This window comes from Amycolatopsis coloradensis, assembly GCF_001953865.1.
Taxonomy (GTDB): Bacteria; Actinomycetota; Actinomycetes; order Mycobacteriales; family Pseudonocardiaceae; genus Amycolatopsis; species Amycolatopsis coloradensis.
In genome coordinates this window covers 171,563-229,233 of record NZ_MQUQ01000018.1, presented here as the reverse complement: position 1 = coordinate 229,233, position 57,671 = coordinate 171,563, and the positions used below count along the sequence as shown (strand labels likewise).

Here is a 57,671-nt window from a genome sequence, read left to right as displayed (position 1 = left end):
AAGTAGTCCTCTACTTGCGGTGGGGCAGGGAGGCGTGAGTGAGCGAGAGGGTGACCGATGTTCTCCGTGGCATAGGGTCATCTTCGCGAGTCGGCCCGGCAGGCAACCCCGTCCTACCCGCCGTAGGTGCCCAAAACGCTGTTGGCTCTGACCGTCCTCAGCACTCACGGCTCACCTGGCCACGACGTGGCTCAGGTGCTGAGCGCGGCCGCCGTCCAGGGTGTCGCGAAAGCCACTTTCGCGACGTCTGATGTCGCGAAAGTGGCTTTCGCGGCACGACCACCGGCGGACACGACCGGCTCGAACCGCCTCTGCCACTCACGAGAGAGGACCGAATGCCTTCCGTGACCCCACGCCTCTCGGTCCTGGACACCTCCCCCATCGTCCAGGGCTCGACGCCGCGCCAGGCTCTCCTCAATACCGTCGACCTCGCGCGCCTCGCCGAAGAACTCGGCTACCACCGCTACTGGGTTCCCGAGCATCACGGCATGCGCGGCGTCGCCAGTTCCGCTCCGGCCGTCCTCATCGGTCACCTCGCGAACGCCACTCGCCGCCTGCGTGTCGGCGCGGGCGGGGTGCTGCTGCCGAATCACCCGCCGCTCGTGGTCGCCGAGCAGTTCGGGACGCTCGCCGCGTTGCATCCGGGCCGGATCGACCTCGGCATCGGACGCGCGCCGGGCGGCTCCAAGGCGGCCTCCGCCGTCCTTCGTCCACAAAGGACGAAAGACTTCGGCGAGCAGCTCGACGAACTCCGGGGTCACCTGAACCCGCCCGAGGACGCGGAGGTGAAGGCGATCCCCGTTCTCGGCGGCGACATCCCGGAACTGTGGCTGCTCGGCCGCTCCCCCGACAGCGCCGCGCTCGCCGCCGAACGCGGCATCCCCTACGCCTTCGCGCATCACCTGGCACCCACCGCGCCGGTCGAGGCCGATCTGGTCAGTGTGTCCGTCATCGCCGCGGAGGACGACGAGCGTGCCGAATGGCTCGCCGGATCGACCCGGCTGAAGGTGCTCAGCCGGATCCGCGGCAACCGCATCCAGTTGCCCAGCCCCGAAGAAGCGGCGGCGTTCCCTTACACCGCCGACGATCGCGCGGAAACAGCGAGACGTTCCGGCGCCGTGCTCACCGGATGTCCCGGAACTCTCGTCCCGAAACTGCAACGGATCCTCGACGAGACCGGCACCGCGGAAATCATGGTGACCACGCCGCTGTTCCACCACGCCGACCGCCGCCGCTCTTACGAACTCCTCGCTTCGCTCTCCGGGCGGCTCACGGCGCGTTCGAACAGGCCTGCCAGTTCCCGCGCGTAAGCCGCGACGTCGGTGTCCGGTCTCGTCAGCAGTTCGGCCGGGGTCGCTTCCGCTTGCTGGCCCTTACGGAACATGTCCTCCAGCTCGGACAGTGTCTTCGGTTCGAGCGCAAGCGGTCTTCGACGCGCTGGCCCGGCACAACCGCGGTTAACGACGGTCGACTTCGCCGAGGCTGTCCGCGACATCGACTTCGTGTTCGACACGATCGGCGGCGACACCGTCGAGCGGTCGCTCGACGTGCTCCGCCCCGGCGGTAGCCGAGGAGGATTTCGGAACTCGCCGCCAAGTACGAGGCGGCGGGTGTGCACTTCAGCGGCATCGCGGTCGACCCCGATCCGGTCGCCCTGCGAGGCCTCGTCGAACTCGCCGAGCAGGGCAAGCTCCGGGTCCCTGTGCAGGAGACGTTTCCGTTCGAGCGCGCCGCCGACGCGCACCGAGTGCTCGACGGCGGTCACCTCCGGGGCCTGAGCCGCCAAGCGGGCATTTTTACCGGACCGGCCACGAAAACCGGTCAGTAACGTCTCGCCGGTGACGAGGGACCGCGAAGGCAAGGAAGCGCCGGAGTTGCCCGCCTTCACCGGATCCGAGTGTCTCATGGGGTTTTTCATGGCCGTGCTGGCCCTGATCGGCCCGGTCCTGCTCTGGATCAGCACCCGGTTCGAACCCGGCGATGACGACCGCCTGGTCGTCATCGCCATGGGCACCGTGTTCACACTCGGCGGCCTGGGGATCGTCGGCTCTCAGCTGTGGCGGAACGCCAAGGCCCGCGAGGCCCACCGCGCGCTCGACCGGACCGGCGTTCGCGCGACCGCCGAAGTCGTTTCCAGCAAGCGGATCTGGGTCGGCGAGGTGACCACTCCGGCCGACGACGTCGACCTCGTCGTCACCGGGCCGGGCGTGACGCCGTTCAACGCGCGCCTCCTCTCCGAGGAGGTCGGTCGTTACGAAACGGGCACGGTGGTACCCGTCGACGTGGACCCGAGGACCCTCCTGTTCCGCCTCGCCGACTGACCCCGCCGCGATCATTGCCCGCCAGCATCGTATCGCTTATCGTATATGAAATTCACCCCCCGATGCTGCGAGGTGACGTTTTGACCACCGCCACCGCCGACCCGACCACCACCACGGTCGCGCGAGATTTCACGGATTTCCGCACGGTGGTGTCGCACTCCTTCGTGCCGTTGCACGTGACGAGCGAGCACCGCGACCACTTCCGCGGCCGCATCCGCTCGTGCGGCGCCGACGACGTGCAGCTGACCGAGGTGACCGCGTCCGCGCACGTGGTCGAACGAACGCCCGAGCTCATCGCCAGGGCGGACAGGCACTACTACAAATTGAGCCTGATCCTGGCCGGGACCGGACTCCTGGTGCAGGACAACCGCGAAGCCATGCTCCGTCCCGGTGACGTGGCGTTGTACGACACGCACCGCCCGTATTCCTTGGCGTTCGAAGAGGATTTCCGCACGCTCGTGGTGATGTTCCCGCAGCGCCTCATCGATCTCCCCCGTGACCTGGTCGGCCAGCTGACCGCGGTCCCCATGTCCGGCAAGCGCGGGATGGGGAACGTGGTGGTGCCCTTCCTCGCGCAACTCGGCAGCAACCTCGACCAGCTCGGCGGGCCGGCGGGCGTCCGGCTCGCGCATACGGCGGTCGACCTGCTCGCCACACTGTTCGCCAGCGAACTCGACCTCGCCCGCGCGACGGCCGGGCCGCACCACGAACTGATGCGCCGCGTACTCGCCTACATCGACACGAATCTGTCCTCCACCGACCTCGGCCCGGCGCAGATCGCCGCCGAGCACTACATCTCGACCCGGCATCTGCACGGCCTCTTCCACGAGCAGGGCACGACCGTCTCGAGCTGGATCCGCACCCGGCGTCTCGAACACTGCCGCCGCGAACTGCTCGACCCGGTACACGCTTCGCGGCCCGTCGCGGCCATCGCGGCGAAGTGGGGTTTCGTGGACGCGCCGCATTTCAGCCGGGTGTTCAAGACGGAATTCGGCTGCTCGCCGAGTGAACTGCGCCGTGGCTTGACCGTGAGCGATCGGTTGTTGCCGCCCAGCGCGTGACAGCTGGCCCTCCCCCGGCGGTCGCCCCGACGATGACCGCATGTCCGAAGCACCCGAGGAACAGTGGCGCACCTATGACGAGTTCGCCGCCGGAATAGCCACCTACCGCCTGCCGAACGCGGACCTGTCGGGACGCGAGCTCACCGTCACCCTCGACGACGGGACGACGCTCGCGCTGCGGTTCGAGGACGCGGAATCCGTCATCTGCAACGGCATCAAGGACCCGTACGACGCGGTCGCCGTCCGGGAAGACGTTTTCTTCGTTAATCTCCCCCATGCCAGCGTGGAAGGTGAAGCGCTCACCGTCGTCTTCTCCACGACGACGCATCGCGCGCTCGCCGTGCGTTCGGTGATCGGCGCCGAGGACGTCGAAGGCGTTCCCCGTGTCTCCCAGACGTTCTGGTCCGGGACCACCGACGCGGGCACGGCGACCGGCGAGCGGCCGGGGCCGTCGCGCGACCTGATCGGCAAGCGCAACGTGTACCGCTACAGCCCGGAACACCTCTACGAGCACGTGTACGTGTCCTCGCAACGCTATGCCTGGCAATGCCTCGAAGGCGTGCAGCGCGGCCACGGCGACATGGACCTGTCGACGGTGTGGAAGTTCCAGGACGGGCTCTACCTGTTCTGCTTCCGCGAATTCCGCATCGCCGTGGCCAGTGTGTGGCTGCACGACCTCGGCTACGCGCTGAAGACCACCGGCGTCTTCCTCGGCCTGACCGGCGACGGCCGGTCGGAACACTCCCGCGCGGGCGGACACATCTACCCACTCGGCGCCGTCTCTTATCCCGACGCGCAACCGGTCTAAGGAGCTTGATGGCGGAGCTGAGGACGGACTCCTAGACCGGACATAACGCGTGAACCCGCCCGGCCGAAGTCCCGCTATCGCGGTGGCAGGGCGCCCTGATCACCCACAGGAACGGTTCTACCAGGTCGCGCCCTGCCGACGTCGATCGCGGCGCGGGTTCACCAACAGACACCAAGGAGCTCAAGTGTCCAATTCAGACATCATCGCCGCGCACTACGCCGCGAGCGACCGAGGCGACCTGGCGGGCATGCTGGCCCCGCTCGGTCCCGAGACCACCTGGACGGAGGCGGCCGGATTCCCGTATGCCGGCACCTACACCGGTCCGGAAGAGGTGCGGGACAACGTCTTCGGCGCGATCGCGAAGGACTGGGACGGCTACGGTTTCGCCCTCGGCGACCTTCTCGACGCGGGTGACACGGTGATCGGCATCGGCACCTACCAGGGCAAGCACCGCGAGACCGGTCGCTCGTTCACCGCCCGCGTCGCGCATGTGTGGAAGTTCGACGGCGGCGAGGTCACCTCGTTCGAGCAGATCGTCGATTCCGTGCCCGTCGTGAACGCCATGAACGATTCGGCGGAACAGTGAAGCCCGCGCGGCGCCTCGTCGCCCTCTCCGCCGCGGTCCTGCTGGCGACGGCGGGCTGCGCCGGAGCAGAAAGCGGTGCGAGCGGCCCGATCAAGGTCGGCTCGGTCAACGCGCTCAGCGGCGCGGCCACCTTCCCCGAAGCCTCCCAGGCGGCCAAGGCCGTCTTCGACGCGGCCAACGCGAGCGGCGGCGTGAACGGAAGACAGATCGAGTACAAGGCGCTCGACGACAAGGGCGATCCGGCGGCCGCCGCGGCCGCGGCCCGCGAGGTCGTCGGCCGTGACGAGGCGGTCGCGCTGGTCGGCTCGTCCAGCCTCATCGAGTGCGAGATCAACAACAAGTACTACGAACAGCAGAAGATCCTGTCCATCCAGGGCATCGGCGTGGACCCGGCGTGTTTCTCCAGCCCCAACATCGCCCCGGCCAACGTCGGCCCGTACCACGACATGACGCTGACGCTGCTCTACGGCTCGGAAACGCTGAAGCTCAACGACATCTGCGCGTTGCTGGAGATCGCGGGCAACACGCTGCCGTCGTATCAGGCGGCGATCGACGAGTGGTCGGCGATCACCGGCAAGAAGCTCAAGTACCTCGACGCGACCGTGCCCTACGGCGGCTCCGACTACACCTCCTACATCGTCAAGGCCCGTAACGCCGGATGCAAGGCGATCACGGTGAACCCGGTCGAACCGGATTCCATCGGGCAGCTCAAGGCCGCCGCCGCGCAGGGCTGGAACGACGTCACCTGGCTGCTGCTGACCAGTGTCTACAGCGAGAACTACGCCAAGGCCGTCACCAACGCCGGCGCCGGGGTGTACGTCCCGGCCGAGTTCTACCCGTTCACCGACACGGCCAGCCCGCAGAACAAGGACTGGCACGACCTGATGACCAAGAACAACATCCCGCTGACATCGTTCAGCCAGGGCGGCTACCTGGCGGCGACGTATTTCCTCGAGGTCGTCCGCGGGATCAGCGGAGACGTCACCCGCGAGTCGGTGACCAAGGCGCTGCGCGAGATGAAGCCCATCACCCATCCGATGGTCGGCACGCCGTATGTCTTCGGACCGGGCCAGGCACACCATGACAACACCGCGGGCTGGCCGATCAAGCTCGCCTCCGGCACCGGCAAATGGGAGCTGGTCGCCAACGACTGGCTGCGTATCCCGAAGAAGTAGGAGGACTCGATGCTGCAGGGAGCGCTGGCCGGCCTGGCCGCCGGCGGACTGTACGCGGTACTGGCGGTGTGCCTGACGCTGATGTCGCGATTGGTGCGGGTGGTCAACTTCGCCCAGTCGGCCACCGGGATGTTCGGCTGCTACGTGGCGGTGTTCCTGTCCGTCCACTTCGGACTGCCGACGTGGCTCGCCACGGTGGCGGGGATCCTGCTCGGCGGGCTGCTCAGCGCGCTCCTTGGCTGGATCGTGTCCACTTGGCTCGCCGAGGCGGACACCGGCACCCGCTCGGCGGTGACGGTGGCGGTGCTGCTCCTGCTGATCTCGTTGTCGTTCATCCTGTTCGGCAACAAACCGCAGCCGTTCCACCCGATCCTGGACGGCCCGGCGCTCACCGTCGGCGGGGTGGTGATCAGCCAGGTCACCGTGGTCACCGTCGCGCTGGCGGTGCTGGTGGCGGTGGCCAGCAAGATCGTCCTGAGCCGGACCTCGGCAGGGGTGCAGCTCAGGGCGCTGTCCGAACGTCCGACCACCGCCGAACTGCTGGGCATCCCGGCGAAACGGCTCAGCGTCGCGGTCTGGGCGGTCACCGGGGTGGTCAGCACGCTGGTCATCTCGATCGTGGCGCCTTCGCAGTCTAACGACGCGACGTCGCTGGCGATGCTGGTGGTGCCCTCGGCCGCGGCGGCCCTGCTCGGCGGGTTCCGCCGTCTCGACCTCGCGGTCGCGGGCGGACTCGGGCTCGGTCTGATCCAGGGCGCGGCCGCACAGGTCGACGGCCTTTCGGTGGTGCGGTACTTCCTGCCGTTCGCAGTGATCGTCGCGCTGCTGCTCTGGTCGCAGCGCAAGGAGGTGTGGGATGCGGCTCGCTGACCAACGCGGGGTACGCACCGGGTTCCCGTTCGTGGTCGCCCTGGTGGCGATCGCGGTCGGTTACGGCCTGAGCGTCGGGCTCGACGGGTACTTCGTGTACCTGGGCATGAGCGCGGTCGTCGCCGGGATCTCGTTGCTCGGGCTGGGCGTGGTCACCGGCAGCGCGGGGATGATCTCCTTGTGCCAGCTGACCTTCGGCGCTGTCGGGGCCTGGACGGTGTCCGCGCTGAACGAGGCGCAGGCGCCCGGCGGGTTCCTCGTCTGGCTGCTGCTCGGCGGGCTCGCCGCCGGGGTGGTCGGGATCCTGGTCGGGCTCCCTGCGCTGCGGCTGCGCGGGATCAACCTCGCCGTCGTCACGCTGGGGCTCGCCGCCGCGGCCGACCTCGCGCTCGTGCAGCTTCAGTTTCCCGGCGTCTCCGGCGGGATCTCGGTCGAACGGCCGGAGGCCTTCTCCGACGACCGGTCCTATTTCCAGCTCGCCATCGTGGTGCTGGTGCTGTGCTGCCTCGCCGTGTACTTCCTGCGCCGCGGGCGCTGGGGCAGCGCCTGGCAGGCGGTGGCGTTCTCCGAACGCGGGACGGCGGCCGCGGGCACCAGTGTGCGGACGTCGAAACTGACCGCGTTCGCGGTGAGCGCCACCCTCGGCGGGATCAGCGGCGGCCTGCTCACCGGGCAGGTCGGACTTGCCTTCCCGGCCAGTTTCACCGCGATCCAGTCGCTGGCGCTGTACGTGCTGGCGATCATGTCGGGCGCGCATCTGATCGACATGGCGGTGTTCGGCGCGGTGCTCTGGGTCGGCGTGCCGGAACTGCTGAAGCGCTGGGGAATCCCGCAGGACTGGGGATTCGTGGTCTTCGGCGTGCTCGGGGTCCAGGCGCTGGCCAGTGGCGGCAACCTCGGCACCACGGTGCGGCAACTCTGGTACCGGCGCTCGAAAAAGGAGCCCGCGAAACTCGATCTGGCCACCGGGACAGCGGCCGTCGAGCCGGTGTCCCCCGGTCCGCCGGTACTCACCGTGCGCGGGCTGAGCGTGACCTTCGGGCATGTGTCCGCACTGTCTTCAGTGGACATCTCCGTACCGGAACACGGTGTGCTCGGCGTGATCGGGCCCAACGGCGCGGGCAAGTCGACGCTGGTGGACGCGATCAGCGGGTTCTTGCCGAACGCCGACGGCTCGGTGGAGCTGGGCGGTGAGCCGCTGACCGGATCGCCGTCGAACCGGGCCCGCGCCGGGCTGCGCCGGACGTTCCAGCAGGACCGTGTCCCACCAGGGCTGACGGTCGGGGCGTACGTCAAGTTCCTCGCCAGGCGACGGCTCACCGCCGACGAGATCGGCGAGGCGCTGGACTTCTTCGGCTGCCCAGCGGCCCGCACCCCACTGTCGCAAGTGGACGTCGGCGCCCGCAGGCTGGTCGAGGTCGTGGGGCATCTGCTGGCGGGGCCGCGGGTCCTGCTGCTCGACGAACCCGCCGCCGGGCTTCCGCACGAAGAGCACGTCGCGTTCGGGGAACGGCTGCGGCAGGTTCCGGCGCGGTTCGGGGTGTCCGTGCTGCTCATCGAGCACGACCTCGACCTGGTGCGTTCGGTCTGCGACACGATCACCGTCCTCGATTTCGGCCGCGTGCTGGCCTCCGGCCCCCAGGCCGAGGTGCTCGCCGATCCGGCCGTGCTCAAGGCGTACATGGGTGAAACGGAGCTGTTGTGAACGCTTTGCGGATAGCGGGGCTGACGGTCACCCGCGGCGCGGGTCCGGTGATCTCCGGCGTCGACCTCACCCTGGAGCCGGGCCGGATCACCGCGCTCGTCGGCCCCAACGGCGCCGGGAAGACCAGCCTGCTCGAAGCCGTCTCCGGTGTGGTGCCCGCTTCGGCCGGTACCGTCCACATCGGACCGGACGAGATCACCAGGCAGTCACGGGTCAACCGCGCGCGGCGAGGGCTGGCCCATATCGAGCAGGGCCGCGCGGTGTTCGGCGGCCTGACCGTGCTGGAGAACCTGATGCTGACCGCGCGCACCCGCGCGCGGGCCGACGAGTTGTTCGAACTGTTCCCCGAACTGGAGAAACGCCGCGACTCACCGGCGGCGCTGCTCAGCGGCGGCGAGCAGCAGATGGTGGTGCTGGCCCGCGCGTTCGCCGCGCGGCCGTCGTTCCTGCTGATCGACGAGATGTCGCTGGGCCTCGCGCCGGTGGTGTTCACCCGGTTGCTGCCGATGGTGACCCGGTTCGCCGAGGACGGGGCGGCGATCCTGCTGGTCGAGCAGTTCACGCACCTCGCGCTCGGCGTGGCGAGCGACGCGCTGGTGGTGTCTTCGGGGCGCGTCACCTATACGGGCGACGCGCAGGGCCTGCTGGACTCCCCCGCCACCCTGCACTCGGCCTACCTGGGCGAGTCCTGAGCCCAGCACCGATCGTGTCGCGAAAGCCACTTTCGGGACATCAGACGTCCCGCAAGTGGCTTTCGCGACACACCCAAGCCTCGGTACCGGCACGGATACACGTGGGTGGCGTACCTGAAGTACATGAAGGCCCCCTTCCTTGCGTTAGGCGCAAGGAAGGGGGCCTTCATGTACTTCGAGCCACCTAACGGCTAAGAACCCATGCCCGCCCGTTCGAAGGCCAGCGTCGGCAGGTCCACCACGTGCGCGCCGCCGTCGGCCACGATCACCGCGCCGGTGATGTAGGACGACTCCGAAGACCCCAGGAATCGCACGATCGACGCGATCTCCTCGGGTTCGGCGGGACGGCGCAGCGGGACCTCGGCGGTGACGCGGCGGTAACCCTCGTCGTGCCCGCCCGAGAAGCCCGCGGCCTCGGCGAACTGGTCCATCTCGCCGTCCGCCATCGGGGTGCGCACCCAGCCGGGGCAGACCGCGTTCGCGCGGACGCCCTTCGGACCGTAGTCTCGGGCGATCGAGCGGGTCAGGCCGATCAGCGCGTGTTTGGCGACGGTGTAGCCGGCGACGTTCGGCCCGGCGAACAGCCCGGCCAGCGACGACACGATGACCACCTGGCCGCCGGTCTCGACCAGCGAGGGCAATGTGGCCCGGCAGAACACGAAGGCGCTGGACAGGTTCGAGCGCAGGGCCAGTTCCCATTCCTCGTCGCCGGTGTCGACCACCGAAGACAGGCCGTGCCCGCCCGCGTTGGCCACCACGACGTCGAGCCTGCCGAACTTGCCGACGATCTCCGCCACGGCGTTCTCGGCGGCTTCGCGTTCGCTGGCGTCACACGTGACGACATGCGCGCCGGTTTCGGCCGCCACCTTCTCCAGCGGTTCGCGCCGCCGTCCGAGGACCACCACCTGGGCGCCTTCGTCGGCGTATCGGCGGGCGACCGCCGCGCCGATACCGGTACCGCCACCCGTGATCGCGACAACCTTCTTCACTCGCGTGAGTCCTTTCTAAGCGGGAAAACCCGAACGGGCCGAGACGCCGAAGTCGGCGAGCACGGCCTGGCCGTTGATCGTCCGCGAACGCGCGGACGCGAGATAGAGCACCTGGTCGGCGACGTCTTCAGGAGCTTGCACCGGGAACGCGGGATCGTCGAGCACCGCACCGAGATCGCCGCGCGCCATCGGGGTGTCGACCACCGACGGGCACACGCAGTTCACTCGCACACCGGGCAGATCGACCGCGAGAGCCCTGGTCATCGCGACCACTGCGCCTTTCGAAGCGCCGTAGGCCGCCATGCCGGGCGCGATGGTGAACGCGGAGTCGCTGGCGAGCAGGACGATCGACCCGCGCGCCGCGGTGAGCCACGGCGCCGCGTGTTTGACCAGCAGGAACTGGCCGGTGACGTTGACCGCCATGACGGCGGCGAAGTCGGCCGCCGAAGTTTCGGTGACCGGCGTGCCGACCGGTCCGGAAATCCCGGCGCAGCCGACCACGACGTCCAGGCCGCCGAACCGCTCGGCGACGGTGCCGACCGCGGCGGCCACCGACTGTTCGTCCGTCACGTCGGCGTGGACCGCCAGCAGGCCGTCGGCGAGTGTCGGCACGGGCGCCCTGTCGACGGCGCCGACCCGCGCGCCTTCCGCCAGGAACGCCTGGACGCAGGCGAGGCCGATACCGGACGCCGCGCCGGTCACCAGCACGGCCTTGCCCGCGAGTTCCAGTCGCATGGCGTCATCCTGCGGCCGGCCCCTTCCCCGGGGGTTGGCCGTCAGTGCATCCTTCTTGTCCGCAGCCGCACGACGGCCGCGCGGTCTTTCCTCGCGGCACCGGACCGGCAAGACTGCGAAGCATGACCAGGCCGCATCCTTTGGACCCGCTGACCGCCGACGAACTCACCGCAGGCCGCGCGATCCTGGCAGGCGAGGGGCTCCTCGCCGCGACCACGCGGTTCCCGTCGGTGCTGCCGGTGGAACCGGACAAGGCCGACGCCGCCCCGGACCGCCGCGTCCAGTACACGCTGCTGGACACCGCGACCGGCCAGGCGCGCGACGTGGTCGTCTCGCTGGCGAAACGCGAAGTGGTCTCCAGCGAGGACTGCGGCGACGGTCAGCCCGCGTACCTGTTCGAGGAGTACGACCTCGCCGCGTCGATCACCAAAGCGTCGCCGGGATGGCAGGCCGCGATGGAACGGCGGGGGCTCGCCGACCGGATCGAGCACGCCTTCTGCGCTCCCCTGGCGCCCGGTTTCTTCGGCAGGGCCGACGAGACCGGCCGGGTCATCCGGTCACTGACCTTCCTGCGCGACGACGAGTCGGACAGCCCGTGGGCGCACCCCGTCGAGGGGCTGATCGTGCACATCGACCTGACCGAGCAGCGCGTGCTGCGGGTCGAGGACGAAGGCGACGTGCCCGTGCCGCCGGAGCACGGCCGCTACGGCGACGCCCCGGCGCGCACCACGCTCAAGCCGATCGAGATCACCCAGCCCGAGGGCCCGAGTTTCACCGTCGACGGTAACGAGGTCACCTGGGAGGGCTGGAAGCTGCGGGTCGGCTTCAACGCCCGCGAGGGCCTGATACTGCACCAGATCTCGTTCCAGGACCGCTCGGTGCTCCACCGGGCGTCGGTGCCGGAGATGGTGGTGCCCTACGGAGACACCGCGCCGGGCCGGTTCTGGATCAGCTACTTCGACGCGGGCGAGTACCTGCTCGGCAAGAACGGCAACGACCTGCGGCTGGGCTGCGACTGCCTCGGCGTCATCCACTACTTCCCCGCCTTCGTCGCCGACGACCACGGGCATCCGGTCGAGATCCCCCGCGCGATCTGCATGCACGAAGAGGACTACGGGATCCTGTGGAAGCACACGGATCTCAGCGGCCGCGCCGAGGTCCGCCGCTCGCGACGGCTGGTGATCTCGTCGATCTCCACCATCGGCAACTACGACTACGGCTTCTTCTGGTACCTCTACCTCGACGGCACCGTGGAACTGGAGGCGAAAGCCACCGGCATCGTGTTCGCCGGCGCCGCGCACTCCGGCACGAAGCACCCGCACGCCAACGAGATCGCGCCCGGGCTGTTCGCGCCGGTGCACCAGCATCTGTTCTGCGCACGGCTGGACGTGGCGATCGACGGCGAACGCAACTCGCTCGTCGAGATCGACGTCGAGCGGGTGCCGATGGGCGAGCAGAACCCGTACGGGAACGCCTTCACCTGGAAGGAAACCCCGCTGCGGACCGAACAGGAAGCCCAGCGGCACGCCGATCCGGCCAAGGCACGCGTCTGGGAGATCCGCAGCGCGGAGCGGACCAACCGGCTCGGCACGCCGACGGCGTACCAACTCGTGCCCCGGCCGTCCGCGACCCTGATGGCGCAGCCGGAATCGAGTGTCCACCAGCGGGCGACGTTCGCCACCCGTCACCTGTGGGCCACGCCGTACCGCGCCGACGAACGGTTCCCGGCAGGCGACCGGCCGAACGCGCATCCCGGCGGGGCGGGCCTGCCTGCCTGGACCGCCGCCGACCGGGATCTCACCGACACCGACCTCGTGCTGTGGCACGTGTTCGGCCCGACGCACATCCCGCGCCCCGAGGACTGGCCGGTCATGCCGGTCGACTACTCCGGTTTCTCCCTGCGCCCCTACGGATTCCTGGACCGCAATCCGGCACTGGACCTGCCGTCCGGCGCCACCGACGAGCACTGTTCCGCCCACGAGCACTAGGACTTTTCCATGCCCGAACTGACCCTGTCCGACACGTCCACCTGGCTGCCGCTGGACGGCCTCGCCCCCGGTTTCGACGCGAACAAGGCCCCCACGGTCGGCGACCTGCACGGCCGCACCTTCGAGCTCGCCTGTGAAGACGGCACCACGTTCACCGCGGGCTTCTCCGGCACCCGGATCGAATGGACCTACCACGGCACGGGCACCGACCGCTGCGAGACGTTCCTGGTCGACGACGACCTGTACTACGTCCAGTTCCACCCGCAGGCGCGGCAGGAAGAGGCGTTCACGCTGCTGCTCGACCTGCGCCGCGGCCGCGCGCTCCTGGTGCTGAGCAAGATCGGCGACACCGCGCCCCGCGTCACGCAGACCTTTCTGGCCGCCACGATCGGCGGCATCGAGCCGACCGGGGAGTCGCTCGCCCCGACCACGTCGCTGGTCGGGCGCCGGGTGCTGTGGGTGTACAGCACCGAGCACGCCTACGAGCACGTGTACCTCAGCCCGCACTGGTACACGTGGCAGTGCCTGGCCGGTCCGGAGAGGGGGCTCGCGGACACCGACGAGAACTCGGTCTACGAGCTGCGGCCGGGTATCTACGTCTTCGCGTGGCGGGAGAAGGTGATTCCGTGCGCGTCGGTGACCGTCGCCGACCACCGCGACGCGAAGCGGCTGCGCTCGCACGGTGTCCTTTTCGGACTGGACGCCACCGGGAGCACTCCGACCCATTTCACCTTCGGCGCACACGGCAAGCTGCTGAGCACCACCGTGCACCCCGAGGCTTACGACCCCGCCGGGAGCTGAGCCTTGACCGCCGACCTGATCCTCACCAACGCCACGGTGTACACAGTGGACGGCGTCCGGCCGTGGGCGTCGTCCTTGGCGATCAAAGACGGCCGGGTGCTGTCCCTGGAGGAAATCGAACGCGGGCCGAGCACCGAGGTCGTCGACCTCGACGGCGCGTTCGTGATGCCCGGCCTTGTCGACGTGCACAATCACCACGCCCTCGCCGGTCGCGCGGCCCTGTTCGAGTTGAACTTCGGCCTCGACGCCGGTCTGGACGACATCCTCGCCGCGGTCCGGTCGCGCGCCGAGGGGCTCGGGCCGGACGAGTGGGTGGTCGGCGGTGCTTGGGCGTCCACTTTGGTCAGTACCCTTTCCCGGTCGTCCGCCCGGCACGCGCTCGACGAAGCCGCGGGCGGCCGTCCGGTCATGCTCACCGACGACAGCAGGCACAACCGCTGGGTGAGCAGCCGGGCCTTGAAGCTGGCGGGGGTCACCACGTCGACGCCCGATCCGGCGGGCGGGGAGATCGTCCGCGACCCTTCGACCGGCGAGCCCGTCGGTGTCCTGCTCGAGGCGGCGGGTGTCGCCGTCGAACGGGCGCTCAGCGAGACGCGGACCCTCACCACCGAGCAGCACGTGGCGGCGTCGCGGCACGGGATCGGCACGCTGCACTCGTACGGGGTCACCGCGTTCCAGGACGCCGGGGTCTCCTCGGACATCCTGCGCGCGTTGAAGACCCTCGACGACGCCGGCGAGCTGCGCGCGTGGGTCGTGTCGTCGTTGCTGATCAACGACCCGATCTTCGGTTTCGACCCGATCGGCGCGCCGCTGCTGGAGGTCGCCGGGCAGTACCGCGGTGAGCACCACCGGCCCGACTTCGTGAAGATCTTCCTCGACGGCGTCCCGCCGACGCGCACCGCCGCGTTCCTGGAGCCGTATCTGCCGGACGACGCGCACGGCGCCTGTCATCACGGCGCCACCACCATGCCGGGCGACGAACTCGTCGGCTGGCTGCGCACCGCGGCCGCGGCGGGGCTCTCGGCCAAGGTGCACTGCACCGGGGACGCGTCGGTGCGCGCGACACTCGACGCCGTGGAAAAGGTGCGGGCCGAGGGCTTCACCGAAGCGCGTTTCCAGGTCGCGCACGGCCAGTTCGTCCACCCCGACGACCTCCCGCGGTTCGCCTCGCTGGGTGTCGCCGCGGACATCTCGCCGTTCCTGTGGGTCCCCGGCGTCATCCCGGCGGCCATCGCGGCGGTGCTGCCCGGCGAACGGGCCGGGCGGATGCAGCCGAACCGGTCACTGCTGGACGAGGGCGCGCTGGTCGCGGGCGGTTCGGACTGGCCGGTCAGCGAGTCCCCGAACGCGTGGGAGGGCATCCACGGCCTCGTCACCCGCCAGGACCCGACCGGCACGTTCCCCGGGGCGCTGTGGCCGGAGCAGGCGATCACCCTGGCCGAGGCGATCGAGGTCTTCACCCTCGCCGCCGCGCGCGCGATGGGGCTGGGCGACGTCACCGGCTCGCTGGTCCCCGGGAAGTCGGCCGATTTCGTCGTCCTCGACCGCGATCCGTTCAAAACCGATCCGAACGCGCTCGTCAAGACAAAGGTGACACAAACGTGGTTCGCCGGGCACCGGGTGTATCACCGCGACTGATCTCCTACACTGGTAGAAGAACCAGTGCGGGAGGTCTGCCGATGCCGAAGATCATCGACCACGACGAACGGCGAAGTCACATCGTCGACGTCACCTGGGATCTGATCACCCAGGGCGGGATCGAGGCCGCCACCATGCGTGAGATCGCGGCCGCCGCCGGCTTCGCCAACGGGGCGCTCAAGCTGTACTTCCCGAGCAAGGAAGACATCATCCAGGCCACCTACGAACGCGCGCTCGGCATGATGCGCGAGTACGTGGAACTGGACGAACTGCGCGGGCTGGTCGCGCTCCGCGAGCTGTGCGTCTCGTCGATGCCGATCGACGAGGACCGCATCGCCGCGGGGCGCGTCCTGCTCACCTTCTGGCAGCTTTCGCTGACCAACCCGAAACTGCAGCACAAGTACCTCGAGCACATCCGCTCGTGGCGGGGCCTGCTGCACCGGTACCTCACCGAGGGCCGGGAGGACGGCGACATCGTCACCGAGACCCCCGACGAGCAACTGGTCGACGAGGTCGTGCTGATCAACGCCGGGGCGAACGTGATGAGCCTGGTCGCCGGGGAGTTCTCGACGATCGCTTTGCAGCGGCGGCACCTCGAGTCGTTCTTCGCCCGCCTCACCCGCCCTTGACACTACGTACTACCGCATTTAGTCCTCTAAATGCGGTAGTACGTAGCGCGAACAACCGCAACTAGAGGACTAATTGCGGGAGTCGAAGGTCCGCGTCAGGAAGTTCGCCACGTGCGCGTGTGACCGCGGTGAGGCGGGAAGATCGGTGTACAGGCCGTAGAACCCGTGGATCTGCCCCGCGTATCGCGTCATCTCCACCTTCGTCCCGGCATCGGTCAGGCGCCGCGCGAACTCCTCCCCTTCGTCCCGCAGGACGTCGTACTCGGCCGTCAGCACCAGCGCCGGCGGCAGCCCGGTCAGATCGGAGGCCCGCAGCGGCAGCAGATACGGATCGTTCAGCTGTGCCGGATCCGACACGTACTGATCGAAGAAGAACCGCATCGCCCCGGCGGTCATGCCGAACCCCTCGGCGAAGTCCGTGTACGACCGGAAACCGTCGTCCGGGTGACCGTAGACCGGGCAGATCAGCACCTGCGCGGCCAACGGCGGACCACTTCGGTCGCGGGACATCATCGAGACCACCGTCGACAGATTGCCGCCGGCACTCTCCCCGCCGATCGCGATCCGCCCTGGATCCACCGACGGACCCGCGCCACCCGAAGCCAGCCATTCGACAACGGCGTAGCAGTCGTCCGGCGCCGCCGGGAACGGATTCTCCGGCGCGAGCCGGTAGTCCACCGCCACGACGGCCACCTTCGCCGCGTTGCACACCGCCCGTGACGCGACCTCGTTCTCGTCGATCGAGCCGATCGTCCATCCGCCGCCGTGGATCCACACGAAGGCCGGGACCGCACCAGCGGCGTCAGGCAGGTAAACCCGCACCCGGACACCGGACGGCAGGACGTGGTCAGTCACCGAAGCGACTTCCTCGACCGTTTCTGGAGGCTGCCACGAAGCCGCGAAAGCGGTACGCAACTCGGCGGCCGTCGGCGGAAGGGCAGGCGCTTCGGGAAGCTCGCTGCGGGCGAGCAGTTCCTTGACCGCGGGATCCAGCGTCACGGCTACACCGCTTCCGCGACGAGGACCCGCGGGCTGCCCGGCAGCGCGAGCCGGTCGGTGACCCGCCAGCCCGCCTCGGTCAGCCATTCCCGGACCTCGGCCTCCGGGTAGACGACCGTCCCGTCGATCACCAGGTACTCCCCCGCGTGCAGCGCGTCGATCGGCCGCTGGTTCGCGTCGTCGTCGAGGAAGAAGTCGAGCAGCAGCAGCCGCGCGCCAGGCGCGGCGGCCGCGCGGGCGTTACGCAGGATCTCCGCGTTCTGCTTCGCGTCGAAACGGTGGACGACGTGGTTGACCATCACCAGGTCGAACTCGCCTTCGGGACGCGCGGTGGGTGTCTCCGCGCCGATGACGGTCGCACGATCGGCGAACCCCGCCTCGGCCGCCGCGGTGGTGACCGACTCGGTGAAGCCCGGGTCGAAGACGAACGTCGTGTGCAGTTCTTCGTTGGTCTTCATGGCTTCGACCGCGAACGCGCTCGAGAGCCCGCCGAGGTCGAGCAGCTTCCGGTGGGGGCCGAAATCGAACGCGCCGGCCAGCATCTTCGCGTGCAGGGCGTTATACGTCATCACACCGGCCATGAACGTGCCCCAGCGCGTGTCGTCCATCTCCAGCTTGCCGGGCTCACCGCTGTCGGCGGTGTGACCGAACTGCAACCAGTGCGGATAGCTGATGGTGTCGAGGAAGGTCAGGAACGGCGCCAGATCGAGGTCTCCGCCGCCGAGGTACTCCGCCGCGTCGGCGGCCAGTTCGTACCGTCCGTCCACACGGGACAGCAGACCGAGTGATGACATGGCGTCACCGAGGATACGGGTGATCTTCTCCGGTTTACCGGTCTTCCCCGCCAGTTCCGCGGCCGTCAGCGGCCCGTCGGCGAGCGCGGTGAACAGGCCGATCCGGCTCGCCGCGAAGAGTTGCTTTGCCGCCATGTAGCCCACGGCGATGTCCACGATCCGCTCGGGACCGGCAGTCTTGGTCGACCCGCTCACGGGTGCCCTCCTTAGCTCGTTTCCGCCGAGAGTCTACAGGTGTAGACAAAAGAATCCAGCGCGAGTTTTCGCCTACTGCCAGGCAAAACCCGCCGGATATCAACTTCCTACATTCGTAGAATATACCCATTGACAGTGCCGCCCCCCGGTGTCAACATGCGTAGAACCACCCCCGCCGGAGGCCCGTTCCCCGGCTGTGCGGTCCGCTTCGGGCGGGCTCGGGAAAGGGGATTCATGACCCTGCTCGAATTACGAGAACTGACCGTCGGCGTGATCGCCGACGAAACCGAACGCGAACTGGTCCGAGAACTCTCGTTCGGCCTCGAACAAGGCCGCACACTCTGCGTGGTCGGCGAATCCGGCAGCGGTAAAACGGTGACGGCCTTGTCGATCATCCGGTTGCTGGAGTTCGTCGCGCCGGTGTTCACGCGCGGCGAGATCACCGTCGACGGCGTGGATCTCACGCGGCTCTCCGCCGACGAGATGCGCTCCTACCGCGGCCCGCGAATCGGGATGATCTTCCAGGAGGCGCTGGATTCGCTCAATCCCAGTCAGCGCGTCGGCAAGCAGCTGATCGAGGCCTATCGCAAGCCCGGTTCCCTGCCACGCCAAGCCGCGCGCAAGGGCACGCCATTGCACCGCGACGCCGAAGCGAAGGCACGTGGCCTGTTGAAGGAGGTCGGCCTCACCGACACCGACCGGGTGCTTTCCCTGTACCCGCACCAGATGTCGGGCGGGATGCAGCAGCGCGTGATGATCGCGCTGGCCCTGATGGCCGACCCTGGCCTGCTGATCGCCGACGAGCCGACCACGGCCCTGGACGTGACCACGCAGGCGGAGATCCTCACCCTGTTCGACCGCGTCCGCCGCGACCACGGCACCGCGTGCGTCTTCATCACGCACGACATGGGCGTGGCCGCGCAGGTGGCCGACCGGATCGCGGTGATGTACCGCGGCGAACTGGTCGAACTCGGGTCCAAAGAGGACATTCTGCACGCGCCGAAGCATCCCTACACCAAGGCGTTGCTCGACTGCGTGCCGAAACTCGGGGTGAGCAGACGCGACGGCTTCCCCACCATCTCCGAAGCCTTGCTCGAGGCCGCGATGAACGGCGAATCGGCGGTCGCGACCGAGACCAAGGCGCTGAGCCGCGAGAAAGCGGAGAACGCGGGCGAGGGCACCACGCTCGTCATCGAGTCGGTGTCCAAAGTGTACGGACGTCGTGGCAGGTTCTCGCTGACCCGTGAGCCGGAGGTGCACGCGGTCAAGGACGTCTCGCTGGAGATAGCCCCGGGTGAGTTCTTCGGCCTGGTCGGGGAATCCGGTTCCGGCAAGACGACGCTCGGCCGCCTGGTGAGCGCGCTGGAGACCCCGACAGGAGGCAGCATCGCCTTCGGCGAGCACCGGTGCACCCCGTCCGGTCTCGACGGCGACGAGCGCTCGTTCCGCCGCCGCGCGCAACTCATCTTCCAGGACCCGCAGAGTTCACTCGATCCGCGGCACACCGCCGCGCGGATCATCGCCGAACCCTTGCGGGAACTCACTGGCCTGCGCGGCGCGGAACTCGACCGCCGGGTCACCGAACTGATCGACGAGGTCGGGCTCCCGTCGGACACCGCGAAGAAACTGCCGTCACAGCTCTCCGGCGGTCAGCGGCAGCGTGTCTCGATCGCCCGCGCGATCGCCGCCGAACCGGACCTCATCGTCGCCGACGAGCCCACCTCCGCGCTCGACGTCTCGGTGCAGGGCCAGGTGATGAACCTGCTACTCGACCTGCGGCGCACCCGCGCGCTCAGTTTCCTGTTCATCACGCACAACCTCAGCCTGGTGCTCTCGGTCGCCGACCGGGTCGGCGTGATGTACCGGGGCGAGCTGATCGAAATCGGCGACCCGGACGAGATCCGGCTCCGCGCCCGGCACGAGTACACCCGCCGCCTGCTCGCGGCGAACCCCGAGCTGCCCGTCCACCCCCACCCTGGAGTGCGGAACCCATGAGACGAACCCTGACCTCGGCCGCGCTCGGCGTGGCGACCGTCCTGCTGCTCAGCTCGTGTATGGGAGGGCAGGCGGGCGGTGGCGCCGCCGACGGGCCCCCGAAGCCCGGCGGCAACCTCAACGTCGCCGTGCCCACCGATCCGCAGTCCCTCGACATGGTCGCCAACCCCGGCCAGGTGACCGCGCACATCGGCAACATGATGTACGAGAAGCTGTTCGAAGTGGACCGAGCTTTCACCGCCCGGCCCATGCTGGTCGAGGACTTCACCACCAGCCCGGACAGGCTCACCTACACCTTCAAGCTGCGCCAGGGTGTCACCTTCCACGACGGCAACCCGCTGACGTCCGAAGACGTCGTGGCGAGCCTCAAGCGGTGGCAGCAGGTCCACCGCACCGGCCAGCTGGTCACCCCGGACATCGAGGCGATCACCCCGGCCGACCCGGCCACGGTGACCATCAAGCTCAAGCAGCCGCGCTACCCGCTGATCAACGAACTCGCCGGTGCGGGCACGGAGATCTACGAGGCGAAGAACCTCACCGGTGTCCCACCGACCGGGTTCGGCCAGGACAAGGCGATCGGGACCGGGCCGTACAAGCTGAAGAGCTGGGACATCGGCCGCGAACTGGTGCTGGAGCGCCACTCCGGCTACAAGTCCCGGTCCGAAGAGGACTGGGGCGGCCAGGCGGGCGCCAAGCACGCGTACCTCGACACCGTGACCTACAAGGTGGTCTCCGACCAGGACGCGCTGATCAACGGCCTCCAGACCGGCCAGTGGGATCACATCATGCCCACCAACGACCAGTACGAGACCCTGCGCAACAACCCGGCCGTGGTCGTGCACAACCTGCCCGGCGGCAACGACAATGTGATCATCCCGAACTTCAACCCCGGTTCGAAGTTCGCCGATCCCCGTGCCCGCGAGGCGCTGAACCTGTTGCTGGACAAGCCCGCGATCAACGCGGCCACCGGTGGCAGCAAGGACCTCACCGTCGAGACCGGCGCCTTCGCCTCCCCGGACAACAAGCAGTTCTATTCCACCGCGGGCGAAGAGGTCTACAAGAAGCACGATCCGGAGAAGGCCAAGCAGTTGCTGGCCGAGGCCGGGATCACCGCCGGTGCCACGATTCACATCGTCACCACGAACTCCTACCCGGAGTTCGGGAAGTGGGCCGTGCTGATCCAGGACAGCCTGTCGAAGATCGGCATCAACACCAAGATCGACACCTTCGACTTCGCCACGATGCTGGGCACGTTGACGAAGGAACCGGGTGGCTGGGACATCACCACGCTGTTCTTCGACTCGGCGCTGACCTCGCCCGCGCAGATGCCCGCGCTCACCCTGGGCACGCTGAACGGGTCTTCCTCGCCCGAACTGGACGGGCTGATGGCCGAGTTCAACGCCTCGACCACGCCTGAGCAGGCGAAGGCCGTGGTGGACAAGCTCCAGGCGTTCACCTGGAAGCAGTTGTCGGTGATCACCCTGAGCCAGTCCAGGCTGTACGCGGCCTACTCCCCCAAGCTCAAGGGCTACGGCGACTTCTACCGCGTCTTCTGGAACACCTGGCTGGCATCATGACCGGTCTGCTGCTGCGCAGGCTGCGCGATCTGGTGATCATCCTGGTGATCGTCGGGACGATGATGTTCTTCGTCATCCGGCTGATCCCCGGCGACCCGGCGCAGGCCATCCTCGGCCCGACGGCACGTCCGTCCGATGTGGACGCGCTACGGGAGAGCATGGGGCTGAACGGAACACTGTGGGAGCAGTATCTCGGCTGGGCCGGGAACGTGCTGCGAGGCGATTTCGGCACGTCGATCACCTACCACGCGCCGGTGCTCGGCGTGGTCGCCGACCACATCCTGCCGACGCTGACGCTGGCCGTGCTGTCCACGGTGATCAGCTTCTTCCTTTCGGTCGCCATCACGTCCTGGCAGGCCGTCTCGCCGCGCAACCCGGTGGCGCGGCTGCTGGACAGGTTGTCGGCTCTGGGGATGGCGATGCCGGACTTCTGGATCTCGCTGATGCTCGTGCTGGTGTTCTCGGTGACACTGCGCTGGTTCCCCTCCAGCGGCTACGAAAACCTGTTCACCGAGCCGGCGACGGCGGTGCCCGCGCTCGTGCTGCCGCTGACCGTGCTGGTCATCGGGCAGACGGCGTTGTTCGTGCTCACCCTGCGCGAAAGCCTGCTCGGCGAGCTTCCGCTGGCGTATCTGCGCACCGCGCGGGTGAAGGGCCTGTCCGAGCGGCAGGTCATGACCAAACATGTCCTGCCGAACGCGCTGATGCCGCTGATCACCCAGCTGGGCAGCAACTTCGCCATGCTGGTCGGCGGGATCGTGATCATCGAGTCCATCTTCGTCGTGCCGGGGCTGGGCCATCTGCTGATGGGCGCGGTGTCCACCCGGGACTTCCCGCTGATCCAGGGTGTGACGCTGTTCGTCGCGGTGCTGTTCGTATTGGTCAACCTGCTGGTGGACCTGTCGTACGCGCTGCTCGACCCGAAGGTGCGTGTCTCGTGAGCGTGGCTCTGGTGGAAAAGACGCCGTCGGTGCGTGAAGCACCCTCGGCCGGTCGCGCGGCCAAGCTGTTCCGGCGCAACCGGATGCTGGTCATCACCACCGCGCTGCTGGCGCTGATCGTCCTGGCCGTGCTCGTGCTGCCGTTCTTCCTGCCCAGCGTGAGCGCGACCGATCCGGTCAACCGGCTCCTGCCGCCGTCGGCCGCGCATCCACTCGGCACGGACTCGTTCGGCCGTGACGTGCTCGCCCGGCTGGTCTCCGGCGGGCGCGCGTCACTCGGGCTGTCGGCCTTGATCACCCTGTGCGCGGCGTTCACCGGTCTCGTGATCGGGCTGATCAGCGGTTTCTTCCGGGCGGCGGACGCGGTGCTGATGCGGGTGATGGACGCCTGGATGTCGTTCCCGGCGATCATCCTGGCGATGGCGCTGGCGATCTCGCTCGGCGCGAGCATCTGGACCGAGTTGATCGCGCTGACGGTGATCTTCACCCCGTTCACCGCCCGTGTCATCCGCAGCCGGGTGCTCGGCATCGCCGGCCGGGCGTACATCGGCGCGGCGCGGGTTTCGGGAATGAGCAAGGGGAAGATCCTCGTCGTCCACGTGTTCCCGAACGTGCTGCCGCTGGCGCTGGTGCAGGTGGTGATCCTGTCCGCGGCCGCGATGCTGGTCGACGGCGCGATGAGCTTCCTCGGCCTCGGTATCGCTCCCCCGACCCCGACCTGGGGCAACATGATCGCCGAAGGGCGGTCTTACCTGGTGCAGGCGCCCTGGCTGGTGATCGCGCCCGGCGTGACGATCATGGTGTGCGTGTTCCTGCTGAACCTCATCGGATCGTCGCTGCGGATCGCCGTCGACGCCCGTGCGCGGACGCTGAGCGAGATGCAACGCCTGCGCACCCGCCGCCCCTCCGGCAGCTGAGAAAGGATTCCGTTGTCTGCCACTACTTCCCTGGCCGTGCGCCGTTTCGTCCCCGAGGTCGTCTCGGGACCGCCGGTACTGCTGGTGCACGGATTCGCCTCCGACGGGCACACCGACTGGATCACCACGGGGTGGCCCGCCGCGCTCACCGCCATGGGTCGCGAGGTGCTCGTACCCGACCTGCCCGCTCACGGCTCCAGCCCGGCACCCACGGGCTCGCTGGGCGCGGCCGCGATCACCGGCGAACTGTCACGGCTCGTCGCGGATCTGTCCGAAGTGGACGTTGTCGGCTACTCGCTGGGTGCCCGGCTGTCCTGGGAACTGCCCGCCCAGGCGCCGGTGCGGCGGCTCGTGCTGGCGGGCGTGAGCCCGTTCGAGCCCTTCGGCGCCGTCGATGTCGCGGCCGCGCTGGCGTTCGCCGACGGCGGCAAGGCACCGTCGGATCCGCTGACCGGGATGATCGCGCACATGATCACCGCGCCGGGCCGGAATCCGGCCGCGCTCGCGCGGTGTATCGAGGATCTGCGCGCCGAACCGTTCACTCCTGCCGTGGGTGCCGTCGCCGTGCCGACCCGGTTCGTGGCCGGTACGGACGATCCGGTGAGCCAGGGCATCGAAACGCTCGTCGAACTGGTGCCGGGCGCTTCGCTGGTGCGGGTGCCCGGGGATCACGGCGGGGCGCTGCGGAGCCCGGAGTTCAAGACTGCGGTGCGGGAGTTCCTCGGGTAGGGAACCGTGGGCTTCCTGAAGTACATGAAGGCCTCCTTCCTTGCGCTAGGCGCAAGGAAGGAGGCCTTCATGTACTTCAGCCGGCGTGGCCGGAGCACCACCCGAGCACCGCGAACCAAGGCCTGGAAGCGTGTTATGAACGGGACTTTCATGGCAAATTTTGCCATGAAAGTCCCGTTCATAACACCCGGGACGGGAGTCAGAGGGTGCCATCGGCGGCGACCGAGCGGTCCAGCCAGAGGTCCTCCAGAGCGTCCCGCACCTCCGCGCCGTGCTCGGAAGCCAGCCGTACCGCGCCCAAGTTGTCCTCTAGTTGCGCGAGGCGGCTCACCCCGAACAGTACGTTCGCCACCGGCGCGTAGGCGAGACAGAACGCGATCGCCAGCTGCGAAGGGCTCACACCGAAGTCTCCGGCAACAGCGGTGACACGCGAGGCTGCCGCCCGGATCGACTCGCGGATACCGCCGGGGTCCGCGCCGATCTTCCGGTCCGGGGTCTTGCCGAGCAGCACCCCGCCCTCGAACACGTCCGACGCCTGCAAAGTCAATCGTCCGGCTTCGAAATGCGGGCCGTAGAAGGGCCCTTCAGCCATCGAGCGCCGCGCGACGCTGTACTTCAGCTGGGCGAAACCCGGCGCCGGGAGCCCCTCTTCGGCAGCGAAGTCCAGCGCCCGGTCGAGATCCGACGCCAGCCAGTTGTTCACGCCCCACACGTCGAACCGGCCGAGGCGGATCTGTTCGGCGACCTCGGTGACGATCCGCGGGATGTCCGGCCGGTCGAAGTAGTCGCCGACCACGACCGCTTCCGCGCGGTCGACGCCGATCCGGTCGAACGAGGTCGCGAGTTGCTCGGCGAAACCGGTGTTCGGGTAGTCCCAGAGCCAGAGTTTCCCGCACAGTTGATAGTCGTCGCGGTTGATCCCGGCCGCCCGGACAGCCTCGCCGAAGAGGAGATCCGTACGCGACTGTTCGGAATGCGGCCCCATGTTGTAGTAGGCCACGTCGAACAGGGTGACCCCGGCGTCGATCGCGTGCCGGATCAGGCGCACCGCGTCGTCGAAGTCCATGCGGTCCCAGGTGTTCCAGGATCCCAGGCTCAGCGCCGAAGTGGCGAAGCCCAGTCCGTTCTGCTTCCCGTACACGAGATTTCCTTTCGCTGGCAACGGAAACAAGTTTTAGTCTACGATCGTAGAATGAACAAGAGACTCGTAGTGGTGACCGGCGGCGCCAGTGGCATCGGCCGCGGAGTCGCCGAAGCCTTCCAGTCCGCGGGCGACCGCGTGGTCATCGCCGACGTCGACGCGCGCGCGGCTCACGACCTGGCCAAGGAACTCGGCGCGGAACACGTCGAACTCGATATCTCCGACCCGGGTTCGGTCGACGCGGCGCTGGCGCTGATCACCGGCGACTTCGGGCCGGTGGACGTCCTGGTCAACAACGCCGGCCTCGCCGGGGGCGGCGGACCGTTGGTGGGACTGGACATCGGCGTCTTCGACCTGTGCATGCGGGTGAACTTCCGCGGCACCTTCCTGATGACCCGCGCGGTCGGCGCGCATATGCTCGAAGCGGGCACCCGTGGCGCCATCGTCAACATCACCTCCATCGGCGCCCGGCAGCCGACTCCCGGACTCGGCCATTACGAGGCCACCAAGGCCGCGGTCGAGGCGCTCACCCGGTCCGCCGCGCTCGAACTGGCGCCCCACGGGATCCGGGTCAACGCCGTCGCGCCCGGCCCGGTGCTCACGCCGATGACCGCCGGATTCGCGTCGGACACCGCCGCCCGCGCGGCGTGGGAAGCGAGAATCCCGTTGGGAACCATCGCTTCCGTCGCCGACGTGGTGCCGTCAGTCCTGTTCCTCGCCTCCGCCGACGCCGGCCATCTCACCGGGGTAAGCCTCCAGGTCGACGGCGGGCAACTGCTCACCTGAGTGGACGACGCGGCCGCCGGACACGGTGAGTTCGACACCGACGTCCGGCAGGTCCGCGAACGCGGTTTCCAGCGGATTCGCCGCGAGCACACAGAAGTCGGCGACGCGGCCCACGGTCAGCGACCCCTTCCAGTCCGCCGCGCCGTCCTGTTCGGCGGCCGCGACCGTGTAGCAACGCAGAAGTCTGGCCATCAGCCCGGCGTCCACTTCGGACGCTTCCAGCATCCGGGCGGCCGCGGCGATGTGCACCCGCCAGTCCGGGGTGACCACCGGCGCGTCACTGCTCAAGGTCAGCGGGACACCCGAATCGAGCATCTCGGCCAGCGGCCAGGCGCGTGCGCCGACCTCGGCACCGAGGGCGTCCGTCAGCATGCCGCGCATCGCCACCGCGATCGCGGGCTGCGTGGTCAGGCCGACCCCCGCCGAAGCCATCCGCGCCAGCTGATCCGCCGTCACCAGATCCCCGTGCACCAGGTGATCGCCTCGGCGGAGCGATCCGAGCGCGGCCTCGATACTGCGATCCCCCGTGGCGTGCACCGCGACCATCATCCCGGCCTCGTGGGCCAGGTCGATCATGGCGGCGAGATTGCCCGCGCGGCCGGGATCGTCGTCACCGTCCACCAGCAGGGCGCCGTGTGACCCGTCGGCGTAGCAATGGTGTGTCCACGCGGACCGCATCGGCGGGATCCCGTCGGCGAAGATCTTCACCCCGGGCACGGTGAGCCACAACGGATCCGCGGCCGGTGACGGCGTCGCCAGCCCACGTTCGAAGTCCGGCAGCGAACTGGCGCCGTCGAGCAGGCCGAACAACCGCAGCGCGGTCACCCTCGCCCGCAGAAGTCCTTCCGCGGCGAGTGCCGCGTATTCCTCCAGCACTTCGGCGCCGAAACAGCCCGTTTCGCCCGGGCCCAGGCCGGGCTCGGTGTAGCTCGTGATGCCGAGTGACGCGCACAGATCGCCCGCGCGCAGGATGGCGGCCCGCCGTTCGGCCGCGGTGCGCACCGTTTTCTCTTCTCCTCCGGTGAATCCCGCACCACCGATGAGCGTGTCCGGCCACCGGGCACCGAGCCAGGTCGCGTGCAGGTGCGCGTCGTTGACACCGGGCAAAACGGTTCTGCCCGCCAGGTCGATCACCTCGGTCTCCGGGCCGATGTGGTCCAAGGCGACATCGCCGACGGCGACGATCCGGTCGTCGCGGACCGCCATCGCCGACACGACGGTGCCCGCCGGGTCGAAGGTGAGGATCGGACCGCCGCGAAGCACGAGTGATGCGGGGCGAATACGTTGCGACGGCATGGTTTCCTCCGGGATCTGGACTTTTTCTCCTACGACTGTAGACTAAAAAGATGGTCAACAGAACCGAAGCGGCGGTGCTCACCGAACACGGCTCCGCGCTCACCTTGCGGGAACTACCGCTGCCGGAAGAGCCGGAACCGGGCGCCGCGCTGGTCCGGATCACCTGCACCACGTTGTGCGGCACCGACGTGCACCTCTGGTCCGGCCAGATGACCTTCCCCGGCATGCTCCCGATGGTGCTGGGTCACGAAATGGTCGGCGAGGTGGTGGCCGTCGGTCCGGGCACCACCGACACCCTCGGCCGTGAGATCACCGAAGGCGACCGCATCGGCTGGTCCGAGTCGACCTGCGGGAAATGTCACGGCTGCACGATCCTGCGTGAACCTGTCGCGTGCGAGAAGCGCGGATACGGCTTCCTCCAGCGTTCCGACGTCTTCCCGTACGCCACCGGCGGTCTGGTCCGGTACTGCTACGTGACACCCGGCGCGGCCAAGCTCCTGCTCCCGGACGACGTCAAGGACACCTGGGCCTCGATGTCCGGCTGCGCGGGCAAGACCGTACTGCGGGCCGTCTCGCGTTCGGGCGGGATCCGTCCCGGTGCGACGGTCGTCGTCCAGGGCGCCGGCGCGCTGGGTGTGTTCGCCACCGCCGTCGCGCGGATCTCCGGCGCGGGTGACGTGATCACCATCGGCGGGCCCGCCGACCGGTTGGCGACCGCCGAACGCTTCGGCGCGACAGCGACGATCCCGGTCGACGGCACCGCCGAAGAGCGCGTCGAGCGGGTCAAGGAACTCACCGGCGGCCGCGGCGCCGATCACGTCTTCGACTTCGCGGGCGGGCCGACCATCGGCGAGGAGGCCGTCGCGTTCGCGGCGCAGCGCGGGACGATCGCGATCGTCGGTTCCACCGGCCCCGCGCCCTCCCCCGTGGCGCTGGGTACCGTGATGGGCAAGGAACTCACGGTCGTCGGCTCGCTCAACGGCGACATCGCCGACTACCACCGCTCGGTGGACTTCTTCCGCACCTTCGCCGACCGGCTGCCCTGGGACGGACTGTTCAGCGCGCCCGTCGGGCTTTCCGAAGCTTCCCGGAGCGTCGAGTCGATGTCTCGGCTCGGCGAACTCAAAGCCGTCATCGATCCCCGTCTTCCCTAGGAGACTCCCGTGTCCGTCATCCCTCAGCGCCGCATCGGCCGCGACGGCCCGCTCACCGGCGTGCTCTCGCTCGGTTCCTGGCACACCTACGACCGGATGGACTTCCGCGAGGCGGTGAACCTGGTCCGCACCGCGGTCGATTCCGGGATCACGCTCTTCGACGTCGGCGTCTACGGTTTCCCCGGCGCCACCCCGGTCTACACCGACGTGCTGTTCTCCGCGATGGTCCGCGCGGCCGGGATCAAGCGTGAGGATTACCTGCTTTCGGCCAAACTGTGGCTGGAGGGCTATCCGGAGCACAACCTGCGCGACCAGCTGGACAACGCGCTGTTCCGCGCCGGGGTCGAGCACGCCGATCTGGTGGTGCTGGGCGATCTCCGGCGGGACGACACCGATCTTCATCAGCTCGTCCTGGATCTGGACGAACTCCGTGAGGCCGGGCTCATCGGCCAGTGGGGCGTGAACAACTGGTCCGCCACCACCATCCGGGCCCTGCACGACTTCGCCGTCCAAGAGAACGTCCCCGGCCCCGCCATCGCGCAGCTTAAGTACAGCGTCGCCCGACGGTCCATTCCGGACGGTGAGCCCTTCAAACAGGTCTTCGGTGAACTCGGGGTCACGCTCCAGTCCTCGGACATCTTCGAGGGCGGGGTCCTGCTGGGCAAGAACAGCGGCGCGCGTCAGGTCGGCCGCGATCCCGGCGACATCCGCGAGCGCATCGCCTCCTCCGCCCCGGAACTCGCGAAGATCGCGGGCGACCTCGGCGTGACGGCGGCGCAGCTGTGCCTGGCCTTCACCCTCACCCATCCGGCCAACACCACCACCTTGTTCGGTGCGACCAGCACCGACCAGCTCAAGGACAACCTGGGCGCGGTCGACCTCGTCGAACGCGTCGGCGCGAAGCAACTGCGCGAGCTGGTCGAACCGTTCTGGGCGGACCGCGACAGCGTCGACCCGGAGGGCCCGTGACGATCTTCGACCCCGAACTCGCCGAAGCCCTGGAAGGCCTGCCTTCCGGACCCCCGCTCGGCGCCGAATCACTGGCGAGCGTGCGGAAAGCCCTGGCCGAGGGGAATCTGAGCTGCGCCGAGGCGATCGGCGACCGCGACCTCGTCTGGAAAGATCGCACCGTGCCCGGCACCGACGTCGTCGTCACCGTCGTCAAACCCCGGAATGCCCAGGGCGCACCGGGGTTCTACAACATCCACGGCGGCGGCATGGTGCTGGACAACCGATTCGCCGACCTGCCCCGGATGATCGCGCTCGTCGAGGAATTCGGCTTCGTCGCGGTGACGGTGGACTACCGGCTCGCGCCCGAACACCCGCATCCGGCGCCCCTCGAAGACTGCTACGCGGGTTTGACCTGGATGGCCGAGAACGCCGGTGAACTGGGCTTCGATCCGGCGAGACTGATCATCGGCGGTGGCAGCGCGGGCGGTGGCCTCAGCGCCGGGGTCGCCTTGCTGGCCAGGGATCGCGGCGGACCGGCGCTGGCTGGACAGCTCCTGCTGTGCCCGATGATCGACAGCGCCAACGACTCGGCGTCCACTGTGGAGTTCGCCGAACGTGGCGTGTGGAGCCAGGCGGCCAACGAGTTCGGCTGGCGCTCCCTCCTGAAGGGACAGACCTCGCCGTACGCGGTCCCGGCGACCGCCCCCGACCTCACCGGGCTCCCGCCCGCGTTCATCGAGGTCGGCGCGGCCGAGATCTTCCGCGACGAGGACGTCGACTACGCGCGGCGCCTCTGGCAGGCGGGAGTGCCCACCGAACTGCACGTCTGGGCGGGCGCGTACCACGGTTTCGACCGGTTCGCCCCGGACAGCGAAGTGGCCAGGGCGGCACGCGCCACCCGGGCCTCCTGGCTGCGCCGCACTATCGGGAGAGCATGAACCGCGCGGCCTGCTCGCCGACCAGCACCGCCGGCGCGTTGGTGTTGCCCGTGGTCACCCGCGGCAGCACCGACGCGTCGGCGATCCGGAGCCCGCTGATCCCGTGCACGGCCAACTCCGGATCGACCACCGCCAGGTCGTCGGTGCCCATCCGGCAGGTCCCGACCTGGTGGTGATAGGTGATGGCGGTCCGCCGGACGTAGTCGCGGACATCGGCCCCGGGCCCCGGATACAGCTCGCGGGCACCCCAGTCCTCCGCCAGCGCGGCCGCCCGGCCGATCTCCCGGCACTGCTCCACCGACGCGACCAGGCTGTCGAAATCGGCCGGGTCCTCCAGTGCGGCGAGGTCGATGAGCGGCTCGTCAAGCGGGCCCGGCCCCGAGAGCCGCAGGCTGCCCCGGCTGCGCGGCGTGACCATGCCCGCCATCAGCGAGAACCCGGTCTCCGGGCCGGTCATCCACGGTTCGTACATCGGCACGCTGAAGTGGATCGGCTGGGTGTCGGGCACGTCCAGGCCGGGACGGCTGCGCCAGAACAGATGGGTCTGCGTCACCGAGCGGCCGGGTGCGGGCGGCTCGACCTCACGGCGGTCGGTCGCGAAGATGACCGGCGACAGCAGGTGGTCGTGCAGGTTCAGCCCCACTCCCGGCAGCTCGGCGACGACGTCGATGCCGTGCACGTCGAGTTCGCCGATCGGTCCGATGCCGCTGCGGAGCAGGATCGCGGGCGAGGCCAGCGCACCCGCGGCGAGCACGACCTCGTCGGCGAAGACCTTGCGCAGTTCGCCGTCGACCTCGGCCAGCACGCCGGTCACCTTGGTGCCCTCCATCAGCAGCCGGTGCACCAGCGCTCCCGTGTGGACGGTCATCCGCTCGGCCGCGGGCTGCCCGTACGCGAGCCAGGTGTTGAGCCGTTTGCCGTCCCGCGTGGTGACGCGCTGCACCGAGACACCGTCGAGCTCGTCGCCGTTGTAGTCCGGGTTGAACGGCAGGCCGATCTGCACCGCGGCGTCCACAATGGACTGCTGGATCGGGTGCAGCGGCTCGTTCGGCACGACGTCGAGCAGGTCCTTCTCGATCCGCTCGAACACCGGGCGCACGTCGTCCCATCGCCAGCCGGGCAGATCCCAGCCGTCGTAGTCGGCGGGGGCGCCGCGCACCCAGATCATCGCGTTGAGCGAATGCGACCCGCCGAGCACCTTCCCGCGCGGCAGGTGCAGCCGCCGGTTCGCCGCGTGCGGCTGCGGCATCGTGTGGTAGCCCCAGTCCTCCGGGCCGTGCCACAGCTCTCCCGCGCGCGAGGGATCGTGGATGGCCGGGTTGGTGTCCGGCCCGCCGGCTTCGAGCAGGGTCACCCACGCCCCGGAGTCGGCCAGTCTCCTGGCGACCACCGAACCGGCCGAACCCGCTCCTACCACGATGACGTCCATGTCCCCCACCCTCGCAAGTCGGGACCCCGTCCGGCGGATTCGGTTCGCTGGCCGACAATCGGCGTGCCCTGGCGGGCAAGACCCGGGACCGCATGGCGTCCGATACTCGATCACACACCGGTCGAGGGGAGCCAACCATGGCCACACGCCTGTTCATCGACGGACAGTGGACCGCCGCCGGAGGCGGGTCGCTGCCGACGTACGATCCGGCCACCGGCCAGGTGATCGAGGAAGTCGGCACCGCGTCGGCCGCCGACGTCGACGCAGCGGTCGGCGCCGCCAGGAAGGCGCTGAACGACCCAGCCTGGGCGGGACTGCTGCCGGTCCAGCGGGCCGCGCTGCTGTTCAAGCTGGCGGAGCTGGTCGACGAACACCACGAGGAGCTGGCCGCGCTCGAAACGCGCGACCAGGGCCAGCCGATCGGCATCTCCCGCCAGGTCAGCGTCACCGGCTCGGCCGAGCACCTGCGGTACTTCGCGGGCTGGGTGACCAAGATCCAGGGCACCACCAACCCGGTGTCCTTCCCGGACACGCTGCACTACACGCGCCGTGAGCCGGTCGGGGTGAACGCGCTGATCACGCCGTGGAACTTCCCGCTGATGATCCTGGTGTGGAAACTCGCGCCCGCGCTGGCCACCGGCAACACCGTGGTGATCAAGCCCAGCGAGGTCACGCCGCTGACCAGCATCCGGCTGGTGGAGCTCGCCGACGAGGCCGGGTTCCCGCCGGGCGTGGTCAACCTGGTCACCGGCGACGGCGCGGTGGGCGCGCTCCTGAGCGGGCACGGCGACGTCGATCACCTGTCCTACACCGGGTCGACCGCGGTCGGGAAGCTGATCACGGCGGCGAGCGCGGAGTCGAACCTCAAACGGCTCACCCTCGAACTCGGCGGCAAGGCACCCAGCATCATCGCCTCGGACGCCGACATCGACGCCGCCGTCGCGGGCAACCTCGCGGGAGCGACGCTGAACAGCGGGCAGGTCTGTGCCGCGTACACCCGGTTCTTCGTGGACCGCAAACGCGAGCAGGAGTTCGTCGCGAAACTGGCCGCCGGACTCGAGGGCCTCAAGCTGGGGCCGGGCCTGGACGAATCGAGCCAGCTGGGGCCGCTCGTGTCCGCGAAGCACCGCGAGCACGTGGACTTCCTCGTCTCGACCGGTCGCGAACAGGGCGCCGAACTGGTCACCGGCGGCCAAGCCCTTGATCGCGACGGCTACTTCTACTCGCCGACGCTGTTCGCCGGTGTCGCCGACGACATGACGATCATGCGTGAAGAGATCTTCGGGCCGGTCCTCGCCGTCACCGCCTACGACGATCAAGACGAACTTCTGGCCCGCGCCAACGACACCGAGTACGGGCTCGCCGCCACCGTGTGGACCCGCGACCTCGGTGTCGCGCACCGGTTCGCCAACGGCATCCGGGCGGGCGCGGTGTTCGTCAACATGCCGCCGATCCCCGACATGGCCGCGCCGTGGGGCGGGTACAAGGCGTCGGGCTGGGGCCGTGAGATGGGCCCGTGGGCGATCGACGCGTACACCGAGATCAAGTCCGTCTGGCTGCACTACTCGTGACCGCAGGCGACGCGGTGAACTCGACCGCGATGAGCAAGTCGCAGATCGCCTACCACTGGATCAAGGCGCGGATCGACGACGGCACGTTCTCCCCCGGCTACCGGCTCGTGTTCGGGCAGATCGCGCAGGAACTCGGGGTCAGCACCGTGCCCGTGCGCGAGGCGGTCCGGCGGCTGGAGGCCGAGGGGCTGGTGACCTACGAGCACAACATCGGCGCGCAGGTCGCGATGGCCGACGAGAGCGACTACCAGCACACCATGCAGACGCTCGCGCTGGTCGAGGGCTACGCCGCCGCGCTGGCGGCGCCGTCGTTGCCCGGCAAGGCACTCGACGAGGCGAAAGGGCTCAACGCGGAACTGACCGCCTGTCTCGACAACTTCGAGCCGTCGCGGTTCACCGCGCTGAACCGCGACTTCCACCGCGTCCTGTGCGGCACCTGCCCCAACCCTCAGGTGCTCGACCTGGTCAACCGCGGCTGGAACCGGCTGGCCGGACTGCGCACGTCGACGTTCAGCTTCGTCCCCGGCCGCGCGCACGAATCCGTGCGGGAGCATCAGAACATCCTCGATCTGTTCGACAGGAACGCGCCCGCCGGGGAGATCGAACTGGCGGTACGGGAGCACCGGCTGACGACGCTGGAGACGTTCCTGGCCTGGCGGCATCCCTAGAGGGGCAGCGGCTGAGGTTCTCGATTTGTCCACAAAGGACACCTGGTGAGCCGAATCGCCCGAGGCGAACACGTCAGAACACGCCCGCGGGGTCGCACTTCACACGATCTCCACGGAATCACTCATCCAGGACGGCACGGCCTCCGGCGGCGGAAACGCGTAGAAGCGCACTGAAAGTTCCTTCTCGTTCGCCGCCGGACGTCGCCGCCGGTGGCAGTAGCGCATGATCAGCTCGCGATACTCCGCTTCCAGTTCACGGAATTCCGCTTCGGTCAGCCGAGTCGAGGCCCGCTGAGCGGTCGACCACGGGCCGAACTCGTCGCGGTGTTCCGCGGCCCAGGACAGCAGCGTGATCTCGTTCGCGTATTTGGCGTCGAGGAACGCGGCGACCCGCTCCCGGTCCGCGCCGTCGTAGTCGTCCGGCCTCGGCTCGCGCAGGTCGTGCGGGATCGAGATCCATCGTCCCTTCCGGTCACGGCGGACAAAACCGTTGTCCTGCAATGTCTTCAGGCATGCGGTGACTTCGGCTCGGCCGAGGCCCGTCTCGTGTGCCACGTCGTCGGCGGTCGCGGGAAGCTCGCTCACCACCTGCTGGTATCGCGGGTCTTCCCGCATCGCGATGTCGTGCAACGTCACCGTTCGACGGGGCATCGTGGTGCCCGACAGCCGTCGTGCGGCGAGGACGAGGACGACGGCCACCGGGATCTCCACGAAGACGGCGAGCGCGATACTGGTCCACCGCTCCGCCGACGTCCAGCCGAGCATGACGTCGAACCACGCGTCGCAGCACAGAAGCGCGGCCGTGGCCGACAGCAGCGGTACGGCCGCCCGGCGGCGACGCGACCCGAGCCACGCCCCGGTGGCGAAACAGAGGAGGAGTGCGACGTCGAATCCGACCCAGGCCGCGCGCCACTGGCCGGTGTCGTACCGGTCGGGCAGCGTGTGGGCGAGGTAGACGGTCCAGGGCACGAGGAGGACCGCCGCGCCGGCGAGGAAGGCCAGCAGTATCCGTCGGATCATGATCATGACGTTAGGGACGATCCGGCGCCGCTGCTATCCGGGATCACCCCGAATCCGGGCTCAGGGCCGGGAGGGATAGCCCGAACGGCCGCTACCGGGACAGACCTGGGCGAAGGTAAATTCCGGGAGCCCGATTCGGGCCTTCACTGGGGGGTACATGAGTCCATCACTGGATACTTCGCGTCCACTGTCGACCTTCAGATCCCGGGTGGCGGCTTTGGCCGCGGGGATCCTCACGCTGTCTTCGATCGTGACGGGTTTCGCCGCCGAGGCAGCGCCCGCCGCGACCCTCACCTCACCGGCGTCGAGCTTCGTCGGCGTCCAGCCGACCCGGTTCCTGGACACCGTCCGCGGTGTCGGGATCCCGGTCGGTCCGGTCGGCGCGCGGACCACGGTCACGGGAAGTGCCGCGGGCCTGGCGCCCGCAGGCGCCACCGCGGTCGTGCTGAACCTGTGGGCGGAGAGCCCGACGGCCGACTCCGCGGTGACGGTCTTCCCGCACGGCACTGCCCGGCCGAGTCTGCCGAGCCTGTTGCTGCAGAACGGGAAGCGACGGTCCAATCAGGTCACCGTGCAGGTCGGCGCGGACCGGACGCTGGACTTCTACAACGAGTCCGGGTCGACCCAGCTGATCGCGAGCATCATGGGCTACTACACGACCGCCCCGGGTTCGCGGTACACGGCGGTGGGCGCGTCCCGGCTGCCGGTCCACTCGATCGGTCCCAACGCGACGACACGGCTCAACCTGACCGGTCACGTCCCGGCGACGGCCACCGCGGTCACGGTCAGCGCGACCTTGTCCCAGCCGACCGTGGCCACCTATCTCACCGCCTCCCCCGCCGCCACCCCGCGGCCGACCATGGCGAGCGTCGCCGCCTATCCGGGCAGCCAGGGCTCGAACCTGATCACGGTCAAGATCGGCGCCAACCGCTCGATCGACCTGTACAACCTGGCGGGCACGGTGAACACGGAACTGAACGTGGTCGGCTTCTACGCCAGTGACTACGGTGCCCTGTTCACCCCGGTGGCGCCGGAACGCGTCCTCGACAACCGCACCGGTCTGGGCACTTGGAACGGTCAGCCTCAGCCGCTCGGGCAGAACACCGACATCGCCTATCGCCTGCGGTCTCCGCTGCCGTCGAACACACTCGCCGTGGCGCTGAACCTCACCGGCTCTGCGGCCACCGCGAACACCGCCATCACCGCCTGGGACCTCTGGACGATCCACGAGCCGCCCGCCAGCGTGCACCTCGTACCCGGTCAGACCATCTCGGTGGCGGTCGCCCCGATGGTCACCGCGATCACGCCGTCGCCCAGCGCGTCCGCCGAAGTCATGCGCTCGGTCTATGTCCACAACCGCAGCGGCAACGTCGACGTGACGGCCGATCTGTCCGGCTACTTCACCCTTCCTCCCGCCGACTGTGCAACCGGTTGCGTGTCGACCTGGGGTCCGCACTCGTGGGGGCAGGGAAGCACGGGCCCGACGGCGGTGAAACCGTTCAGTGGCTTGACCGACGTGGTCGCCCTCGCCGGTTCGTCCCGCGACGGCGTCGCCCTGCGCGCGGACGGGACCGTGTCGGCCTGGGGAGCCAACTCGACCGGCCAGCTCGGCAACGGCTGGTGGGCGACCGTCGGCTCGGGTTCGCACGCACCCGCCCCCGTGGTGGGGCTCACCTCCGTCAAAGCGATCGGCAGGGATGGTTCGCGGGGCTACGCGGTGAAGACCGACGGGACCGTCTGGCAGTGGGGTCAGAACGTCAACGCGCCGGTGCAGGTCGCCGGGCTGACCGGGGGTGCCGCCCTCGCGACCGCGTGGGGAACCGCCTACGTGCTCAAGACCGACGGCACGGTCTGGGCGTGGGGCGACAACACCCGCGGCGAACTGGGGAACGGCTCCACCGCGGCGCGGTCCGACACCCCGGTGCGGGTTTCAGGACTGACCGGGATCAAGGCCATCGGCTCCGGCGGCAGCGGCGGTTACGCCGTCAAGGCCGATGGCACGGTCGTGGCCTGGGGGGACAACTCCACCGGCCAGCTCGGCAACGGCGTCGCCTGCACCACGCCGTCGGGCTGTGTCTCCCGCACGCCGGTGCCGGTGACCGGCCTGACGGGGGTCACCTCCGTGACCGACGGCGTCGCGCTCCGCGACGACGGCACCGTCTTCGCGTGGGGCTCCAACCGGCGTGGGCTCCTCGGCAACGGCCTGAACTGCGAGTCCGGCACCGAACCGAACTGCACGTCCACCGTGCCGGTGCGGGTCCGCGACGTCACCGACGCCAAGGCGATCGGGAAGTTCGACGGTGGCCGTTACGCCGTTCGCGCGGACGGCACCGTTCTGGGCTGGGGTGACAACCAGGCGTTCCTGCTCGGCGCCACCGTGCAGAACTACCCCTACTACACCACGGTGCCCGTCCAGGTTCCCGGTTTGAGCGGCGTCAAGGCCGTCATCGACGGTCTCGCGTTGCAGGGGTAACCGGCCGTGTCGCGAAAGCCACTTTCGGGACGTCTGATGTCTCGAAAGTGGCTTTCGCCGCGACGTCATCGCCACCGCGCTCGCCCGGCTCTCCTAGGACTCGCGGCGCCTCGACCGGATCGTGAGCGCCACCAGCGCGCCACCGAGCAGCAGCAGGAACAGGCCGGGGGCCAGCAGGCCACGGACCTCGCTACCGGTCGAGGCCAGCGGGCCGCTGTCCGACGGCCCGCCACCCGGCGTGGTCGCGCCCGGCTGGCCGGGCGTGGTATCGCTGGTCACCCCTGGCCCCGGCGTCGTACTCGACGGCACGCTGCTCGAGGTAGTGGTGCTACTCGAAGTGGCACTGCTGTTCGACGTGGTGGGGCTGTTCGACGTGGTGGTGCTGCTGCTCGAAGTAGTGGTGCTCGTCGGGCTGGTAGTGGTCGAACTGCTGCTCGTCGGTGAGCTGCTCGTCGTGGTCGAGCTACTGGTCGTGGTGGAGCTGGTCGTCGTGGACGAACTGCTGGTCGGGCTCGTGGAACTGGACGACGTAGTAGTGCTCGAAGAAGACGAAGCCGAACTGCTCGGCGTCGTGGTCGGCGTACTAACGCATTCGGGCAGGTCGCCGTCGAACGGGTAGGCGTGGAACTCCTGGCCGCCGCCCCCGGTGGTCTCCGAGCTGTGCACCAGGTTTCCCGTGGTGAAGAAGCGGCCATTCATCCCGGCCGCGGTGATCGTCGCGGTGCTCCCCGGGTCGCCGATCAGCACGCTCCCCTGGAACTGGGTGCCGCCGCCGATCTTCACCTTGGTGGCGTCGGGAAAGTTCCACAGCAGGCGTTCGCGCAGCTTGTTGATCGGGTCCGCGTCGCCGGGGTCGCCGGTGAAGGTGTTGATCGTCCGGGCGGCGCCCACCATGTTGACCAGGATCGTCGCCCCGGCCGGGATACCTTGGAACTCGATGCCCTGCATACCGCCGTTGGCCGCGGTCACGTCGAAGTCCACGGTGAACACCTGCAACGCGGATTTCCCGTCACCGGTGAACAGGGTGCGGTATCCCTCGTTGCGCGCCGTGCCCGTGGCAGGGCGCGGCGCGGTGCCTTCCCGTGCGTAACACTGGCTCGCCACCCGAAGGTCCTCGCGCAGGCCCACATAGGGTTTCGCCGCGTCGGGATCTTTCCGGAGCGTTCCGTCCACCGTTCCGGTGACGGTCCCCGCGTGCCGGACGACACCGTTGTCGGCGACCAGCCGTTGCCGCGCGGCGACACTCACGTTCCCGCCGGTGGTCAGGAAGTCCGCGCCGTCCGGCGGCGGGACCCGCGAGCCGACACCGGCGATGCCGACGTTGTAGATGGCGGACACACCCGCTCGTTTCGCCATGTCGAAATCACCGAGGACGACGACTCGCCCTTCGGCCTCCGCGGCCGCTTCCCGTACCCGGAAGTCGCCGCCGACATAGACGTTGATGCCGTTGTCCCGGCCGGCGTAGTCCCCATTGTTGACCGGCGGGTACTTGCCTGGGCAGGCGTCGCCGACACAGGGACCGAGGCCGCCGGGTAATGGGGCCGCGACCGCGCCACCGGTGACGACGAGGGCCGCCACGCACACCGCCGCGGCGGCACCGGCAGAGATCGAGGCGAACCGCCTTGCACGCATGCGGCGATTCTTGTGCCGATCCGGCGAGTGAACACCATCGAAAACCGGAAATCCCCCCGACCGGGCGAGGGTGATCACCCACCCCGTTCGTGGTGGTCCGGCGTGGTCCGGAGAAGGAATTCCCGGCGGAACGGGAAACCGTTCCTACAGGTGCTGAGGCCGTCTGCTTGACTGCTGCCCGTGCCATCCGTTCGTGAGACCTCCGTCGAAGCGGAGTTCTTGGCGGTGGTCGGCCGGGTCGCCGGACCGGCCCGGGGTGCCGGCCTGCTGGTGATCAGCGTTTTCGGGGTACTCGCGACGCCGTCGGAGGCGCTCCCGCTCGGCTTCGGGCTGTTGGCGCTGGCGCTGGTCACCGCCGTGGCCGAGCACATCGCGGGCAAGACGGGCCGGGGCAGGCCGGTGGCGTTCGCGCTGACGCTGGTGCGCGCCGCGGCGATCTGCGGCTCCCAGTTCCTGACCGCGCCCGAAGCGGGCGAGCTGAACCAATGGGCACTGAACGTCCTCACCATCACCGCGATCACCCTGCAATGGGAATGGCCGCCGAAGATCACCGTGCCCGCCATCGCCTGTCTCCTCGCGATAGAAGTGGTGCCGCTCGGCTTCGAGGACAGCCTCTCGGTGGTGCTGCGGGTGCTGATCGAAACCGCGCTGGCCAGGGGCGCCTTCCTCCTGTTGTCGCGCACGACGCGCCGGATCGACCATCTCCGTGAACGGCGCGCCCGGCTGGCGCGCGAGGAATCCCTCGCCGTGGAACGACGACGTCTGGAACGGGAGTATCTGGCCGTCCTGCACGACACGGCGGCCGCCACCTTTCTGATGGTGGCCCAGCGCGGGGAAACGGCGGGCCCGGCCGAGGTCGCCGAATACGCCCGCCGGGATCTCGCGATGCTCACCGGTGAATCCGGTCCCGGCGGCGAGGTGGACCTCGAGGCCTCGTTGCGCGGCGTGCTCGCGCACAGCCCGGTGCGGGTCGAGACGCGCTGGTCACCGGTCCCGCCGATCCCGGCGTCGGCGGCGCTCTCGCTGGTCCGTGCCGTGCGCGAGGCGCTGGTGAACGTCGAGAGGCACGCCGGTGTCGCCGAAGCCCGGCTGACGGTCGAAGACGGTGTCCGCGTGACCGTCCGGGACGAGGGCCGCGGTTTCGATCCGGCGGGGACCCCGGCGCAGCGGCGGGGCGTCCGGTGTTCGGTCGTCGAGCGGATGGCCGCGGCGGGCGGCCGGGCGAAGGTGACCTCCGCGCCCGGCGCGGGGACGACGGTGGAACTGATGTGGCCGCATGAATGAGACCGCGGACCGGGTACTCGGCGGCTGCCGGATCGCGGTACTGCTCGCGACGGCGGCGATCCAGCTCGGGCTCAGCCTGGTCCGGCTGAACGGCACCGCGAGCTGGATCGCGTTCACCGCGCTCGCCGGGGTGCTCGTCGTGGCGGCGTGGTGGGTACTGCGCTGGAAGCCGGTTCCCCGGCCGGTCGCGCTCGCGGGGGCGGTGGTGGTCCTCGCCGCGTCGGCGGTCGCTGTCTGGACGCTGCCACCGGACCGGCTGCTCGGCGACGAAGACTGGGCGTCCGGCCTCGCGGGCTGGCATCTGCTGGTGCTGTTGCTGGACCGTCCCGCGGTCGCGATGGCCGCACTCGTCCTCCAGATGACGCTCACCTTCTTCCGTCAAATCGGTTCGGCCACCGCCGACCGGTCCGAGATCGGCAGTGTGGTGATCGTCGGGCTCAGCGTGGTCGCCTTCCAGGCCGCGACGCTGGCGCTGGTCCGGGTCGTCCACCGGCGGGCGGGTGAAGCCGCCGCGGCCTCCGCCGAACGGGACCGGCTGGTCCACCGCAAGGCACTCGCCGAGCAGCGCGAGGCCGACCAGCGCAGCCGGTTCGCCGGTCAGCTCGGCGCCACCCTGCCGCTGCTCGCCGGACTGGCCGACCGCACCCTGGACCCGCGTGACGCGGTGGTGCGGGAGCGGTGCGCACTGGCGGCCACCCAACTGCGGCGGCTGTTCGCGGAGAACGACGACGTGCCCGACCCGCTGGTGCACGAGGTGTCCGCGTGCGTCGATCTCGCCGAACGGCGGGGTTTGACGGTGACGCTGGCGGTCAGCGGCGAGCCGGCGCCCGTGCCGACGAACGTACGCCGCGAACTGACCGGCCCGCTGATGACCGCGCTGGTCGCCGCCCGGTCACAGGCGCGGGTCAGCGTGCTGCGCACCGGCGACGAAATCCGGATCGCGGCGATCACCGACGGTGAACCGGCCACGCGGCCGAACGGATCGGGCCCCGTCGACGTCGAATGGCACGCCTGGGGAGAACGATCGTGGATGGAGGCGAAATGGCGTTCGCGACCGAACTGACCGCGGTGGTCGTCGACGATCATCCGGCGGTGCGAGCCGGGGTCGTGTACTGGCTGTCCTCGGGGACCCCGCCGGTCACCGTGGTGGCGGAGGGCGAGGACGTGCGGGCGGCGTGGATCGGTGAAGGCGCACAGGCCGACGTCGTCATCCTCGACCTGCACCTGAACAGCACCACCCCCGCGATGGGTGACCTGCGGCGGCTCACCGAGGCGGGCCGCCGCGTCGTCGTCTATTCGATGCGGGCCGACGACGAGACCGTCCTCCAGTGCCTCGAACTCGGCGCGCTCAGCTATCTCACCAAGGCCGAAGGCGCGGAACACCTCCTCGAAGCCGTGCGCGCGGCGGCCGTCGACCGGTCGTACACGCCGCCGTCCCTGGCCGGTGCGCTGGCCGGGGACCGCTCGGAGCGGCGTCCCGCGCTTTCCGCGCGGGAGACCGAAGTGCTCATCGAGTGGTTCCAGTCCGAGTCGAAGGACTTCGTCGCGCACCGGCTGGGAATCTCGCCGAACACGGTCAACTCGCACCTCGAGCGGATCCGGGTCAAGTACGCCCAGATCGGCAGGGAGGCCCCGACCAAGGCCGCGCTCGTCGCGCGGGCGATCCAGGATGGGCTGATCGGCGTAAGCGATTTGTGATCGGCTGTGGTGCGAACGGGTCACACCGGTAGACCGACTCGGCGATACGGTGCGTGACGAGAACGCCGTGACCGATTCGGCGAGGAGTCCGAGGAGATCCATGAAGGCCCAGCGCATCGCCCTGTTCAGCACCGGTTTCGCCGCGGCGCTGCTGCTCACCGCCTGTGGCGGGAAGGAGGAGGGAGGCAGCCCGGCGCCCGCCCCCTCCCCGGCCCCGACGTCGGCACCCGCCTCCTCTCCCGCGACCAGCGGCACCGTCCCGGTCTCGAACGCCGACACCACCGCGCCCGGCAGTGAACTGAAAGTCGGTGACCGCGCCGTCGTCCCGTTCAAGTACGGCAACGACAAGGCCGGGACCATCGCGATCACCGTCAAGGCGATCGAACTGGGCGCGCAGGAGGATCTCGCCGCCTACGGTGACAAGGCCAAGGGCATGATCCCGGTGTACATCCGGATGTCCGTGGAGAACGTCGGCGGCACGGACCTCAGCTACGCCTCGGTGCGGCTGCGCGCGGTGGGCCCGGACGGCAAGAGCACCGGAGTGATCATCACCGGTGAGACTCCGCAGTGCCAGTCCGAGACGGCCAAGAGGGACTTCAAGACCGTCGGCGCCACTTATCAGACCTGTGGACTCCAGGCCATCAAGGAGGGCGGAGAGGTCGGTGGCGCGACCTTCGCCGACAGTGACAGCTACAAGGACAAGCCTGTCGTCTGGAAGAAGTAGCGGAATCACCGGAGCGCGGCCGAGGACGCTCTGGACATCCGGGCTGACGCGCAGTTCGGCCGGGCTCGGGAAACTGAGAGCTACGCGAGAGCATCCAGGGCATCAGCGAGAAGCTGCTCGCCCAAGCCTTGCGCGCCCTGGTCGAAGACGGCCTGATCTGGCGGAAGGTCGAACCGACGACACCACCCCAGGTCACCTACGGGCTGACCGAGTTCGACCGGATCACCGCGCGGCTGTCACCTCGCGTCGCCTGACCACACTGCGAGCGCGGAGACACCTGCGTACCGTCGTGTCGGTGGTCAACGTGCACCGGACGATCACCGTCCGAACCCCCGGCCAGACCGTCGTCGACTACCTTCAGGACTTCGCGCACGCCGAGGAGTGGGACCCCGGGACCGTGTCCTGCACCCGCGCGGACACCGGCCCCGTCGTCGTCGGGTCGCGGTGGCACAACGTGTCCGAGTTCCGCGGCAAGAAGACCGAACTGACCTACCGTCTCGAACGGCTGGAACCGGGGCGGATCGTGTTCGTCGGCAGCAACAAGACCGCCACGTCCACCGACGATCTGACGGTGACCGAAGAAGACGGCACCACGTCCATCAGCTACCACGCCACCATCACGTTCCACGGACTGGCGAAACTCGCGGATCCCTTCCTGAAACGGGAATTCGAGAAAATGGGCGACGCGCTGGTGCCGACCATGCGGAAGGCCCTGGAAGCCCTCTAGCCCCGCCGCACCTCACGACAGAACAGCGATCACGCGTGCTTGAACGGCGATCACGCGTGACTGGACGGCGATCACGCGTGCTTGGGCGTTGTGGGCTCCGCGTTCAGAGGACTAGTTGCGCAGAGCACCGGCCGTGCGGGGGGTGCTGATCCGCCGTACCGCGTTCGCGCAGGCGAGGGACTCCAGCAGCGGAACGGTGCGTTCCCAGCTCAGGCAGGCGTCGGTGATGCTCAGGTCGCGCCGGGGCGGCGTGGAGCCGACGTCCTGCCTGCCGTCGGCGAGGTACGACTCGATCATCACGCCCGCCAGCGCGTCGTTTCCGGCCGAGATCTGGTCCGCCAGATCCGCGACGACGACGGGCTGCCGGTTGTGGTCCTTGCCGCTGTTGCCGTGCGAGGCGTCGACGACGAGACGGTGGGGCAGGCCGGCGGCGGTCAGCGCGTCGAGGGCGTCCGCGACCGCGTGGGCGTGGTGGTTCGGTTTCCGGCCGCCGCGCAGGACGAGGTGGGCGTCGGGGTTCCCGGCGCTGCGCAGGATCCGCGGGCGCCCGTCCGCCGCGGCGGCGGGGAAGACGTGCGGCAGTCCGGCCGCCCGGATCGCGGCGACGGCCGTGTCGAGCCCGCCGGAGACGCAGTTCTTCATGCCCATCGGCATCGGCAGCCACGACGCCAGCTGCCGGTGCGGCTGGCTGGCCACGGTCCGCGCGCCGATCGCGCCCCAGCTGATGGTGTCCGCGAAATAGGGCGCCAGGAACGGATCGACGAACTCGTACGCCAGCGGCAGCCCGGTCGCGGCGGCGTCGACCAGGAACCGCCGTCCGATCCGCACGCCGGACGCGAGGTCGCCCTTGCCGTCCAGGGTGGGATCGGGCACCAGGCCGGTCCAGCCCGCGATCGTCCGCGGCTTCTCCAGGTAGGCGCGCAGGACGACGACGAGGTCGTCGGCGAAGCGCCGGGACACCTCGGCGAGCCGGTGCGCGTACTCGAGCGCGCCGCCGGGGTCGTGCACCGAACACGGGCCCACGACGACGAGCAGCCGCGAGTCGCGCCGGGCGAGGACGTTCGCGACGGTTTCGCGGTGCCGGGCGATTTCCGCCGAACCGACGCCCTTCGTGGCGATGTCGGCCGGGCTGGGCAGCGTGTCCTGGTCAAGCATCCGCATGACCTCTCTTCTTGTCGGGGGCGGCCACCCCGGCCCGGGGCAGCCGCGTCGCACCGGCCACCGCCACGACGGCGAGGCCGAGAACACACCAGAAAGAGTCGGCGAAGGCCGCGGCGACGTCCGGGCCGCGCGCGGTCAGCCGGGCTTGCAGCACCACGGCCAGCACCGCGGTGCCGATCGAGCCGCCGAGTGTGTTGAGCAGGTTCAGCGCCCCGGCCGCCCGGGGCAGGCGGGCGGGTTCGACCCGTCGGTAGACGATCGTCATCACCGGCGCGCCGATCAGTGCCGCGCCGAAACCGCGCAGCAGCAGCGAAACCATGATCACCCAGTCCGGGAGACCCGGACCGAGCTGGGTGAAGGGAGCGGTGCCGAGGGCGACCAGCCCGATCCCGCTCAGCACCAGGGTGCGCGGCGAGATCCGGTCGACCAGGCGGTTCACCAGCACCGACCCGGCAGCCGCGCCGATGCCCTGCGGCACCAGCAGCAGCCCGGTGTCCCAAGTGGACAGTCCGGCGCCGCGCTGGAGGTAGAGCGGGAGCAGGAACATCGTGCCGAACACCGACGCGCCGAGCAGGACCAGCGCCAGCGCGGCGACCCCGAACGGCGGTTCGGTGAACAGTCGCGGGTCGAGCAGTGGTGCTTCGGCCCGCAGACCGTGCCGGACGAACGCCGCGAGCATCACGACGCCCGCCGCGACCGCGATCCCGGCGACCACCGGGCTCCCCCGTTCGAACCAGGTGAGGCCGAACACCAGCACCGCGAGCCCCGGCGAAAGCAGCAACGCGCCCCGGAAGTCGAAGCGTTCGCCCCGCCCGCCCGGCTCTCCGGCCGGGACCCAGCGCCGCGCCAGCAAGATCGCCACCACGCCGACCGGGAGGTTGACGTAGAACAGCCACGGCCAGTCGGCGACCGCGAGGATCGTGCCGCTCGCCAGCGGGCCGAGCACCGGCGACAGCAGCGGCACCAGGCCGACGACGCTGATCACGCGGCCGATCCGGTCCCGTCCGGCGGCCCGCGCCAGCAACGCCTGCCCGGTCGGCGGGAGCAGCCCGCCCGCGAGCCCTTGCAGGACCCGGAAGGCGATGAGCGCGGGCAAAGTCGGTGCCAGCGCGCACAACAGGGACGCCAGCAGGAACACGACGACCGCGGTGAGCCAGACCCGGCGGCCGCCGAACCGGTCGGCGAGCCAGCCGGAGGCCGGCACCGCGGTGACCACGGCCAGCAGGTAGGCCGTGGTCACCCACTGGACCCCGGTGACCGACGAGCCGAACTCCTCGGCGAGCGTGTCGACGCCGACCGAGACGATCGTGCTGTCCAAGGTCGCCATGAACGTGCCGAGGACCAGCACCGACGCGGTGCGCCACAGTGCCGCGTCGACCGGCCGCGCGGTCATCGCTCCCCCGCGAATCCGGCGGCGTCGCCGTCCAGCCACGACGGCAGCTCCCGCAGCGACCGGACCAGGTCGTCCGCCAGCGACCGGGCGTTCCCGCCCCGCGCGTAGAGGACGCCCTCCCAGCCGTGCTCGCCGGGAACGACGGTGACGCTCACCGGATGGTGGGTCCGTTCGCGGAACCGGGTGCCGGTGACGGTCAGGCCGGGCGCGGGTTCGCGCAACTTTGCCGGATCGACCGGGTAGTTCTCGAAGACGAGCAGGCTGTCGAACAGCCGCTCGCGTCCGGCGAGCGACGCGAGTTCCGGCAGGCCGATCCGGTGGTGCCCGGCCATCGCCTGCTGCCGCGTTTGCAGGTCGGCCAGTGCTTCGCTGACCGTTCCGGTGAACCGGGCGCGGACCGGGACGCTGTTCGCCAGCAACCCGATGATCTCCTCGACACCGTCCACATCGGACGTCCGGTTCGAGGTCATCACCCCGAAGCTGACGTCCGTGCGCCCGGCGCGGGCCGCGAGCACGGCCGCCCAGGCACCTTGCAACAGCGTGTTGACGGTGAGCCCGCGTGCCGCCCCCAGCCGGGTCAGTTCCGTGACCAGCTGACCGTCCACAGTGAACACCACGGGCTCGGCAGGGCCGCCGGTACGCGGCAGGTGGTCCCCTTCGGGCAGGCCGTCGAGTTCCGCCCGCCAGGCGCGGATGTCGGCGGCGTGATCGGCCGCGGTGAGAAAGCGGGTGTACCGGGCCAGCGGAACGGGCTCCGGCACCGGCCTCCCCGCGTAAAGCGCGAACAACTCGCCGAGGACGCGGGGCGCGGACCAGCCGTCGGACAGCAGATGGTGGCTGGTCAGCACGAGGGTCTGACGGCCGGGTCCTTGCCGCAGCACGGTGACCCGCCACAGTGGACCGTTCGCCAGGTCGAACGGCTGCGCGAGGTCTTCGTCCAGCGCGCTGTCCACCTCGGACACTTCACGGACCCGGAAACCGGCCTCCGGCACCGCGGGGATCACCTGGACCTCGTGCGACGGCGGGAACACCGCACCCAGGTTCGGATGCCGTCGCACCAGGGCGGTCGCCGCGGCCCGCAATGCCTCGACGTCGAGCTCCCCGGACAGCGCGAAAGCGGCCTGCACCGGATACGGATCCTCGTCCGCCGTCCGGGACTCGCGCAGGATCACCTCCTGCAACGGCGTCAGCGGCAGGACCTCGCCGGGTCCCGGCACGTCGGCGGCGAGTTCGTCCAGCTCCCGGCGGAAATGCTCGCCCAGTACGGTGATCTCGTCGTCGGTGAACAGCGCGGACGGCCAGGTGAAGCGGACGCCGAGCGTGCCGCCGTCGGGGACCATCGCGTTCACCGTCAGCGCGTACGGCAGCGGCAGGTCCGCGCCACCGCCCGAACCGAGCGGGCCGGCGTCCGGCGGGCGTTGCCAAGGCGTTTCGGCGACCGGTGGCGCCGGGAACCGGCCGAGGTAGTTCCAGGCGATCTCCGGCCGGGTGCCCCCGACACCGAGGATCCCGTGCCCGAGGCCGTCGCCCGCCGCGCGCAAATGGTCTCGCACGGCGCGCAGCGCGTCCGGCAGCGGTCCGGCGGGTGGCGTGATCCGCGCCGGATGCACGGCGGTGAACCAGCCGGCGGTCTGCGCCAGATCCACGGTGCCCGCGAAGTCGGGGGTGTGCCCCGGCCGCCCGTGGCTCTCGACGGCGACGAGCAGATCGGCTCCGGTGCCGCGCCAGGCGGCGACCGCGCGGGCGAGAGCGGTCAGCAGCACGGTGTCCGGTCCGGTGCGGTAGGCCGAAGGCAACGCGGTGAGCACGGCGTGAGTCGTGTCCCCGCCGAGGTCGACGCGGTGGTGCCGCGCGGTCGCCACGGTGTCGCGCGCCGGATCGAGTTCGGTCCGGCCGAGTCGCGTCACGGGCGCGGCGGCGATCGCCCGCCAGTACGGCAATTCGTCCTCTCGATGCGGTGCGGCGGCCCGCAGCGAACGTGCCCAGCCGAGGAACGACTGCCCGCGCCGGTGCAAGGCGTTGCCATGGAAGGCCTGTTCGACGTCGTCGAGCAGGACACGCCAGGTCACCGCGTCGGCGACGAGATGGTGCGCCACCAGCAGGAGCCGTCCCGGGCGGTGCTCGCCCGCGTCCACCAGCACCGCGTGCAGCAGCGGGCCGGTGCGCGGATCCATCCGGGCCACGATCCGCTCGACCCGCGCGTCCAGCACGGCGCGTGGATCGCCGGTCACCCGGACGGTGGTGAGCACGTCCGCGCCGGTCACCGCGCCCACGGCGGGAATCCGCACCGCGTCCTCGACCAGGTGCGCCCGCAGGACGTCGTGGCGGGCGAGAACGGCGTCGAGCACCGAGCGCCACCGCGCCACGTCGTCCGCCGCAGGCACGCAGATCTCAACCCACTGGCAGAACCCGTCGGCGGCCTTGTCCGCGCGCAGCAACAGATCGCGCATGATCGGCGTGAGCGGCGCGTCGCCGATCGCGGGCGCCTCCTCCGCTCGTTCGGGTTCGCCGCAGCGCGCCGCGATCCCGGCGACCGTGCCGCCTTCGAGGACGTCACGCGCGGTCAGGTGCAGCCCTTCGCGCCGGGCGCGGGACACCACCCGCAGCGACGCGATACTGTCCCCGCCCGCTTCCAGGAAGCCGTCGTCCAGGCCGACTCCGGGGCCGAGCAGCTCGCGGACGACGTGCAGCAGCACGGCTTCCGCGGGGGTCGCCGGTTCCCTGCCACCCGTCGAACGAGCCTCGGGTGCGGGCAGCGCGGCCCGGTCGAGCTTGCCGCTCGGGCCGAGCGGAAGCCGCTCCAGCGGCACGAACGCCGTCGGAACCATGTACGCGGGCAGGTCCGCCGCGAGGTGTTCGCGCAGTACGGCCGGGTCCGGCTCGGAACCGTCGACAGGCACGAAGTAGGCGACCAGCCGGTCTTCGCGGACGATCACCGCGGAGGCACGCACGTCGTCGTGCCCGGTCAGCGCGGTCTCGATCTCGCCGAGTTCGATGCGGAACCCGCGCAGTTTGACCTGGTGGTCGGCGCGGCCGAGGAAGACGATCTGCCCGTCCGGCCGCCACCTGACCAGGTCGCCGGTGCGGTACATGCGCTCCCCCGGCGGCCCGAACGGATCGGCGACGAACCGCTCGGCGGTCAGCGCGGCCCGGCCGACGTAGCCCTGGGCGAGCTTCGGCCCGGCCAGATACAGCTCACCGGTGACGTTCGTCCCGACCGGGAGCAAGCCGCCGTCGAGTACGTACGCGCGGACTTCCGGGTCCGGGCGGCCGATCGGCAGCGGCCCGGGGTCGGCCGGGTCGTAGTGCCAGGTGACCGAGTTGATGGTGACCTCGGTCGGGCCGTAGGCGTTGAACAGCGCCCGCCGGTTCCCCCAGCGCCTGGCCAGTTCCGGGTCGAGCCGTTCGGCACCGACGACGAAGAACACGTCCGGATCGACGGTCGCGTCGTCGGGCATCGCCGACAGGAACGACGGCAGCAGGTTCAGCCCGGTGACCCGGTGTTCGGCGGCGTAGGCCAGCAGGTCGTCGCCGGAGACGCGCACCTCCTCCGGTGCGATGACCGACGTGCCGCCGGACAGCAGCGGAAGCATGAACTGCCAGAACGCGACGTCGAAACTGGTCGACGCGAAATGCAGGTATCGCTCAGCGGTCCCGATGCCGACGATGTCCTCCTGCAACGCGATCAGGCTCGGGACACCGCGGTGCGGAACCGCGACGCCCTTGGGTTTGCCGGTGGTGCCGGAGGTGTAGATGACATACGCGAGCGCGTCTTCGCCGAGCCGGACTGCCGGGTCGATGTCCTTTGTAGACAGCGCAGCCGGATTCACCACCGGGAGACCGTCGACGTCCGAAGTGGACACGACGGCGGCGGGCTTGATGTCGTCGAGCATGTAGGCCAGCCGGTCGGCCGGGTAGTCCGGATCCATCGGCACGTGCACCGCACCCGCCTTGATCACACCGAACAGCGCGACCACCAGGTCGACGTCGCGGCGCAACAGCACCGCCACCGGGTCCTGTGGCCGCACTCCGGCGTCGATCAGGGTGTGCGCGAGCCGGTTGGCCCGCCGGTCGAGTTCGGCGTAGGTGAGGCTCCGGTCGCGGCAGACGACGGCTTCGGCGTCCGGGGTCTCCCGGACCCAGCGGCCGAACTCCGCCAGCATGCCGCCGCGTTCGCGCTTCGGCTCCGGCCCTTCGCCGAGCCGCAGCATCGCGCGTTCCTCGTCGGCGTCGAGCGCGCGCAGCCGGGCGACGGGCCGCGCCGGATCGGCGACGATCTCCCGCAGCACGGCACGCAGCCAGCGTCCGTAGGACTCGGCCTCGTCGCGGGTGAAGGACTGGGGCTGGTAGCCGAGACCGACGGTGAACTCGTCGCCGGGCAGCACGATCACCGTGAGCGGATAGTGCGTGGCGTCCGTGATGTCGACCCCGACGAGGTCCAGTCCCGGCGCCAAGGTGGTGCGAGCGCGGCTGGAGAGGGGGAAGTTCTCCATCACCAGCATCGTGTCGAACAGGTCGCCGACGCCCGCCGCGCGCTGGATGTCCGGCAGCCCGGCGTGGTGGTGGTCGGTGAGCCGGACGCTTTCGGTGTGCACGCGGTCCAGCACGGTGACCGCCGTGTCGGCGGCGTCGAACCGGACCCGCACCGGGATCGTGCTGCCGAGCTGGCCGATCATCCGCTCGACGCCGGGGACGTCGGCGGGCCGTCCGGAGACCGGGCAGCCGAACACGACGTCGCGGCGGCCGGTCAGCCGGGCGAGCAGGACACCCCACGCGGTCTGGAACACCGTCGTCGGCGTGATCCCGCGTTCGCGGGCGAAGGCGCGCAGCCGTGCGCTGAACTCCCCGCCCAGCTCCACGATGACCCGGTCCGGACGCTCCACAGTGGACTCGACACTCGCGGGGGCGAGCCGCGTGCCCTCGTCGAGACCGGCGAGTGCCTCGCGCCACGCTTCCAGCGCCGCGTCCGGATCGCGTTCGCCGAGCACCCGGTGGTACTCCGAGAGCGGCGGGGCGACCGGTGCCGCCGGGCCGCCGCCGAGTTCGGCGTAAGTGGCCAGGAGCGTCCGGCCGACCAGGGGCATCGACCAGCCGTCGAGCAGCGCGTGATGGTTGGTGAGCACCAGGCGGTGCTCGTCCTGGCCGAGGGTCAGCAGCAGGAACCGGATCAGCGGCGGGGTCGCCGGGTCGAACGGGCGGGCCAGCTCGACGCGGCATTCGGCCGCGACCTCTTCCGGGGCCGCGCTCACGTGCCGCCAGTCCAGCGAAACCGCCTCGGGCACCACTTGGACGACCTCGCCCGCGTCGGTGGTGTGCAGGTGGACGCGCAGCGCGGGATGCCGCCGCAGCACTTCCGCCGCGGCCTCGCGCATGCGGTCGGCGTCGAGCGCGCCGCTGAGCAGGGTGACGGCCTGCACCACGTAGACGTCGGTGTCGTCGGCGCCGCGCGCCAGGGTGTGGAACGCAAGCCCGGTCTGCAACGGGGTCGCGGGCAGGACGTCCTCGATCCGGCCCCGGCGTTCGAGCGCGTCGATGTCGGCCTGGCCGAGGCCGACCAGCGGCAGATCCGACGGCGTGAGACCGCCGCCGTCCGGTCCGATCCGAGCGGCGTGCGCGGCCATCGCTTCCAGCGCTCGCGACCACGCTTCCTGAAGTGCCACAACGCTTTCCGTGTCGAGCACCTTGCTCGCGGCGGTCCACTCGACGGCCAGCCGCGGACGTCCGTCCTCGCGGACGAAGCAGTTCAGTGCCAGCACCTGGTCCAGCGACTTGGCCTCCGGTTCGGTGACCGCGAACGGGTCTTCCTCCGGCAGCCGCCAGCCCGTGCCGGGCAGCGCGGCGAACCGGCCGAGATAGTTCAGCACGACGTCCGGCGGTCCGGCGGCGGCGAGTTCGTCCCGGGTGAGCGGGTCGAGGTAGCGCAGGACGCCGAAGCCGATGCCGCTGTCCGGGACGGCGCGTTTGGCTTCTTTGGCGGCACGCAGCAGCGTTCCGGCCGCCGCACCGCCCGCGAGCGCGTTGTCGAAGTCCGCTGTCGCGGCCACCGCGCCGGCGGGTACGCGCAGCGGATGCTCGGCGGTGAACCAGCCGACGGTGCGCGACAGGTCCAGGCCCTCCTGGTCCCGGCCGTGCCCTTCGAGGGACACGGTTTCGGCCGCGACCGGAGCGGCCCGCCACGACCGGAGGGTGAGCACGAGTGCGGCGAGCAGGACGTCGTCCGGTCCGGCACGGTAGGCCTTGGGCAGGCCGGTGAGCACCGCCTCGGTCTGCTCCGGCGAGGCGAGGGTGACCGAACGCCGCGCGGTCGCGACCGTGTCGGCTGCCCGGTCGAGCGGCCGGTGGCCGAGGCGCGGGCCGTCGAGCGCGTCGCGCCAGTGGTCGAGTTCGCCGCGCCGGGCGCCGGAAGTTCCTTGCCCGGCGAGGCGGAGCGCGTGCCGCCGCCACGACGTCCCGGCCGGTTCGAGTGTTTCGCCCGCGCAGGCGGCGCGCAGGTCCGGCAGGAGGACTCGCCAGGAGACGCCGTCGATCGCCAGGTGGTGGACCACGATGACGAGGTGATCCGGCAGCAGGGCGACCTTGAGCACCCCGGCCCGGAGATCAAGTGAGTCCGCGAGGTCCTGGGCGACGTCCGCCGGATCACCCGTCGTTTCGACGACGATGTCGGCGGCGTGCACGGAACCGCGTTCCCGCACCCGCAATTCGTCCTCTAGTTGCAGGCGCAGGACGTCGTGGTGGTCCAGCAGCGTCTGCACGCCCTCGGTCAGCAGGTGGGGCGGGAGGTCCTCGTCGAGCCGCACCGCGGTCCATTGGGTGTATCCGGCGATGGCGGTGACGTCCGGGTGCGGGTCGAGCAGGGCTCGGGCGATCGGCGGGGCGGGCACCTCGCCGACGGGCTCGTCCGGCGGATCCGCCGGGCCGCCGAGTTCCGTGCTCGCCGCCGCCAGCGCCTCGAAACTCCGCCGCGCCAGCAGATCGCGCGGCCGCAGGTCGAGGCCGTGCGCGCGCAGCCTGCTGCTCACGCTGATCGCGGTGATGCTGTCGCCGCCCAGCGCGAAGAAGTCGTCGTCGATGGCGACCTCTTCGACGCCGATGACCTCGGCGATGGTCGCGCACAGCAGCCGCTCACGGTCGGTGGCCGCGGTCCGCCCGCCCGCCGCGCGTGGGGCGGGCAAAGCCGCTCGGTCGATCTTCCCGTTGGTGGTCAACGGAAGCGTGTCGAGCACGACCACGGCGGCGGGCACGAGGTGCTCCGGCACCCGCGCCGCGAGTTCCGCGCGGACGTCGTCCGGGGCGACCTCGCCGACGACGTAGCCGACGAGTCTCGGTCCGCGCACCGCGGCGGCGGCCGCCCGCACACCGGGCACGGCGGCCAGCGCGGCCTCGACCTCGCCGAGTTCGACACGGTGGCCGCGCACCTTCACCTGGCCGTCGCGGCGGCCCAGGTACTCCAGTCCCCGGCCCGGAACCCAGCGGGCGAGGTCGCCGGTCCGGTACATGCGGTCGCCGGGCGCGCCGAACGGATCGGCGACGAATCGCTCCGCCGTCGCACCGGGGCGGCCGAGATAGCCGCGCGCCAGATGCGGTCCGGCGAGGTACAGCTCACCCGGCGTTCCCGCGGGCGCCGGACGCAGCGCCGCGTCGAGCACCCGGACCGCCGTCCCCGGCACCGCGGGCCCGATCGTCGGTTCCCCGTCGTCCAGCCAGGATCCGGCACCGTCCACAGTGGCCTCTGTCGGGCCGTACATGTTGCGGGCACGGACACCGGACTCCGCGACGCGGCGCCACAACGCGGGCGGGGTCGCCTCGCCGCCGAGCACGAGCAGGGCAGGCGGATGCGCGCCGCCGAGCAGTCCGGCCTCGATCAGGGGGGCGGCCATCGACGGCGTGGTGTCGACGACGTCGATCCGGTCGCGGGCGAACGCGGCCAGCAGTTCGTCGGCGTCCCGGGCGACGTCGGTGCCGTAGACGTGGAGTTCGTGCCCGAACAGCAGCCACATCAGCTGGTCGAGCGCGGAGTCGAAGGCGAACGAGTAGGTGTGCGCGACCCGGAGCCGCCTCCCGGCGGCGCGTTCGGTCTCGGCGACCGTGGTCGCGCGGTGGTGACGCAGCAGCGTCGCCAGTCCGCCGACCCGGCCGAGCACTCCCTTGGGTCGCCCGGTCGAGCCGGAGGTGAAGATGACGTACGCGAGGTGCTCCGGATGACGCGGCACGGACAGCGGCGAAGGGTCCAGTGTGGACAGATCCGTTTCGGGAAGCAGCAACCGCGGTCCGGGCAGGATGTCCGCGCTGTGGGCCACCGTGAGGACCGCACCGGCTTCGGCGGCCAGTTCCCGCAACCGCTCGACGGGATGGGCGAGATCCAGCGGCAGGAACGCGGCACCGGCGTCCAGCACCGCCAGCAGGGCGACGACGAGATCCGCCGACCGCGGCAGGGCCAGCGCGACGACGTCATCGGGTCCGACACCGCGTGCCCGCAACGCCCGCGCGAGCCGGCGCACCCGCTTGACGAGTTCCCCGGCGGTCAGCCGATCGTCGCCGAACACCAAGGCGGTCTGCCCGGGATCGAGTTCGGCCAGAAGTTCCGGTACACCGACGGGTTCACCGTCCGGCGCGGGTGTCGACCACGCGGCCAGCAAGCTCTCCCGCTCCCCCGGCGGCACCAGGTCGGCGCCACCGATCACCGGGCCGTCCGGGTCGGTCATCGCGGTGATCAGGCAGCGCAACGCGGTCAGCTTCGCGTCGACGGCGGCCTGGTCGTGGGTGCGCGCGTCGACCTCGAAACCGAGCAGCAGCCCGCCATCGGAGGTAGGGAGGACGGACAGGCCCATGTCCTCGGGCGGACCTCCGGCGACATTGCGCATCGTGCCGTGGGCGCCCGCGAAGTCGAGCTTCAAGTCGAACGCCTTGAGGTTGATCCCACGGCCGTGCAGCAACGCGCCCGCACCCGGCACCGCCAGCTCCTGCGGCAGATCCTCGCCCCGGTAGCGCTGGTGCGTGCGCATCTCCTTCAGCGCGCCCGCGACGCGCGTGGTCAGTTCGGCGCCCGAGTCCCCGGGGAGCACCGTCACCCGCAACGGCAGCACGTTGACCGCCATCGCCGGAGTCCGCAACGCGGCCCCTTCGCGGCACATCAACGGCAGCGCGAACACGACGTCGGACCAGCCGAGCAAGCGGTGCAGGAACGCGGCGTAGCAGGCGATCAGCGCGTCGCCCCAGGTCGTTCCGGCACGTTTGCCCAGTTCGCGCAGCCGCTCCACGTCCGAGGCCGGGAGGACCGACCGGGCGGTCACCGTGCTCTCCGGAGGGCCCGACGCGGCACTGCCGTCATCGAGATCCGGCAACGGCGTGAACCGCGAGCACCAGTACTCCCGGTCACGCTCGAACCGGTCACCGGCCCGGTATTCGCGATCGGCCTCGACGAGGTCGGCGAACGGCGCGAACGTCGAGGGCGGCACGTCCTTCCCGGTCAGCGCCGCGGTGTAGCGCGCCGCGGTCCGGCGCGCGAGCATCGCGGCGGTGTACCCGTCGAACACGAGGTGGTGCCCGAGCTGGGTGAACCACACGTGCGACGCCGAAAGCCGCAGCACGAGATGGGCGAACAGCGGCCGGTCCACCATTTCGCGGCACGCCCCGGCGACCCGGCGGCGTTCGGCCGCCACCCGCTCGTGCGCCGCGGCCACCGGATCGGCTGCCCCGCTCAGGTCCACCACGTCCGGCAGCGGCACCGCGTCGTCCGACACCACCTGACGGGGCCCGTCCGGCGTCTCGAAGACACGCAGCCTCAAGCTGTCGGCCTCCTCGACGGTCGCCCGGATCGCCTCGGTCAGCGCGTCGACGTCGACCGGGCGGTCACCGACGATCTCGATCACGTCACCGACGACGTAGTAAGGCGAGTCGGGCTCCAGCCGCTGCGCGGTCCAGATGCCCAGCTGGGCTCCGGTGAGGTTCAGCATGAGGGCACCACCATCGGGGTTCCGGTCACCGGATCGGGCACGACGACACTGGGGAGATCGAAGACCTCCTTCATCAACTCCGCGTCGACGATGTCGGCGGGCGCGCCTTCGGCGACGATCCGGCCGTCCCGCAGCGCGACGAGATGGTCGGCGTAGCGGCAGGCCTGGTTGATGTCATGCAGCACGGCGATCACCGTGCGGCCCTCGTCGCGCAGGCGCGCCAGCAACCCCAGCAGCTGGTACTGATGCGCGATGTCGAGGAACGACGTCGGTTCGTCGAGCAACAAATACGGCGTCTTCTGCGCCAGCACCAGTGCCACCCACACCCGCTGACGCTGTCCGCCCGAGAGTTCCTGCACCGGCCGGTCGGCCAGCCCGACCACCCCGGCCGCGGTCATCGCGTCGAGCACCGCGCGTTCGTCCTCTTCGGACCACGACGCGAACAGCGACTGATGCGGGAACCGGCCGCGCGCGATCAGCTGCCGGACACGGACGTCCTCCGGCGCGACCGGATCCTGCGGCAGGAAACCGAGTTCCCGCGCCAAACCCTTGCCGTGGAAGGAACCGACGTCCTTGCCGTCCAGCAGGATCTCGCCTTCGGCCGGGCGCAGCAGCCGGACGAACGCGCGCAGCAAGGTCGACTTGCCGCAGGCGTTCGGTCCGACGACCGCGGTGAACGCGTGGTCGGGCACGTCGAGGCTCAGCCGGGTCGACACGACCCGGTCGCCGTAGCGCAGGGTCAGTTCCCGAGCGGTCAAGCGGGCACTCATGCGCGCCGCACCTCCTTGGTGAGCAGCCAGATCAGGTAGCCGCCGCCGATCACGGTGCTGATCACACCGACCGGCAGCGCTTCCGGCGCGAGTAACATCTGGGCGGCCAAATCAGCGGCGGTCAGCAGCACGGCACCGGTGAGGGCGGCGGGCAGCAGGCCGATACCGGGCGTGCGGGCCAGCCGCCGCCCGATCTGCGGGGCCGCCAGCGCGATGAACGCGATCGGCCCGGCGACGGCGGTGACCGTTGCCGTGCAGCCGACCCCGATCAGCACCAGTACCAGCCGCAGCCGGTCCCATCGGACGCCGGTGGTGACCGCCAGCGCGCCGCCGAGCGCGGCCTGGTGCATCGCCGGCGCCCTGGTGAACAGCACGACGAACAGCACCGCGAGCACCCCGAACGGGATGGCGACGTCGTCCCAGCCGACCCCGTTGAGGGAACCGGCGTTCCAGCCGACGGCCGCGATCGCGATCTCGAGTTCCGCGCGCAGCACGATCCACGAGTTGAACGCGGTCAGCATCGCGTTGATCGCGATGCCGATGACGATCAGCCGCAGCCCGGACAACCCGCCGCCGAGCGACAGCGCGTACACGACGGCCGCCGTGAGCACGCCGCCCAGCACCGAACCGATCGTCAGCTGCGTCGAGGTCCCCGACAGCACGGTGATCGCGAACAGCGCGCCGGTGTAGGCGCCGGCGTCGAGGCCGATCACGTCCGGGCTGCCGAGCGGATTGCGGGTGATGCTCTGGAAGATCG

General features: G+C 70.0%; 44 protein-coding genes and 2 pseudogenes (1 of these 46 cut by a window edge). 32 read left to right on the top strand and 14 right to left on the bottom strand.

What is annotated here, in order from left to right; translation table 11 throughout:
* Positions 1-335 precede the first annotated feature (335 nt).
* The 10 genes and pseudogenes from BS329_RS31635 to BS329_RS31590 all read left to right on the top strand — a co-directional run bounded on the left by BS329_RS31635 (position 336) and on the right by BS329_RS31590 (position 9,218).
* Positions 336-1,310 carry an LLM class flavin-dependent oxidoreductase gene (locus tag BS329_RS31635; protein ID WP_076165340.1) on the top strand — a complete coding sequence of 325 codons (975 nt, stop codon included), beginning with the start codon at positions 336-338 and terminating at the stop codon, positions 1,308-1,310.
* A gap of 156 nt (positions 1,311-1,466) precedes the next feature.
* Positions 1,467-1,828 (top strand): annotated as a pseudogene (locus BS329_RS31630) (zinc-binding dehydrogenase); the annotation flags it as partial.
* A gap of 10 nt (positions 1,829-1,838) precedes the next feature.
* The gene (locus tag BS329_RS31625; protein ID WP_076165338.1) at positions 1,839-2,321 is read left to right on the top strand and encodes a hypothetical protein; all 483 of its coding nucleotides are present in this window, start codon (positions 1,839-1,841) and stop codon (positions 2,319-2,321) included.
* Between the two features lie 62 nt (positions 2,322-2,383).
* Complete coding sequence (locus BS329_RS31620; protein ID WP_076165336.1) at positions 2,384-3,382, top strand: AraC-like ligand-binding domain-containing protein; 999 nt, start codon at positions 2,384-2,386, stop codon at positions 3,380-3,382.
* Between the two features lie 40 nt (positions 3,383-3,422).
* The gene (locus BS329_RS31615) at positions 3,423-4,190 is read left to right on the top strand and encodes a MoaF C-terminal domain-containing protein (protein ID WP_076165334.1); all 768 of its coding nucleotides are present in this window, start codon (positions 3,423-3,425) and stop codon (positions 4,188-4,190) included.
* Positions 4,191-4,374: 184 nt separating this feature from the next.
* A complete protein-coding gene (locus BS329_RS31610) occupies positions 4,375-4,776 on the top strand; it encodes a nuclear transport factor 2 family protein (protein WP_076165332.1) in 402 nt (133 codons plus the stop codon).
* Entirely contained in the window at positions 4,773-5,951 is a 1,179-nt protein-coding gene (locus tag BS329_RS31605; RefSeq protein ID WP_076165331.1) for an ABC transporter substrate-binding protein, read from the top strand. Before BS329_RS31610 ends, BS329_RS31605 begins: the two co-directional genes overlap by 4 nt.
* A gap of 9 nt (positions 5,952-5,960) precedes the next feature.
* Positions 5,961-6,821, top strand: a complete 861-nt coding sequence (locus BS329_RS31600; protein ID WP_076165329.1) for a branched-chain amino acid ABC transporter permease — start codon at positions 5,961-5,963, stop codon at positions 6,819-6,821.
* A complete protein-coding gene (locus BS329_RS31595; RefSeq protein ID WP_076165327.1) occupies positions 6,808-8,526 on the top strand; it encodes a branched-chain amino acid ABC transporter ATP-binding protein/permease in 1,719 nt (572 codons plus the stop codon). Before BS329_RS31600 ends, BS329_RS31595 begins: the two co-directional genes overlap by 14 nt.
* Entirely contained in the window at positions 8,523-9,218 is a 696-nt protein-coding gene (locus BS329_RS31590; protein WP_076165325.1) for an ABC transporter ATP-binding protein, read from the top strand. Before BS329_RS31595 ends, BS329_RS31590 begins: the two co-directional genes overlap by 4 nt.
* Positions 9,219-9,409: 191 nt before the next feature.
* On the opposite strand, the gene BS329_RS31585 is transcribed toward BS329_RS31590, so the two are convergent.
* Together BS329_RS31585 and BS329_RS31580 are read right to left on the bottom strand one after the other, a co-directional pair.
* Entirely contained in the window at positions 9,410-10,207 is a 798-nt protein-coding gene (locus BS329_RS31585; RefSeq protein WP_076165323.1) for an SDR family NAD(P)-dependent oxidoreductase, read from the bottom strand.
* Positions 10,208-10,222: 15 nt separating this feature from the next.
* Positions 10,223-10,942 carry an SDR family NAD(P)-dependent oxidoreductase gene (locus BS329_RS31580; protein WP_076165321.1) on the bottom strand — a complete coding sequence of 240 codons (720 nt, stop codon included), beginning with the start codon at positions 10,940-10,942 and terminating at the stop codon, positions 10,223-10,225.
* Between the two features lie 122 nt (positions 10,943-11,064).
* Here BS329_RS31580 and BS329_RS31575 point away from each other — a divergent pair, with 122 nt between their 5' ends.
* The 4 genes from BS329_RS31575 to BS329_RS31560 are packed head-to-tail and all read left to right on the top strand — an operon-like array spanning position 11,065 to position 15,998.
* Positions 11,065-12,930, top strand: a complete 1,866-nt coding sequence (locus BS329_RS31575) for a primary-amine oxidase (RefSeq protein ID WP_076165319.1) — start codon at positions 11,065-11,067, stop codon at positions 12,928-12,930.
* A 9-nt stretch (positions 12,931-12,939) separates the two neighbouring features.
* The gene (locus BS329_RS31570) at positions 12,940-13,731 is read left to right on the top strand and encodes a molybdenum cofactor biosynthesis F family protein (protein ID WP_076165317.1); all 792 of its coding nucleotides are present in this window, start codon (positions 12,940-12,942) and stop codon (positions 13,729-13,731) included.
* Positions 13,732-13,734: 3 nt separating this feature from the next.
* The gene (locus BS329_RS31565; protein WP_076165315.1) at positions 13,735-15,369 is read left to right on the top strand and encodes an amidohydrolase; all 1,635 of its coding nucleotides are present in this window, start codon (positions 13,735-13,737) and stop codon (positions 15,367-15,369) included.
* A 41-nt stretch (positions 15,370-15,410) separates the two neighbouring features.
* Positions 15,411-15,998, top strand: a complete 588-nt coding sequence (locus BS329_RS31560; RefSeq protein WP_076165314.1) for a TetR/AcrR family transcriptional regulator — start codon at positions 15,411-15,413, stop codon at positions 15,996-15,998.
* A 69-nt stretch (positions 15,999-16,067) separates the two neighbouring features.
* Here the strand turns inward: BS329_RS31560 and BS329_RS31555 are convergent, their stop codons facing one another.
* Positions 16,068-16,997: an alpha/beta hydrolase gene (locus BS329_RS31555; protein WP_076165312.1), complete on the bottom strand. Its 930-nt coding sequence runs from the start codon at positions 16,995-16,997 to the stop codon at positions 16,068-16,070.
* 2 nt (positions 16,998-16,999) lie between these two features.
* Positions 17,000-17,986 (bottom strand): methyltransferase, encoded by a 987-nt coding sequence (locus tag BS329_RS31550; RefSeq protein ID WP_076165310.1) that lies wholly within the window; start codon positions 17,984-17,986, stop codon positions 17,000-17,002.
* 234 nt (positions 17,987-18,220) lie between these two features.
* Between BS329_RS31550 and BS329_RS31545 the strand changes: the two genes are divergently transcribed.
* Genes BS329_RS31545 through BS329_RS31525 form a run of 5 tightly spaced genes read left to right on the top strand, consistent with a single transcriptional unit; the run spans position 18,221 to position 24,145 of the window.
* On the top strand, positions 18,221-19,981 hold the full coding sequence (locus BS329_RS31545) for a dipeptide ABC transporter ATP-binding protein (protein ID WP_076165308.1): 1,761 nt from the start codon (positions 18,221-18,223) through the stop codon (positions 19,979-19,981).
* Positions 19,978-21,558 carry an ABC transporter substrate-binding protein gene (locus BS329_RS31540; protein ID WP_076165306.1) on the top strand — a complete coding sequence of 527 codons (1,581 nt, stop codon included), beginning with the start codon at positions 19,978-19,980 and terminating at the stop codon, positions 21,556-21,558. Before BS329_RS31545 ends, BS329_RS31540 begins: the two co-directional genes overlap by 4 nt.
* Positions 21,555-22,499 carry an ABC transporter permease gene (locus BS329_RS31535; protein WP_076165304.1) on the top strand — a complete coding sequence of 315 codons (945 nt, stop codon included), beginning with the start codon at positions 21,555-21,557 and terminating at the stop codon, positions 22,497-22,499. The genes BS329_RS31540 and BS329_RS31535 overlap by 4 nt, the downstream gene beginning before the upstream one ends.
* Positions 22,496-23,416 (top strand): ABC transporter permease, encoded by a 921-nt coding sequence (locus BS329_RS31530; protein ID WP_076165303.1) that lies wholly within the window; start codon positions 22,496-22,498, stop codon positions 23,414-23,416. The genes BS329_RS31535 and BS329_RS31530 overlap by 4 nt, the downstream gene beginning before the upstream one ends.
* A 30-nt stretch (positions 23,417-23,446) precedes the next feature.
* The gene (locus BS329_RS31525) at positions 23,447-24,145 is read left to right on the top strand and encodes an alpha/beta fold hydrolase (RefSeq protein ID WP_076165419.1); all 699 of its coding nucleotides are present in this window, start codon (positions 23,447-23,449) and stop codon (positions 24,143-24,145) included.
* 199 nt (positions 24,146-24,344) lie between these two features.
* On the opposite strand, the gene BS329_RS31520 is transcribed toward BS329_RS31525, so the two are convergent.
* Positions 24,345-25,286 carry an aldo/keto reductase gene (locus BS329_RS31520; protein WP_076165301.1) on the bottom strand — a complete coding sequence of 314 codons (942 nt, stop codon included), beginning with the start codon at positions 25,284-25,286 and terminating at the stop codon, positions 24,345-24,347.
* 69 nt (positions 25,287-25,355) lie between these two features.
* Between BS329_RS31520 and BS329_RS31515 the strand changes: the two genes are divergently transcribed.
* Positions 25,356-26,072, top strand: coding sequence for an SDR family NAD(P)-dependent oxidoreductase (locus tag BS329_RS31515; protein WP_084750451.1), 717 nt, complete (start codon positions 25,356-25,358; stop codon positions 26,070-26,072).
* On the opposite strand, the gene BS329_RS31510 is transcribed toward BS329_RS31515, so the two are convergent.
* A complete protein-coding gene (locus tag BS329_RS31510; protein ID WP_208619307.1) occupies positions 25,989-27,368 on the bottom strand; it encodes an amidohydrolase in 1,380 nt (459 codons plus the stop codon). The genes BS329_RS31515 and BS329_RS31510 overlap by 84 nt on opposite strands.
* 50 nt (positions 27,369-27,418) lie before the next feature.
* On the opposite strand from BS329_RS31510, the gene BS329_RS31505 reads away from it, so the two are divergent.
* From BS329_RS31505 to BS329_RS31495, 3 genes are read left to right on the top strand one after another with little or no spacing between them, the layout of a single operon-like run.
* A complete protein-coding gene (locus BS329_RS31505) occupies positions 27,419-28,522 on the top strand; it encodes a zinc-binding dehydrogenase (RefSeq protein WP_076165297.1) in 1,104 nt (367 codons plus the stop codon).
* Between the two features lie 9 nt (positions 28,523-28,531).
* Positions 28,532-29,491, top strand: coding sequence for an aldo/keto reductase (locus tag BS329_RS31500; RefSeq protein WP_076165295.1), 960 nt, complete (start codon positions 28,532-28,534; stop codon positions 29,489-29,491).
* Complete coding sequence (locus BS329_RS31495) at positions 29,488-30,411, top strand: alpha/beta hydrolase (RefSeq protein WP_076165293.1); 924 nt, start codon at positions 29,488-29,490, stop codon at positions 30,409-30,411. Before BS329_RS31500 ends, BS329_RS31495 begins: the two co-directional genes overlap by 4 nt.
* Here BS329_RS31495 and BS329_RS31490 read toward each other — a convergent pair.
* On the bottom strand, positions 30,395-31,840 hold the full coding sequence (locus tag BS329_RS31490) for a GMC family oxidoreductase (RefSeq protein WP_076165291.1): 1,446 nt from the start codon (positions 31,838-31,840) through the stop codon (positions 30,395-30,397). The genes BS329_RS31495 and BS329_RS31490 overlap by 17 nt on opposite strands.
* Before the next feature lie 137 nt (positions 31,841-31,977).
* Here BS329_RS31490 and BS329_RS31485 point away from each other — a divergent pair, with 137 nt between their 5' ends.
* Together BS329_RS31485 and BS329_RS31480 are read left to right on the top strand one after the other, a co-directional pair.
* Positions 31,978-33,411 (top strand): aldehyde dehydrogenase family protein, encoded by a 1,434-nt coding sequence (locus BS329_RS31485; protein WP_076165289.1) that lies wholly within the window; start codon positions 31,978-31,980, stop codon positions 33,409-33,411.
* Positions 33,408-34,079 (top strand): GntR family transcriptional regulator, encoded by a 672-nt coding sequence (locus BS329_RS31480; protein WP_084750430.1) that lies wholly within the window; start codon positions 33,408-33,410, stop codon positions 34,077-34,079. The genes BS329_RS31485 and BS329_RS31480 overlap by 4 nt, the downstream gene beginning before the upstream one ends.
* Positions 34,080-34,178: 99 nt before the next feature.
* Here BS329_RS31480 and BS329_RS31475 read toward each other — a convergent pair whose 3' ends face one another.
* Positions 34,179-35,099, bottom strand: coding sequence for a helix-turn-helix domain-containing protein (locus tag BS329_RS31475; protein WP_244197370.1), 921 nt, complete (start codon positions 35,097-35,099; stop codon positions 34,179-34,181).
* 208 nt (positions 35,100-35,307) lie between these two features.
* Here BS329_RS31475 and BS329_RS31470 point away from each other — a divergent pair, with 208 nt between their 5' ends.
* Positions 35,308-37,572 carry an RCC1 domain-containing protein gene (locus BS329_RS31470; protein ID WP_076165284.1) on the top strand — a complete coding sequence of 755 codons (2,265 nt, stop codon included), beginning with the start codon at positions 35,308-35,310 and terminating at the stop codon, positions 37,570-37,572.
* A 93-nt stretch (positions 37,573-37,665) separates the two neighbouring features.
* Here BS329_RS31470 and BS329_RS31465 read toward each other — a convergent pair whose 3' ends face one another.
* A complete protein-coding gene (locus BS329_RS31465) occupies positions 37,666-39,204 on the bottom strand; it encodes a choice-of-anchor A family protein (protein ID WP_076165283.1) in 1,539 nt (512 codons plus the stop codon).
* Between the two features lie 180 nt (positions 39,205-39,384).
* Here BS329_RS31465 and BS329_RS31460 point away from each other — a divergent pair, with 180 nt between their 5' ends.
* The 6 genes and pseudogenes from BS329_RS31460 (at position 39,385) to BS329_RS31435 (ending at position 43,637) form a co-directional block, all read left to right on the top strand.
* Positions 39,385-40,488: a sensor histidine kinase gene (locus BS329_RS31460; protein WP_076165281.1), complete on the top strand. Its 1,104-nt coding sequence runs from the start codon at positions 39,385-39,387 to the stop codon at positions 40,486-40,488.
* Entirely contained in the window at positions 40,481-41,551 is a 1,071-nt protein-coding gene (locus BS329_RS31455; protein WP_076165280.1) for a histidine kinase, read from the top strand. The genes BS329_RS31460 and BS329_RS31455 overlap by 8 nt, the downstream gene beginning before the upstream one ends.
* Positions 41,530-42,186: a response regulator transcription factor gene (locus BS329_RS31450; RefSeq protein WP_076165278.1), complete on the top strand. Its 657-nt coding sequence runs from the start codon at positions 41,530-41,532 to the stop codon at positions 42,184-42,186. The genes BS329_RS31455 and BS329_RS31450 overlap by 22 nt, the downstream gene beginning before the upstream one ends.
* A 100-nt stretch (positions 42,187-42,286) precedes the next feature.
* Positions 42,287-42,910 carry a hypothetical protein gene (locus tag BS329_RS31445; RefSeq protein WP_076165276.1) on the top strand — a complete coding sequence of 208 codons (624 nt, stop codon included), beginning with the start codon at positions 42,287-42,289 and terminating at the stop codon, positions 42,908-42,910.
* Between the two features lie 89 nt (positions 42,911-42,999).
* Positions 43,000-43,164 (top strand): annotated as a pseudogene (locus BS329_RS31440) (winged helix-turn-helix transcriptional regulator); the annotation flags it as partial.
* Positions 43,165-43,205: 41 nt separating this feature from the next.
* On the top strand, positions 43,206-43,637 hold the full coding sequence (locus BS329_RS31435; RefSeq protein WP_076165415.1) for an SRPBCC family protein: 432 nt from the start codon (positions 43,206-43,208) through the stop codon (positions 43,635-43,637).
* A 111-nt stretch (positions 43,638-43,748) separates the two neighbouring features.
* Here the strand turns inward: BS329_RS31435 and BS329_RS31430 are convergent, their stop codons facing one another.
* The 5 genes in view from BS329_RS31430 to BS329_RS31410 are tightly spaced (each overlapping or abutting the next) and all read right to left on the bottom strand, a layout consistent with a single transcriptional unit that may run on beyond the window.
* Positions 43,749-44,798 (bottom strand): 3-deoxy-7-phosphoheptulonate synthase, encoded by a 1,050-nt coding sequence (locus tag BS329_RS31430; RefSeq protein ID WP_076165274.1) that lies wholly within the window; start codon positions 44,796-44,798, stop codon positions 43,749-43,751.
* Positions 44,785-46,191 carry a DHA2 family efflux MFS transporter permease subunit gene (locus tag BS329_RS31425; RefSeq protein WP_076165273.1) on the bottom strand — a complete coding sequence of 469 codons (1,407 nt, stop codon included), beginning with the start codon at positions 46,189-46,191 and terminating at the stop codon, positions 44,785-44,787. The genes BS329_RS31430 and BS329_RS31425 overlap by 14 nt, the downstream gene beginning before the upstream one ends.
* On the bottom strand, positions 46,188-56,144 hold the full coding sequence (locus BS329_RS31420; RefSeq protein ID WP_076165271.1) for a non-ribosomal peptide synthetase: 9,957 nt from the start codon (positions 56,142-56,144) through the stop codon (positions 46,188-46,190). Before BS329_RS31420 ends, BS329_RS31425 begins: the two co-directional genes overlap by 4 nt.
* Positions 56,138-56,914 (bottom strand): ABC transporter ATP-binding protein, encoded by a 777-nt coding sequence (locus BS329_RS31415; RefSeq protein WP_076165269.1) that lies wholly within the window; start codon positions 56,912-56,914, stop codon positions 56,138-56,140. The genes BS329_RS31420 and BS329_RS31415 overlap by 7 nt, the downstream gene beginning before the upstream one ends.
* On the bottom strand, positions 56,911-57,671 hold the 3' portion of the coding sequence (locus tag BS329_RS31410) for a FecCD family ABC transporter permease (protein ID WP_084750425.1). 280 nt of this gene lie beyond the right edge of the window; only the last 761 of its 1,041 coding nucleotides appear in the window; its start codon lies beyond the right edge, outside the window; its stop codon occupies positions 56,911-56,913. Before BS329_RS31410 ends, BS329_RS31415 begins: the two co-directional genes overlap by 4 nt.

Bases quoted from the DNA above. Each gene is read 5' to 3' on its own strand.
- BS329_RS31490 (WP_076165291.1), bottom strand. From the start codon at position 31,840: ATGGACGTCATCGTGGTAGGAGCGGGTTCGGCCGGTTCGGTGGTCGCC.
- BS329_RS31445 (WP_076165276.1), top strand. From the start codon at position 42,287: ATGAAGGCCCAGCGCATCGCCCTGTTCAGCACCGGTTTCGCCGCGGCG.
- BS329_RS31485 (WP_076165289.1), top strand. From the start codon at position 31,978: ATGGCCACACGCCTGTTCATCGACGGACAGTGGACCGCCGCCGGAGGC.
- BS329_RS31575 (WP_076165319.1), top strand. From the start codon at position 11,065: ATGACCAGGCCGCATCCTTTGGACCCGCTGACCGCCGACGAACTCACC.
- BS329_RS31615 (WP_076165334.1), top strand. From the start codon at position 3,423: ATGTCCGAAGCACCCGAGGAACAGTGGCGCACCTATGACGAGTTCGCC.
- BS329_RS31560 (WP_076165314.1), top strand. From the start codon at position 15,411: ATGCCGAAGATCATCGACCACGACGAACGGCGAAGTCACATCGTCGAC.
- BS329_RS31475 (WP_244197370.1), bottom strand. From the start codon at position 35,099: ATGATCCGACGGATACTGCTGGCCTTCCTCGCCGGCGCGGCGGTCCTC.
- BS329_RS31420 (WP_076165271.1), bottom strand. From the start codon at position 56,144: ATGCTGAACCTCACCGGAGCCCAGCTGGGCATCTGGACCGCGCAGCGG.
- BS329_RS31415 (WP_076165269.1), bottom strand. From the start codon at position 56,914: ATGAGTGCCCGCTTGACCGCTCGGGAACTGACCCTGCGCTACGGCGAC.
- BS329_RS31465 (WP_076165283.1), bottom strand. From the start codon at position 39,204: ATGCGTGCAAGGCGGTTCGCCTCGATCTCTGCCGGTGCCGCCGCGGCG.
- BS329_RS31600 (WP_076165329.1), top strand. From the start codon at position 5,961: ATGCTGCAGGGAGCGCTGGCCGGCCTGGCCGCCGGCGGACTGTACGCG.
- BS329_RS31535 (WP_076165304.1), top strand. From the start codon at position 21,555: ATGACCGGTCTGCTGCTGCGCAGGCTGCGCGATCTGGTGATCATCCTG.
- BS329_RS31450 (WP_076165278.1), top strand. From the start codon at position 41,530: ATGGCGTTCGCGACCGAACTGACCGCGGTGGTCGTCGACGATCATCCG.
- BS329_RS31425 (WP_076165273.1), bottom strand. From the start codon at position 46,191: ATGACCGCGCGGCCGGTCGACGCGGCACTGTGGCGCACCGCGTCGGTG.
- BS329_RS31430 (WP_076165274.1), bottom strand. From the start codon at position 44,798: ATGCGGATGCTTGACCAGGACACGCTGCCCAGCCCGGCCGACATCGCC.
- BS329_RS31620 (WP_076165336.1), top strand. From the start codon at position 2,384: ATGCTGCGAGGTGACGTTTTGACCACCGCCACCGCCGACCCGACCACC.
- BS329_RS31635 (WP_076165340.1), top strand. From the start codon at position 336: ATGCCTTCCGTGACCCCACGCCTCTCGGTCCTGGACACCTCCCCCATC.
- BS329_RS31505 (WP_076165297.1), top strand. From the start codon at position 27,419: ATGGTCAACAGAACCGAAGCGGCGGTGCTCACCGAACACGGCTCCGCG.
- BS329_RS31595 (WP_076165327.1), top strand. From the start codon at position 6,808: ATGCGGCTCGCTGACCAACGCGGGGTACGCACCGGGTTCCCGTTCGTG.
- BS329_RS31455 (WP_076165280.1), top strand. From the start codon at position 40,481: ATGAATGAGACCGCGGACCGGGTACTCGGCGGCTGCCGGATCGCGGTA.
- BS329_RS31510 (WP_208619307.1), bottom strand. From the start codon at position 27,368: ATGCCGTCGCAACGTATTCGCCCCGCATCACTCGTGCTTCGCGGCGGT.
- BS329_RS31545 (WP_076165308.1), top strand. From the start codon at position 18,221: ATGACCCTGCTCGAATTACGAGAACTGACCGTCGGCGTGATCGCCGAC.
- BS329_RS31540 (WP_076165306.1), top strand. From the start codon at position 19,978: ATGAGACGAACCCTGACCTCGGCCGCGCTCGGCGTGGCGACCGTCCTG.
- BS329_RS31580 (WP_076165321.1), bottom strand. From the start codon at position 10,942: ATGCGACTGGAACTCGCGGGCAAGGCCGTGCTGGTGACCGGCGCGGCG.
- BS329_RS31570 (WP_076165317.1), top strand. From the start codon at position 12,940: ATGCCCGAACTGACCCTGTCCGACACGTCCACCTGGCTGCCGCTGGAC.